The 55,763-nt window shown below is 65.5% G+C and carries 57 protein-coding genes (2 of these 57 running past the window's edge); 33 read left to right on the top strand and 24 right to left on the bottom strand.

Translation table 11 applies throughout. The features are described 5' to 3' along the window. Both trhO and AC13CR_RS06760 read left to right on the top strand, forming a co-directional pair. Positions 1-267, top strand: the end of a protein-coding gene (trhO, locus tag AC13CR_RS06765) for an oxygen-dependent tRNA uridine(34) hydroxylase TrhO (protein ID WP_446232604.1). Its footprint begins 624 nt before the window's first position; only the last 267 of its 891 coding nucleotides appear in the window; its start codon lies beyond the left edge, outside the window; its stop codon occupies positions 265-267. Positions 268-369: 102 nt separating this feature from the next. Next, positions 370-750 carry a DoxX family membrane protein gene (locus AC13CR_RS06760; protein ID WP_292959137.1) on the top strand — a complete coding sequence of 127 codons (381 nt, stop codon included), beginning with the start codon at positions 370-372 and terminating at the stop codon, positions 748-750. A gap of 6 nt (positions 751-756) precedes the next feature. On the opposite strand, the gene AC13CR_RS06755 is transcribed toward AC13CR_RS06760, so the two are convergent. Beyond that, positions 757-3,033 carry an NADP-dependent malic enzyme gene (locus AC13CR_RS06755; protein ID WP_292959136.1) on the bottom strand — a complete coding sequence of 759 codons (2,277 nt, stop codon included), beginning with the start codon at positions 3,031-3,033 and terminating at the stop codon, positions 757-759. A 320-nt stretch (positions 3,034-3,353) separates the two neighbouring features. On the opposite strand from AC13CR_RS06755, the gene AC13CR_RS06750 reads away from it, so the two are divergent. After that, complete coding sequence (locus AC13CR_RS06750; RefSeq protein ID WP_446232602.1) at positions 3,354-4,163, top strand: hypothetical protein; 810 nt, start codon at positions 3,354-3,356, stop codon at positions 4,161-4,163. A gap of 39 nt (positions 4,164-4,202) precedes the next feature. Here the strand turns inward: AC13CR_RS06750 and AC13CR_RS06745 are convergent, their stop codons facing one another. Further along, entirely contained in the window at positions 4,203-4,928 is a 726-nt protein-coding gene (locus AC13CR_RS06745) for a proteasome-type protease (protein ID WP_292959134.1), read from the bottom strand. A 182-nt stretch (positions 4,929-5,110) separates the two neighbouring features. On the opposite strand from AC13CR_RS06745, the gene AC13CR_RS06740 reads away from it, so the two are divergent. Continuing rightward, positions 5,111-7,081, top strand: a complete 1,971-nt coding sequence (locus AC13CR_RS06740; protein WP_482900591.1) for a bifunctional 2',3'-cyclic-nucleotide 2'-phosphodiesterase/3'-nucleotidase — start codon at positions 5,111-5,113, stop codon at positions 7,079-7,081. A 221-nt stretch (positions 7,082-7,302) separates the two neighbouring features. Here AC13CR_RS06740 and AC13CR_RS06735 read toward each other — a convergent pair whose 3' ends face one another. The 4 genes from AC13CR_RS06735 to AC13CR_RS06720 all read right to left on the bottom strand — a co-directional run bounded on the left by AC13CR_RS06735 (position 7,303) and on the right by AC13CR_RS06720 (position 11,873). Further along, a complete protein-coding gene (locus AC13CR_RS06735; RefSeq protein ID WP_292978415.1) occupies positions 7,303-8,145 on the bottom strand; it encodes a transglutaminase family protein in 843 nt (280 codons plus the stop codon). A gap of 4 nt (positions 8,146-8,149) precedes the next feature. Further along, the gene (locus AC13CR_RS06730) at positions 8,150-9,106 is read right to left on the bottom strand and encodes an alpha-E domain-containing protein (RefSeq protein ID WP_292959131.1); all 957 of its coding nucleotides are present in this window, start codon (positions 9,104-9,106) and stop codon (positions 8,150-8,152) included. 15 nt (positions 9,107-9,121) lie between these two features. Then, positions 9,122-10,534: a circularly permuted type 2 ATP-grasp protein gene (locus AC13CR_RS06725; RefSeq protein WP_292959130.1), complete on the bottom strand. Its 1,413-nt coding sequence runs from the start codon at positions 10,532-10,534 to the stop codon at positions 9,122-9,124. 178 nt (positions 10,535-10,712) lie between these two features. Next, positions 10,713-11,873, bottom strand: coding sequence for a thiolase family protein (locus AC13CR_RS06720; protein ID WP_292959129.1), 1,161 nt, complete (start codon positions 11,871-11,873; stop codon positions 10,713-10,715). A 95-nt stretch (positions 11,874-11,968) separates the two neighbouring features. Between AC13CR_RS06720 and AC13CR_RS06715 the strand changes: the two genes are divergently transcribed. Next, a complete protein-coding gene (locus AC13CR_RS06715) occupies positions 11,969-12,298 on the top strand; it encodes an STAS domain-containing protein (RefSeq protein WP_292959128.1) in 330 nt (109 codons plus the stop codon). After that, positions 12,295-12,789: an ATP-binding protein gene (locus tag AC13CR_RS06710; protein WP_293014422.1), complete on the top strand. Its 495-nt coding sequence runs from the start codon at positions 12,295-12,297 to the stop codon at positions 12,787-12,789. The genes AC13CR_RS06715 and AC13CR_RS06710 overlap by 4 nt, the downstream gene beginning before the upstream one ends. Positions 12,790-12,857: 68 nt before the next feature. On the opposite strand, the gene hspQ is transcribed toward AC13CR_RS06710, so the two are convergent. The 5 genes from hspQ to AC13CR_RS06685 form a co-directional block, all read right to left on the bottom strand. Beyond that, positions 12,858-13,190, bottom strand: a complete 333-nt coding sequence (gene hspQ / locus AC13CR_RS06705; RefSeq protein ID WP_292959126.1) for a heat shock protein HspQ — start codon at positions 13,188-13,190, stop codon at positions 12,858-12,860. A 136-nt stretch (positions 13,191-13,326) separates the two neighbouring features. Continuing rightward, complete coding sequence (locus AC13CR_RS06700; protein ID WP_292959125.1) at positions 13,327-13,797, bottom strand: CreA family protein; 471 nt, start codon at positions 13,795-13,797, stop codon at positions 13,327-13,329. After that, entirely contained in the window at positions 13,794-14,525 is a 732-nt protein-coding gene (locus AC13CR_RS06695) for a metallophosphoesterase (protein ID WP_292959124.1), read from the bottom strand. The genes AC13CR_RS06700 and AC13CR_RS06695 overlap by 4 nt, the downstream gene beginning before the upstream one ends. Positions 14,526-14,597: 72 nt before the next feature. Continuing rightward, positions 14,598-16,187 carry a phosphoglycerate dehydrogenase gene (serA, locus tag AC13CR_RS06690; RefSeq protein WP_446233462.1) on the bottom strand — a complete coding sequence of 530 codons (1,590 nt, stop codon included), beginning with the start codon at positions 16,185-16,187 and terminating at the stop codon, positions 14,598-14,600. 121 nt (positions 16,188-16,308) lie between these two features. After that, positions 16,309-17,454 (bottom strand): phosphoserine transaminase, encoded by a 1,146-nt coding sequence (locus AC13CR_RS06685; RefSeq protein ID WP_292959122.1) that lies wholly within the window; start codon positions 17,452-17,454, stop codon positions 16,309-16,311. A gap of 358 nt (positions 17,455-17,812) precedes the next feature. Here AC13CR_RS06685 and AC13CR_RS06680 point away from each other — a divergent pair, with 358 nt between their 5' ends. From AC13CR_RS06680 to AC13CR_RS06650, 7 genes are all read left to right on the top strand, one after another. Further along, positions 17,813-18,010 carry a hypothetical protein gene (locus AC13CR_RS06680; RefSeq protein WP_293014418.1) on the top strand — a complete coding sequence of 66 codons (198 nt, stop codon included), beginning with the start codon at positions 17,813-17,815 and terminating at the stop codon, positions 18,008-18,010. A gap of 108 nt (positions 18,011-18,118) precedes the next feature. Beyond that, positions 18,119-18,343 (top strand): hypothetical protein, encoded by a 225-nt coding sequence (locus AC13CR_RS06675; protein ID WP_292959120.1) that lies wholly within the window; start codon positions 18,119-18,121, stop codon positions 18,341-18,343. 408 nt (positions 18,344-18,751) lie between these two features. Continuing rightward, the gene (locus AC13CR_RS06670; RefSeq protein WP_292959119.1) at positions 18,752-19,735 is read left to right on the top strand and encodes a hypothetical protein; all 984 of its coding nucleotides are present in this window, start codon (positions 18,752-18,754) and stop codon (positions 19,733-19,735) included. 29 nt (positions 19,736-19,764) lie between these two features. Continuing rightward, positions 19,765-20,061, top strand: a complete 297-nt coding sequence (locus AC13CR_RS06665; protein WP_292978411.1) for an HNH endonuclease — start codon at positions 19,765-19,767, stop codon at positions 20,059-20,061. Positions 20,062-20,070: 9 nt separating this feature from the next. Next, on the top strand, positions 20,071-21,216 hold the full coding sequence (locus tag AC13CR_RS06660; RefSeq protein WP_446233219.1) for a phage major capsid protein: 1,146 nt from the start codon (positions 20,071-20,073) through the stop codon (positions 21,214-21,216). Between the two features lie 6 nt (positions 21,217-21,222). Beyond that, entirely contained in the window at positions 21,223-21,777 is a 555-nt protein-coding gene (locus tag AC13CR_RS06655; protein WP_292959116.1) for an HK97 family phage prohead protease, read from the top strand. Beyond that, positions 21,777-22,940, top strand: coding sequence for a phage portal family protein (locus tag AC13CR_RS06650; protein WP_298855806.1), 1,164 nt, complete (start codon positions 21,777-21,779; stop codon positions 22,938-22,940). The genes AC13CR_RS06655 and AC13CR_RS06650 overlap by 1 nt, the downstream gene beginning before the upstream one ends. 431 nt (positions 22,941-23,371) lie before the next feature. Here the strand turns inward: AC13CR_RS06650 and AC13CR_RS06645 are convergent. Then, positions 23,372-24,507, bottom strand: a protein-coding gene (locus AC13CR_RS06645; protein ID WP_482900590.1) for an IS3 family transposase whose coding sequence is annotated in 2 segments (ribosomal slippage) — positions 23,372-24,240 and positions 24,240-24,507 — 1,137 coding nt in all. Because the reading frame shifts where the segments join, the coding sequence is not laid out codon by codon here. Positions 24,508-24,605: 98 nt separating this feature from the next. Here AC13CR_RS06645 and AC13CR_RS06640 point away from each other — a divergent pair. The 3 genes from AC13CR_RS06640 (at position 24,606) to serB (ending at position 26,450) form a co-directional block, all read left to right on the top strand. Next, a complete protein-coding gene (locus AC13CR_RS06640; RefSeq protein WP_292978118.1) occupies positions 24,606-24,851 on the top strand; it encodes a hypothetical protein in 246 nt (81 codons plus the stop codon). Positions 24,852-24,869: 18 nt separating this feature from the next. Then, positions 24,870-25,310 carry a tyrosine-type recombinase/integrase gene (locus AC13CR_RS06635; protein WP_446236262.1) on the top strand — a complete coding sequence of 147 codons (441 nt, stop codon included), beginning with the start codon at positions 24,870-24,872 and terminating at the stop codon, positions 25,308-25,310. A 261-nt stretch (positions 25,311-25,571) separates the two neighbouring features. Further along, the gene (gene serB / locus AC13CR_RS06630) at positions 25,572-26,450 is read left to right on the top strand and encodes a phosphoserine phosphatase SerB (RefSeq protein ID WP_292958956.1); all 879 of its coding nucleotides are present in this window, start codon (positions 25,572-25,574) and stop codon (positions 26,448-26,450) included. 231 nt (positions 26,451-26,681) lie between these two features. Here the strand turns inward: serB and AC13CR_RS06625 are convergent, their stop codons facing one another. Beyond that, complete coding sequence (locus AC13CR_RS06625; protein ID WP_482900589.1) at positions 26,682-27,668, bottom strand: asparaginase; 987 nt, start codon at positions 27,666-27,668, stop codon at positions 26,682-26,684. Positions 27,669-27,820: 152 nt separating this feature from the next. Here AC13CR_RS06625 and AC13CR_RS06620 point away from each other — a divergent pair, with 152 nt between their 5' ends. Together AC13CR_RS06620 and rlmN are read left to right on the top strand one after the other, a co-directional pair. Continuing rightward, positions 27,821-28,342, top strand: coding sequence for an invasion associated locus B family protein (locus AC13CR_RS06620; RefSeq protein ID WP_292958960.1), 522 nt, complete (start codon positions 27,821-27,823; stop codon positions 28,340-28,342). Between the two features lie 131 nt (positions 28,343-28,473). Beyond that, the gene (gene rlmN, locus AC13CR_RS06615) at positions 28,474-29,646 is read left to right on the top strand and encodes a dual-specificity RNA methyltransferase RlmN (protein WP_292958962.1); all 1,173 of its coding nucleotides are present in this window, start codon (positions 28,474-28,476) and stop codon (positions 29,644-29,646) included. A gap of 97 nt (positions 29,647-29,743) precedes the next feature. On the opposite strand, the gene AC13CR_RS06610 is transcribed toward rlmN, so the two are convergent. The 3 genes from AC13CR_RS06610 to AC13CR_RS06600 form a co-directional block, all read right to left on the bottom strand. Beyond that, positions 29,744-30,076 carry a DUF2794 domain-containing protein gene (locus AC13CR_RS06610; RefSeq protein ID WP_414692195.1) on the bottom strand — a complete coding sequence of 111 codons (333 nt, stop codon included), beginning with the start codon at positions 30,074-30,076 and terminating at the stop codon, positions 29,744-29,746. A 163-nt stretch (positions 30,077-30,239) separates the two neighbouring features. Next, positions 30,240-30,524, bottom strand: coding sequence for an I78 family peptidase inhibitor (locus AC13CR_RS06605; RefSeq protein ID WP_292958966.1), 285 nt, complete (start codon positions 30,522-30,524; stop codon positions 30,240-30,242). 268 nt (positions 30,525-30,792) lie between these two features. Further along, positions 30,793-31,443, bottom strand: coding sequence for a TetR/AcrR family transcriptional regulator (locus tag AC13CR_RS06600; protein WP_482900588.1), 651 nt, complete (start codon positions 31,441-31,443; stop codon positions 30,793-30,795). A 220-nt stretch (positions 31,444-31,663) separates the two neighbouring features. On the opposite strand from AC13CR_RS06600, the gene AC13CR_RS06595 reads away from it, so the two are divergent. After that, positions 31,664-33,091 (top strand): Glu/Leu/Phe/Val family dehydrogenase, encoded by a 1,428-nt coding sequence (locus tag AC13CR_RS06595; RefSeq protein ID WP_292958970.1) that lies wholly within the window; start codon positions 31,664-31,666, stop codon positions 33,089-33,091. Between the two features lie 132 nt (positions 33,092-33,223). On the opposite strand, the gene AC13CR_RS06590 is transcribed toward AC13CR_RS06595, so the two are convergent. Continuing rightward, complete coding sequence (locus tag AC13CR_RS06590; protein WP_482900587.1) at positions 33,224-34,174, bottom strand: L-threonylcarbamoyladenylate synthase; 951 nt, start codon at positions 34,172-34,174, stop codon at positions 33,224-33,226. Between the two features lie 128 nt (positions 34,175-34,302). On the opposite strand from AC13CR_RS06590, the gene AC13CR_RS06585 reads away from it, so the two are divergent. From AC13CR_RS06585 to AC13CR_RS06570, 4 genes are all read left to right on the top strand, one after another. Beyond that, positions 34,303-36,000, top strand: a complete 1,698-nt coding sequence (locus tag AC13CR_RS06585; protein ID WP_293767474.1) for an acyl-CoA dehydrogenase family protein — start codon at positions 34,303-34,305, stop codon at positions 35,998-36,000. 35 nt (positions 36,001-36,035) lie between these two features. Then, on the top strand, positions 36,036-37,019 hold the full coding sequence (locus AC13CR_RS06580) for an MBL fold metallo-hydrolase (protein ID WP_292959096.1): 984 nt from the start codon (positions 36,036-36,038) through the stop codon (positions 37,017-37,019). A 62-nt stretch (positions 37,020-37,081) separates the two neighbouring features. Continuing rightward, a complete protein-coding gene (locus AC13CR_RS06575; protein ID WP_292958978.1) occupies positions 37,082-37,234 on the top strand; it encodes an aa3-type cytochrome c oxidase subunit IV in 153 nt (50 codons plus the stop codon). Between the two features lie 20 nt (positions 37,235-37,254). Beyond that, entirely contained in the window at positions 37,255-37,881 is a 627-nt protein-coding gene (locus AC13CR_RS06570; RefSeq protein ID WP_292958980.1) for a hypothetical protein, read from the top strand. On the opposite strand, the gene AC13CR_RS06565 is transcribed toward AC13CR_RS06570, so the two are convergent. Then, positions 37,866-38,201 (bottom strand): AzlD domain-containing protein, encoded by a 336-nt coding sequence (locus AC13CR_RS06565; protein ID WP_292958982.1) that lies wholly within the window; start codon positions 38,199-38,201, stop codon positions 37,866-37,868. The two genes, AC13CR_RS06570 and AC13CR_RS06565, sit on opposite strands and share 16 nt — an antisense overlap. Beyond that, complete coding sequence (locus AC13CR_RS06560; RefSeq protein ID WP_292958984.1) at positions 38,198-38,878, bottom strand: AzlC family ABC transporter permease; 681 nt, start codon at positions 38,876-38,878, stop codon at positions 38,198-38,200. The genes AC13CR_RS06565 and AC13CR_RS06560 overlap by 4 nt, the downstream gene beginning before the upstream one ends. 190 nt (positions 38,879-39,068) lie before the next feature. On the opposite strand from AC13CR_RS06560, the gene AC13CR_RS06555 reads away from it, so the two are divergent. The 3 genes from AC13CR_RS06555 to AC13CR_RS06545 all read left to right on the top strand — a co-directional run bounded on the left by AC13CR_RS06555 (position 39,069) and on the right by AC13CR_RS06545 (position 42,913). Further along, entirely contained in the window at positions 39,069-39,554 is a 486-nt protein-coding gene (locus AC13CR_RS06555; RefSeq protein ID WP_293767471.1) for a GNAT family N-acetyltransferase, read from the top strand. A 69-nt stretch (positions 39,555-39,623) separates the two neighbouring features. Beyond that, positions 39,624-42,428, top strand: coding sequence for a DNA polymerase I (gene polA / locus AC13CR_RS06550; RefSeq protein WP_292958988.1), 2,805 nt, complete (start codon positions 39,624-39,626; stop codon positions 42,426-42,428). Between the two features lie 278 nt (positions 42,429-42,706). After that, a complete protein-coding gene (locus AC13CR_RS06545; protein WP_292959097.1) occupies positions 42,707-42,913 on the top strand; it encodes a cold-shock protein in 207 nt (68 codons plus the stop codon). Positions 42,914-43,058: 145 nt separating this feature from the next. On the opposite strand, the gene AC13CR_RS06540 is transcribed toward AC13CR_RS06545, so the two are convergent. Together AC13CR_RS06540 and miaB are read right to left on the bottom strand one after the other, a co-directional pair. Further along, positions 43,059-43,898, bottom strand: coding sequence for a universal stress protein (locus AC13CR_RS06540; RefSeq protein ID WP_292958990.1), 840 nt, complete (start codon positions 43,896-43,898; stop codon positions 43,059-43,061). A gap of 103 nt (positions 43,899-44,001) precedes the next feature. Continuing rightward, positions 44,002-45,336, bottom strand: a complete 1,335-nt coding sequence (miaB, locus tag AC13CR_RS06535) for a tRNA (N6-isopentenyl adenosine(37)-C2)-methylthiotransferase MiaB (RefSeq protein ID WP_292958992.1) — start codon at positions 45,334-45,336, stop codon at positions 44,002-44,004. Positions 45,337-45,398: 62 nt separating this feature from the next. Between miaB and AC13CR_RS06530 the strand changes: the two genes are divergently transcribed. From AC13CR_RS06530 to AC13CR_RS06515, 4 genes are all read left to right on the top strand, one after another. Next, complete coding sequence (locus AC13CR_RS06530; RefSeq protein ID WP_292958993.1) at positions 45,399-45,725, top strand: TfoX/Sxy family protein; 327 nt, start codon at positions 45,399-45,401, stop codon at positions 45,723-45,725. Between the two features lie 66 nt (positions 45,726-45,791). Then, positions 45,792-46,427, top strand: coding sequence for a TetR/AcrR family transcriptional regulator (locus AC13CR_RS06525; RefSeq protein WP_292958994.1), 636 nt, complete (start codon positions 45,792-45,794; stop codon positions 46,425-46,427). After that, a complete protein-coding gene (locus AC13CR_RS06520) occupies positions 46,424-46,888 on the top strand; it encodes an SRPBCC family protein (RefSeq protein WP_292958996.1) in 465 nt (154 codons plus the stop codon). Before AC13CR_RS06525 ends, AC13CR_RS06520 begins: the two co-directional genes overlap by 4 nt. A gap of 74 nt (positions 46,889-46,962) precedes the next feature. Beyond that, positions 46,963-47,433, top strand: coding sequence for a VOC family protein (locus AC13CR_RS06515; protein ID WP_292958998.1), 471 nt, complete (start codon positions 46,963-46,965; stop codon positions 47,431-47,433). Here AC13CR_RS06515 and AC13CR_RS06510 read toward each other — a convergent pair. Continuing rightward, the gene (locus AC13CR_RS06510) at positions 47,430-47,885 is read right to left on the bottom strand and encodes a DUF2380 domain-containing protein (RefSeq protein WP_482900586.1); all 456 of its coding nucleotides are present in this window, start codon (positions 47,883-47,885) and stop codon (positions 47,430-47,432) included. The genes AC13CR_RS06515 and AC13CR_RS06510 overlap by 4 nt on opposite strands. 73 nt (positions 47,886-47,958) lie before the next feature. Next, entirely contained in the window at positions 47,959-50,166 is a 2,208-nt protein-coding gene (locus tag AC13CR_RS06505) for a ComEC/Rec2 family competence protein (RefSeq protein WP_292959002.1), read from the bottom strand. A 117-nt stretch (positions 50,167-50,283) separates the two neighbouring features. On the opposite strand from AC13CR_RS06505, the gene gltX reads away from it, so the two are divergent. The 3 genes from gltX (at position 50,284) to AC13CR_RS06490 (ending at position 53,490) form a co-directional block, all read left to right on the top strand. Next, positions 50,284-51,681 carry a glutamate--tRNA ligase gene (gene gltX, locus AC13CR_RS06500; protein WP_292959004.1) on the top strand — a complete coding sequence of 466 codons (1,398 nt, stop codon included), beginning with the start codon at positions 50,284-50,286 and terminating at the stop codon, positions 51,679-51,681. 77 nt (positions 51,682-51,758) lie between these two features. Beyond that, positions 51,759-53,051: a citrate synthase gene (gltA, locus tag AC13CR_RS06495; RefSeq protein WP_292959006.1), complete on the top strand. Its 1,293-nt coding sequence runs from the start codon at positions 51,759-51,761 to the stop codon at positions 53,049-53,051. Continuing rightward, a complete protein-coding gene (locus AC13CR_RS06490) occupies positions 53,038-53,490 on the top strand; it encodes a DUF1284 domain-containing protein (protein ID WP_482900585.1) in 453 nt (150 codons plus the stop codon). Before gltA ends, AC13CR_RS06490 begins: the two co-directional genes overlap by 14 nt. A gap of 192 nt (positions 53,491-53,682) precedes the next feature. Here the strand turns inward: AC13CR_RS06490 and AC13CR_RS06485 are convergent, their stop codons facing one another. Then, positions 53,683-55,763 carry the 3' portion of a transglycosylase domain-containing protein gene (locus AC13CR_RS06485; RefSeq protein WP_292959010.1) on the bottom strand. The gene runs 217 nt beyond the window's last position, so the window shows 2,081 of its 2,298 coding nt (coding positions 218-2,298); its start codon lies beyond the right edge, outside the window — the gene reads right to left on this strand; it ends in the stop codon at positions 53,683-53,685.

The raw sequence follows: 55,763 nt of genomic DNA, 5'->3' as shown, positions 1-55,763 counted from the left end.
GACGTGCCTGAGCCTGACAGCCTGTGGCGCGGCGAATGTTTCGTCTTCGACCGGCGCGTCAGCCTGGGCCACGGCCTGAAGCAGGGGCAATACGGATTGTGCCACGCCTGCCGCCGCCCGCTGGCGCCCGGCGACCGCGCAAGGCCGGACTACGAGGAAGGCGTCTCGTGCCATCGCTGCGCGGATGAATATGACGACGCCGACCGCGCGCGATTCCGCGAACGCCAGCGGCAATTCGATCTGGCACGCCACAGGAACGCGGGATGAGCCGCTGTTCCCTTTTCCGGCAATCGCTGGCAGCCATTGGCATACCGGGAATTGCGGACGACCGGATCGTTGACCCGGACCCGCTGCGGGCAGGGCGCTGAGATGTCGGAACGCGCGATCGGTGATCTTCTGGATCTTCTGGGCCGGTTGCTGATCGCGGTCCTTTTCGCGGGCGGGGCGATCCAGAAACTGACCGATCCGGCGGCCGTCCAGCAATTGCTGGATCTCGCGGGATTGCCGGGCGTTCTGGTCTGGCCGCTGGCGGCGATGAATCTGGCCGCGGCCCTTGGTCTGTTGCTGGGGCCGAAGGTGACCTGGTGGGCGCTGCTGCTTGCCGCCTATTGCATCGCGACAAGCTGGTTCCACTGGCAGTTGCGGGCCGATCCCTGGCAGGTGACGATCGTGGTCAAGAACTGGTCCATCGCGGGCGGGCTGCTGATCCTGGCGGCCAACGGTCCACGCCGCTTCGTGATCTGGCGATAGCGCGGCTCAGCGCGTCTGGCCCAGCCCGCCGGCGGCGATGGCAGCCATGTTCAGGATGTCGTTCACGGTCGAGTTGGTGGAACAGATCTGGATCGGCTTCGGCACGCCTGTCAGGATCGGCCCGATCACCGTCGCGCCCGCCATTTCCTGCATCAGCTTGACGCTGATCGAGGCCGAATGCCGCGCCGGCACGACCAGCACATTCGCGGGTCCGGTCAGGCGGCTGAACGGATAGCGCGCGGCGGCATCCATGTTCAGCGCCACGTCCACGGTCATCTCGCCCTCGTATTCGAAATCGACGCCGCGTGCGTCCAGCACCTCGGGCGCCTCGGCCATCTTGATCGCGCGTTCGCTGATCGGATAGCCGAAATTCGAGAAGGACAGGAAGGCCACGCGCGGATCGAGGCCCAGCCCCCGCGCGACATGCGCGCCGCGGGTGGCGATATCGGCCAGGTCCTCGGCCTCGGGCCATTCATGGACCAGCGTGTCGCCGATCAGCACCACCCGACCCTTGTGCAGAACGCCGGTAATGCCCACCGCGCCATCCTGCGGACGCAGGTCGAAGACCTGCCCGATCTGGGCCAGGACATGCGCGTTCTTGCGCGTGGCGCCGGTCACCAGCCCGTCGCCGTGGCCATGCGCCAGCATCAGCGCGGCAAAGACGTGGCGGTCGCGATTGGCCAGTTTCAGCACGTCCTCGCGGTCCACGCCCTTGCGTTGCAGGCGCGCATAGAGGAAGTCGTGATAGGCATCCAGGTGGCGCGTGTTGCCGGCATTGACGACCGCGATCTCGCGCACCGCATCGACGAGGCCGGCGGCTTCCAGCTTTTCGCGCACGTCGGCCTCGCGGCCCACGACCAGCGCCTGACCCATCCCGCCACGCTGCCAGGCCACGGCGGCGCGCAGCACGCGGGGATCATCGCCCTCGGCAAAGATCATCCGCGCCTGTTTCCTTCTGGCACGGGCATGAATGCCCTGCAGGATCGCCGCAGTCGGGTCCATCCGGGCCTGCAGCGCCTGGATATAGCCCTCCATGTCGATGATCGGGCGCCGCGCGACGCCGGTATCCATGCCGGCCTTGGCGACGGCAGGCGGCACCACATGGATCAGGCGCGGATCGAAGGGCGTCGGGATGATGTAGTCGCGGCCGAATTGCAGCTTGAGGCCATAGGCCACGGCCACCTCGTCGGGCACGTCCTCGCGCGCCAGCCGCGCCAGCGCCTCGGCGCAGGCGATCTTCATCTCGTCGTTGATCGCGCGGGCGTGAATGTCCAGCGCGCCGCGGAACAGATAGGGGAAACCCAGCACGTTGTTGACCTGGTTGGGATAATCGCTGCGACCGGTGGCGATGATGGCGTCGGGGCGAACGGCGCGGGCATCCTCGGGGGTGATTTCGGGGTCGGGATTGGCCATCGCGAAGATGACCGGATTGTCGGCCATGCCGGCGACCATGTCCTGCGTCACCGCGCCCCTGGCGCTGACGCCCAGAAACACGTCCGCGCCCTTCATCGCATCCTCCAGGCTCCGCGCCTCGGTCTGGACCGCATGGGCCGATTTCCACTGGTTCATGCCCTCGGTCCGGCCCTGCCAGATTACCCCCTTGGTGTCGCACATCAGGCAGTTCTCGTGCCGCGCGCCCATGGATTTCAGCAATTCCAGGCAGGCGATCCCGGCGGCGCCAGCGCCGTTCAGCACGATCCGCACATCCTCGATCCGCTTGCCCGACAATTCCAGTGCGTTGATCAGGCCCGCCGCGCAGATCACCGCCGTTCCGTGCTGGTCGTCATGGAAGACCGGGATGTCCATGATCTCTTTCAGCCGGCTTTCGATGATGAAACATTCCGGGGCCTTGATGTCTTCCAGGTTGATGCCGCCGAAGGTCGGTCCCATCAGCCGCACGGCATTGATGAATTCGTCCGGATCCTCGGTATCCAGTTCGATGTCGATGGCATTCACGTCGGCAAAGCGCTTGAACAGCACCGCCTTGCCCTCCATCACCGGCTTGCTGGCCAGCGCACCCAGGTTTCCCATCCCCAAAATCGCCGTCCCGTTCGAGATGACGGCGACCATGTTGCCCTTGGTGGTGTAGTCATAGGCCGTCTCGGGGTGGTCGGCGATGGCCTGCACCGGCACGGCGACGCCGGGCGAATAGGCCAGCGACAGATCGCGTTGCGTCGTCATCGGGGTCGAGGCGACGATGTCGTATTTGCCCGGATAAGGCTCCATGTGATAGGCCAGCGCCTCTTCCGGCGTGATCCGGCTGCGGCGTGTCTTGTCGCTCATGGTGTTCCCCTTCCGTCGCGGCGTCGAACCTGATTACAGCGGCCGGGCTCTCGTCTCAATCTGTTCGGACGGCCCGCCATCGTGTTGACACGCTGTCAAGACCCGCCATTGTCGGGCGGTGTATCTGACGGGGACAAGTCTTGGCTAGGAAAATCATCGTTCATATTGGGCAGCCGAAAACCGGCACGACCAGTTTGCAGGCTGCTCTTCTCAAAGGATAAAAGCATCTCCTCGATCAGGGGATTCTGTATCCGACGCCACTTTTTTCCATCAACCACGGCGCTCTGGTTCTGCCTTTCAGGCAGGAGGTTCAGCGTTCCATGATGAGATTTGTTGGAACAGATATCCGGGAGGCGAGAAGAAGAGGTCGCATCTACTGGAGGAGTGTCGTCGAAGAGGCCGCCATGCACGACGTTGGCACCGTCATAATTTCCAGCGAATTCATTTGGGGGTTGAGACATCTGCCAAAATTCTATGAAAATTTGCAAACGGCCTTTGGAAGCGAAGCAGCGATCGAACTGGTGGCCTATCTTCGCACCCCGTCCCAACATTATATCTCGGCGGCGCAACAGAAGCTGAAGATGGATCACCGATTGCCGATCTTCAGATATAGCCGCCTGAAACGGCTCAAGGAGGTTTCGGATATTGCTCCGCTGAAACTTGGCAAGTTTTCACGCGATGCGCTGCATGAAGGCGATATTTTGTCTGACTTCTGCTTGAGATATAATATAAAAACGGCCAATCTGCGCCACCGTAAAAAAGAGGCAAACACGACGATTTCGGCCGAAGGGATGATCCTTCTGCAAACATATCGGCGTAGAAATCATTCCGAAAGGGGCGATATGCCGACCGATGACACTAATCGGCTGTTGAATGCGATCGCTCGGGAAGAGGCGGCGAACCCCGGAATCTATACGCGCCCGAAACTCCGACCGGAATTCGCGCAATATCTCGACCGGGATTGTCAGACATTCGCGTGGCTTCGGAAGGCACACGGCATCGACTTGCATCAAGATCATGGCGTCGCGGAGGGCATGATGCGCGACGTGGCCGAGGCCGAAGACGTATCGGAACTGGTCGGTTTCGATCCCGATGCGTTGCACCGCCTGCGGCAGGCGGTGCTGTCGTGACGGCGGGATCGGGCGTCCCAAGTCTCCGAATCTCGAAAATTACAGCGAGACCTTCACGAAACTGTCGCGCAGGGCGGCGGACCAGGCGGCGCTCATTTCCATGAAGTCCTGATCGCCCTCCAGGATCCGGCGTCTGGCCGAGATCGTGCAGGCATCCTTTTCGATGATCGCCAGATCCAGCGGCATCCCGACCGACAGGTTCGAGCGCAGCGTCGAATCCATCGACAGCAGCACCGCCTTTTGCGCATCGCCCAGGCTGGTCGCCGGCGTCACCACGCGGTCCAGGATCGGCTTGCCGTATTTGTGTTCGCCGATTTGCAGGAAGGGCGTGTCTTCGGTCGCCTCGATGAAATTGCCCTCGGGATAGATCAGGAACATCCGCATGTCGCCGCCCTTGCGCTGGCCCGCGACGATCATGCTGGCGCTGGCCTGCTGGCGCAGGTCGCGGCATTGTTCGGCGATCTCGCGCCGCGTGCGCGCCAGCGTGTCGCCGATGATCGTGGCGACCTGCAACATCGTCGGCGCCTTCAGGATCGAGGTCGTCTCATCGGCCATCTCGTCCTCGATCGCCTCGTCCAGACGTGCCAACGCCGTCTGGGTCACCGACAGCGATCCGGCGGTCATGATCGCCACGACACGCTCGCCCGGCTCCTCGAAGAAGAACATCTTGCGATAGCAGGCGATGTTGTCCAGCCCGGCATTGGTGCGCGTGTCCGACAGCAGGACCAGCCCGGCATTGAGTTTGAGACCGACACAATAGGTCATGGGAAGCAGCTACCCCGGAATTTCTGGCCGCATCCTAGGCGGGACCGGCAGGGGCCGCAATCGCCCGTCGCGCCGCGTCCGGGCACTGATGCATGACAGCCGCACGACATGTCGCGGCGATGGCTCGCATCCAGCGCCAAAAACGCGCATGATCGCCTGGTGCAACCCGATCGGAGCCCGTCATGTCCCTGTTCGCCCTGACCCGCCGTCACTTCCTGCAAGCCTCGACCGCCGGGATCGGCGCGGCGATGCTGCATCCTTTCGCGGCCCGCGCTTCGGCCGGGCAGGCCCATCTGCAGATCATGGAGACCACCGATCTGCATGTCCATGTCTGGCCCTATGACTACTATGCCGACAAGCCGGTCGATACCGTCGGCGCGGCGCGAACGGCGGCGTTGATCCGGGCAGTGCGGGACGAGGCGGGCAATTCGGTGCTGCTGGACAACGGCGATATCCTGCAAGGCAACCCGATGGGCGATTATGTCGCCTATGAACGCGGGATGAAGCCCGACGAGATGCATCCCATCATCACCGCCATGAACGAAGTCGGCGTCGAGGCGGGAACGCTGGGCAACCACGAATTCAATTACGGGCTCGATTTCCTGAAGAACGCGCTGGCAGGGGCGGGCTTTCCCGTCGTCTGCGCCAATGTCGCGACCCGGGCGGACGAGGATCCCGCCGCCGATGACACCCTGGTCCCGCCCTATGTGGTTCTGGACCGCGAACTGACGGATGGCGCCGGGCAGCCGCATCCGATCCGGCTGGGCATCATCGGCTTCGTCCCGCCCCAGATCATGCAATGGGATCGCAAGCATCTGGAGGGCAGGGTGACCGCCCGCGACATCGTCGAGGCAGCGCGGGCCTGGGTGCCGAAGATGCGCGGCGAGGGTGTCGATCTGGTCGTCGCGCTGTGCCATTCCGGCATCGGCGCGGCCACGCACGAGCCGGGGATGGAAAACGCCGCCATTCCGCTGGCCGGCGTCGAGGGCATCGACGTGATCCTGACCGGCCATCAGCACCTGGTCTTTCCCGGCCCCGATTTCGAAGACACCGAAGGCGTGGACATCGCCGCCGGCACCATCGCCGGCAAACCCGGGGTGATGGCGGGGTTCTGGGGGTCGCATATGGGTCTGGTCGATCTGCTGCTGGAACGGCAGGGCGACGGCTGGGCGGTGATCGAACACAGTGTCGAGGCGCGGCCCATCTATCAACGCGACACGGATCGCAAAGTCGTGGCGCTGGTCGAAAGCGTGGCGGCGATCGAGGACAGCGTCGCGGCCGAACATCAGGCAACGCTGGACTACGTCCGCCGTGCGGTGGGCAAGACCTCGGCCCCGCTTTACAGCTATTTCGCGCTGGTGGCGGACGATCCCTCGGTCCAGATCGTCGCGAATGCGCAAGAATGGTATATCCGGCAGATGATGGCGGGAACCGAATATGAGGGTCTGCCGATCCTGTCCGCCGCCGCACCCTTCAAGGCCGGCGGCCGTGGCGGCCCGGATTACTACACCGACGTGCCCAGCGGCGATATCGCGATCAGGAATGTCGCCGATCTCTATCTCTATCCAAACACGATCCGGGCGGTGCAGGTGACCGGCGCCCAGGTCAGGGATTGGCTGGAACGCAGCGCGGGCATGTTCAACCGGATCAGGCCCGGCCAGCCTGACCAGATGTTGCTGAACCCCGAGTTTCCCAGCTACAATTTCGACGTGATCGACGGCGTGACCTATCGCATCGACCTGTCGCAGCCCTCGAAATATGACAGTGACGGAAAGATCGCCGACGAGGGCGCGGCGCGCATAGTCGATCTGGCCTTCGCGGGGCAGCCGATCGACCCGCAGGCCGAATTCATCGTCGCCACGAACAATTACCGTGCCGGCGGCGGCGGAAATTTTCCCGGCAATGACGGCTCGACCATCGTATTCGAGGGCCCGGACACGAACCGCGACATCATCGTGCGCTACATCGTCGAGCAGGGCACCATCGACCCCGAGGCCGACGGCAACTGGTCTTTCGCCCCGCTGGAGGGCGCGACGGTGCTGTTCGATACCGGCCCCGAAGCCGCGCGCTACCTCGACGAGATCAAAGGCGTTGCCATAGAAGCGGTGGGCGATGGCGAGAACGGCTTCGCGCGCTATCGCATCACGCTGTAGGGTCAGGTGTCCGATCCGGCGGCGGGGGGCGCGGCCCCCCGGTCGCTGACGCGACTCCCCCCGAGGTATTTTTAAAGAGCGCGAGGGGTGGACGCAGGCTTCTCGCGCTCTTTGCAATTACCTGCGGGGGTGAATTGGCCGCAGGCCAGGAGGGGGCCGGCGAGGCCCCTTCGTCGCGAGGCGCCATGACGTTGCGGTTTTCCGAAGTGCCAAGGCGTGTTTCAGCTTTGCGTCTGGCTCTGGCTCTGGCCTTGCAGTGTCTCGATGTCCTCGACGCGGACCGCGACGTCCAGCTTTTCGACTCCCCGGCCGATGGCGATGCCCCGGATCGGCGCCGCATCGGCCGCGTCAAGGCCCGAGGCCAGCCGGACATAGCGTTCGTCCGGGCAGCAGGCATTGGCCGCATCGAAGCCGACCCATCCCAAACGCTCGACATGGATTTCGGCCCAGGCATGGGCCGCTTCCTGGGATTGGCCGTCCTCGGTCACGTGCAGGTAGCCCGAGACATATCGCCCCGGCAACCCGCGGATCCGCGCCAGCGCGATCAGGGCATGGGTATGGTCCTGGCAGACGCCCTGCCCCAGCTTCAGCGCCTCGGCGGCCGTTGTCTGGGTCCGGGTCACGCCGGGACGATAGGCGATGGCCTCGCCGACCGCCGCCGACAATCTGTGCGCCAGATCCAGGTTGTCCGCGGCCTCGGTCACGCTGTCGGCCAGTTGCCGCAGGCCGTCATCGGCCCGTGTCGTTCCGGTGTCGCGCAGATAGGCCATCGGGTGGATCATCTCGCGATGGCCGCGCAACACGCCGGCGGTATCGCGGGTCTCGACCCGGCCCGCGATCTTCACGATCACCTCCTGCGCGGGGCCGCGCACGGCCCAGCCCTCGATCCAGTCTCCGGCACCGTCGCGAAAGCTGGGCCCCTTGACGCCGCCGCTTACCTCGATGCGCCAGTCATGGGCCTTCTGCCCCTCGAAGACCGAGGGAGTCAGTCGCAGGCTCTGGACGAAGTTGCGGATCGGGTGGTCATAGCGATAGACGGTTTCATGCAGGATTCCGAGTTTCATCCGCCTACGAGCCTCCCAGCAGGTAATCTTCGTGCACACGCATCGAGATGACTCCGATCTCGGCGATGAACCATGACAGGAATTCGTGCAGCCCCTCATCGAAGATCGCGTCGATATCGCGCGCCTGCAACGCTTCCAGCACTTCACGCGACTTGTCGCGCGCGGTGGTCGGTGCCTTGTCGCCATAGCGTTTGGCCAGTCCCTCCAGGTGCCAGACGCCTTCGTAAAGCGAGGTGATCAGCGATCGCGGGCTTTCCCCGTTCAGGATCAGGAAATCGGCGACGCGACCGGCGGTGATGTCGCCGCCATAGGCCCAATGATAGGCCCGATGCGCCGACAGCGCCCTCAGGATCACCTGCCACTGATAGGTGTCAAGGCCGGAGCCCACGAATTCGATCCGGGGAAGAAGGACGAAATATTTCACATCCAGCAGCCGCGCCGTCGCATCCGCGCGTTCCAGGCCATAGCCCAGATTCATGAAATGCCAGCCATCGTTGCGAAGCTGGGTCGCATTGATCGCGCCGCGCACGGTCGAGGTATGGCCGGTGGTGAAATCCGTCAGGTTCGCCGTGTCGATGCGGGATCGCGGCGTCTTCTCGATCTTGCGCAATTCCTGATAGCTGACGTTCAGCGCGTCCCAGACCTGGCTGGTCAGCGCGGTGCGCACGATGCGTCCGGCTTCGCGGGCCTTTTCGATGCAGGACACGACCGAAGACGGGTTGTCGCGGTCGAAGAAGATGAATTCCTCGATCTTTTCCTGCGTGATCTCGCCGTATTTGTCGGCGAACAGGGCCGAGGTGCCCGAAGCCTGCAGAAGCGAGTTCCATTCGTTCTGGTAGCCCGCCTCGGTATTGGGCAGCAGGGTGATCCGCTGGCCCACATCCAGCAGGCGGGCGGCGGTTTCCGCGCGTTCCAGATGGCGGCCCATCCAGAACAGGTTCGAGGCGGTGCGGCACAGCATGGTCGTTCCCCTCTGTTATTCCGACAGGACCCAGGTGTCCTTGACGCCGCCGCCCTGCGATGAGTTCACCACAAGGCTGCCTTCGCGCAAGGCCACGCGGGTCAGCCCGCCCGGCACCAGTTCGATCCGGTCGCCGCACAGGCAATAGGGCCGCAGATCGACATGGCGCGGCGCGATGCCTTCCTCGACGAAGGTGGGGCAGGTGGACAATGACAGCGTTGGCTGGGCGATGTAGTTCGACGGATCGGCGGCGATCTTGGCGCGGAACGCCTCGATTTCGTCGCTGGTGGATTTCGGACCCACCAGCATTCCGTATCCGCCCGATCCGTGGACCTCCTTCACGACCAGATCCGGCAGGTTCTCCATCACATAGCGGTAGTCGTCATCCTTCCACAGGGTCCAGGTCTGGACGTTGTTCAGGATCGGCTCCTCGCCCAGGTAGAAGCGGACCATCTCGGGCACGAAGGTATAGATCGCCTTGTCATCGGCAACCCCCGCGCCAGGGGCCGAGCAGATCGAGACCCCGCCCGAGCGATAGACATCCATCAACCCCGGAACGCCCAGCAGGGAATCGGGCCGGAAACACAGCGGATCGAGAAACGGATCGTCGATCCGGCGATAGATGACATCGATACGCTTCGGCCCCTGTGTCGTGCGGGCATAGACGAATTCCCCATCGACGAAGAGATCCGCACCCTCGACCAGTTCGACGCCCATCAGGTTGGCCAGAAAGCTGTGTTCGTAATAGGCGCTGTTGAAATGTCCCGGCGTCAGGATCACGCAGGTCGGCCGCCCCTCGCATTTCTGGGGCGCCACCGATTCCAGGGTGCGACGCAGCAGGTCGGGATATTGGTCCACCGGCTCGATCCGGTTACCCCGAAACAATTGCGGAAACATCCGCATCATGATCTCGCGGTTTTCCAGCATGTAGCTGACGCCTGACGGCGTGCGGCAATTGTCTTCCAGCACGAAGAATTCGTCCTTGGCGGTGCGGACAAGGTCAATGCCGATGATGTGGGAATAGACGCCGCGCGGAGGGATGACGCCGACCACGGCCTTTTCATAGGCGTCGTTCTGATAGACCAGTTTGGCAGGGATGCGGCCGGCGCGAATGATCTCGCCCCGGCCATAGACATCGCGCAGAAAGGCGTTCAGGGCCCGGGCGCGCTGCTTGATGCCGCGTTCCAGCTTGCGCCATTCGTTCTGTTCGAAGACGCGCGGCATCATGTCGAAGGGGATCAGCCGGTCGGGATCGCCGCCCTCGCCATAGACCGCGAAGGTGATGCCGATGCGACGGAACAGCGCCTCGGCCTCTGCCTGTTTCATCTGGCGGAAATCGTCCGGCATCGTGTCCACCCAGTCGCTGAGGCGCGCATAGGGGTCTCGGACTCGTTTTCCTTCATACATTTCATTGTAGTATGTCATCATCCCCCCCGGGTTGGACCATCAGCCCTTCACAGGCCTTTCAGGCTGCCGATGATCAGAGACCGGTCCTGTGGAGTCCACAGGGGAAAGCCGGGAAATGCACGAAAGTTCCGCGAATGCCGGCCTCCTCCGCGGTCCGGGATGCCCCCGGCGCGGCAGGCTGCCAAAGTTTTGGGCAGGGCTAAACCAGTTCAACGGCGATTGCCGTGCCTTCTCCGCCGCCGATGCAGATGGCCGCCACACCGCGCCGACCGCCGCGAGACCTGAGTGCATGGATCAGGGTGACGATGATCCGCGCGCCCGAGGCACCGATTGGGTGGCCAAGCGCGCAGGCCCCGCCATTGACGTTGACGATGCCATGATCCAGTCCCATCCGCGCCATGAACGCCATCGGCACGACCGCGAAAGCCTCGTTCACCTCCCACAGATCGACATCGGCGGCGGACCAGCCGATCCGCTCCAACAGCTTCTGGGCGGCGGGAACGGGCGCGGTCGGAAATTGTCCCGGCTGTTGCGCGTGGCTGGCATGACCCAGGATCCGGGCCAATGCGCCATCCCCGTCCGCGCCGATCGCCAGCGCCGCCGCCCCGTCCGAAATCGAGCTTGAATTGGCCGCCGTCACGGTGCCGTCCTTGCGGAAGGCCGGCTTCAGATGCGGGATTTTTTCGGGCCGGGCGTTACCGGGCTGTTCGTCGGTATCGACGACAATCTCGCCCCGGCGGCCGGTCAACGTGACCGGCGCGATCTCGGCCGCGAAGGCGCCCGAGGCGATCGCGTCCGCCGCGCGCGACAGGCTGGCCAGCGCGTAGCGGTCCTGCGCCTCGCGGCCAAAGCCGAATTCGGCGGCGCAATCCTCGGCAAAAGTGCCCATCAGACGGCCCTTGTCATAGGCGTCCTCCAGCCCGTCCAGAAACATGTGATCCAGCGCCTGCGCATGGCCCAGCCGCGCGCCGCTGCGCATCCGCGGCAGCAGATAGGGGGCGTTGGACATGCTTTCCATGCCGCCCGCGACGACCAGATCGGCGCTGCCGGCGCGAATCGCGTCCATCGCCATCATCACCGCCTGCATTCCCGATCCACACATCTTGTTCAGCGTCGTCGCAGGCAGCGATTCGGGCAGCCCCGCCAGGAAGCCGGCCTGACGCGCCGGCGCCTGTCCCTGACCGGCGGGCAGCACGCAGCCCATGAACAGCGCATCGGGATCGCCGGCCGCGCGGTCCGCCCGGTTCAGCGCCGCGCGAATGGCGACGCCGCCCAGTTCGGGGGCGCTGGACTCGGCCAGCGCGCCTTGCAGACCTCCCATGGGCGTGCGCGCGCATCCCAGAACGAAAATGTCTCGCATTGTCACGATCTCTCCCGGCTCGACCTGTTCCCGCTTACCGGATCGTAACCATTTGCGTCTAGTCGTGAGAGGGAAAACAAGAGGGAATCGGGATCATGCTGGACGCTGTCGACCATGGTGGGGAAATGAGGGTCAGGGTCACCGGCAGTCGCATCGACGCCGCGATCGCCACCAGGTTCAAGGACAAGCTGCGCGAGATCGCGCTGCGCAACCGCAAGCCGGTTGTAATGGATATGAGTGCCGTTGATTTCATGGACAGTTCGGGCCTTGGTGCCGTAATCGCGGTGCGCAAGGCGATGCCCGAAAACCTGCCGCTGATCCTCCAGGGGCTGACGCCCAATGTCGAACGGGTGTTCCGTCTGACACGGATGGATTCGGTTTTCGAGATCCGGCCGGCCGCCACGGAGGGACCGGAGACCACATGACCCCGACCCAGCGGCAGAACGCCGAAGTGAAAGGAGGGGGCCGGGTGCGGACACAACCGATGTTTCATCAGGTGCTGTCCGCCCGCCCCGACAGCGTGCGCGGCGCGTTGATGGATGTGCGCCGCCGCTTCGCCGGCGAGGTCAGCGATGATACGCTGGGCCGGCTGGAACTGGTTCTGGCCGAGGTGATGAACAATGTCGCCGAACATGCTGCGACAGACGCCGGGGGAACGGTTCGCAGAACCTTGCCGCAGATCCATCTCTGCATCGTCCGGCACGAATCCGGGCTGGCCTGCGCGATCACCGATAACGGCATCTCCGTTCCCGCCGATTGCCTGCTGCCGCGCGACCTGCCGCGAAACGATGTCGCCGATCTGCCCGAGGGCGGCTTCGGCTGGTATCTGATCCAGGATCTGACACAGGCTCTTTGCTATTACCGCGAACAGCAGCGAAATTTCCTGGCCTTCAGCGTGCCCTTTGCCGAGGTTTGAGCCATTGCCGGACCGGCCGCGGAATGCGCGATCGTGATCGCCAGCGCTGCAGAAGGCGCCCTGCGGCCTCAGTTCAGTTGCGCGGCAAGGCGATAGCTGCCATCAGCGAAATCGCTGAACATCTCCATCACATCGGGATGGTCCAGCGGCTCGCCAGAGGCATCGGCCTCTAGGTTCTGCTCGGACACATAGGCAACGTAATAGGTTGCCTCGGTTTCGGCATAAAGGTGATAGAAGGGCTGGTTCTTGGCCGGCCGCGCATCTTCGGGAATGGAATCATACCATTCCTGCGTATTGGCGAATTCGGGATCGACGTCGAAGATGACGCCGCGAAACGGACGATGACGATGGCGGACAACCTGGCCCAAACCGAATTTCGCGACGCGGTGATATGACTGCATGGCTGTCGCCTTCCATGTTCCTGCCGGCAGAGAGCGGATGTCGCGCCTTCTAATCCCGTCGGGCGATTCTGTCCACCGGATCGGCAGCATTTGCATGATCCGAAGGCAAGACCGGGCATAAACGCCGGCGCCCTGCCTATTCCGGCGGCAACGGATCCCGATCCTCGTCCAGCAGCGGCACGGTCGAGATCGCCATTTTTGCCGAACCATCGGTCAGTTCATTGGCGTGGGCCAGGTAGATCAGCACGCGGTTCTCCTCGTCATAGATCCGCTTGACGCGCAAGGACTTGAAAACCAGCGAGCGGCCCTCGCGGAACACATCCTCGCCGCCCTTTCCGCGCCGGATCCCGCTCAGGTCGATGGGTCCTGTCCGCGCGCATTCGATGGCGCTGTTCGAGGGATCCTCGAACCAGTTGCCCTGGCTCAGCCGGTCCAGCATCGAACGGTCGAAATAGGCCAGATGGCAGGTGACGCCGCCAACCTCGGGATCGCGGATCGCCTCGATCACGATATCGTTGCCGATCCAGTCCACGCCGATCTTGCCGATCTCCTCCGCGGCCGTGGCCGCGGGGATCAGCAGTGACAGGGCAAGCAGGCGCGCGATCATGACGCGGCCTGCGGCAGCAGCGGCACCCGGCCGTCGTCGGTCAGAAGATGCACCTGCCCGGCCTCGATCGCGACCGCGCAAAGCGGCCGACCATAGGCCGCGCCGCCGTCGATATTCAGGCGATTTCCGTAATGGGTTGCCGTGTCGATGGCGGTATGGCCATGCACGATCAACGGCCCGTGATCAGCGTCGCTGTCCAAAAAATCCTTGCGGATCCAGACCAGATCCTGTTCGGCCTGATCCTGAAGATCGATGCCCGGTCGGATGCCGGCATGGACGACCAGTGCCTCGGGATGCAGGAACCACAAGGGCAGCGAGGACAGGAATCGGGCGTGCGCATCGGGCACCGCGCGGCGTGCCTCGGTCAGCAACCGGTCGCCGGAAAGCGTCGGATCGACGCCATAGGATGCCAGCGTCGCGGCCGCGCCCAGCCCGCTATGCGCGATCCAGGTCCGGCCCGAGGCCAGCCCCGGATCGACCCAGGCGGGATCGGACAGGAAGATCGGCAGGAAGCGGTCGTGATTGCCGCGCGTGACCACCCAGTTGCGTCCCGCGTCGCGCCCCCGCATCAGATATTCCACCGCGCCGCGCGAATCCGGGCCCCGATCGACCAGGTCGCCGACATGGGCGATCAGCGCGTGCTTGCCGCCATCGCTGAAAATCCGTTCATGCGCGGCGCGCAGCAGCTCCGGGTGGCCGTGAATGTCTCCGACGACGTAAAGGGTCATGGCGGCGGGCGTTCCTTGTTCCTGCATCCGGTCAGATCGCCGCGCGCCCGTCAAGGGCGCGCGGCGCAAGGTTCAGACCTCGAAATGCAAACGGCGGGCCTGCAGGAACTTGCCGGTCTTATGCAGGGCCGCCAGGGCCTGGTCGCTGATCGGTTCGTCCAGATACAGGATCGCGATCGCATCCTCGCCCCCGATCGAACGTCCCAGCGTGAAATTGGCGATGTTGACCCCCAGATCGCCCAGCGTCATGCCAAGCGCGCCGATGACGCCCGGCACGTCCTTGTTGCGGGTATATAGCATGTGTTCGCCGATCTCGGCATCGATGTTGATGCCGCGGATCTGGATGAAGCGCGGCTTTCCGTCGCTGAAGACGGTGCCTGCGATCGATCGCTCGCGCTGCTCGGTGACGACGGTCAGCTTGACATAGCCCTCGAAAATGCCGCCCTTGTCCTGCCGCGTGGTCGAGACCCGGATGCCGCGCTCCTTCGCGATCACCGGGGCCGAGACCGGATTCACGTCCGGATTGGTGGCCTTCATCACCCCGGCGATAGCCGAGGCGTTCAGCGCGTTCAGGTTCATCGAGGCCACCGCCCCGTCATAAAGCACGTTGATCGCCTTGATCGGCTCATCCGTCATCTGGCCCACGAAGGCGCCCAGATGGGCGGCCAGCCTGATCCACGGGCCCATCACGGTGGCCTCCTCGGCGGTGACCGAAGGCATGTTCAGCGCGTTCTGCACCGCCCCGGTCAACAGGTAGTCCGACATCTGTTCGGCCACCTGCAGCGCCACGTTTTCCTGCGCCTCGGTGGTCGATGCACCCAGATGCGGGGTCACGACGACATTGGGCAGGTTGAACAGCGGGCTTTCGGTGGCGGGCTCGACCGCGAAGACGTCGAAGGCCGCACCGGCCACGCGGCCGTCCTTCAACGCTTCGGCCAGCGCCTCTTCATCGACCAGCCCGCCGCGCGCGCAATTGATGATCCGGACGCCCTTCTTCAGCTTGCCGATGGCGTCTCGCGACAGGATGTTCCTGGTCTTGTCGGTCAGTGGCACGTGAAAGGTGATGAAATCCGACCTGCCCAGAAGATCGTCCAGATCGACCTTGGTCACGCCGATCTCGGTCGCGCGTTCCTCGGACAGAAAGGGGTCATAGGCCAGCACCTTCATGTGCAGCCCAAGCGCGCGATCGATGACGATGGACCCGATATTGCCCGCGCCGATCACGCCCAGGGTCTTGTTGAACAGCTCCACCCCCATGAAGCGGCTCTTTTCCCATTTGCCGGCATGGGTGCTGACGCTGGCTTCGGGCAATTGCCTTGCGACGGCGAACATCATCGCGATCGCATGTTCGGCCGTGGTGATCGAGTTCCCGAACGGCGTGTTCATCACGATCACGCCCTTCTTGCTGGCCGCAGGAATATCGACATTGTCGACCCCGATTCCGGCGCGCCCGACGACCTTCAGTCTGGTCGCTTTCTCCAGCAGCTTGCCGGTCACCTTGGTCGCGGACCGGATCGCCAGCCCGTCATAATCGCCAATCACCTCGGCCAGCTTTTCCTTGTCCTTGCCCAGATCGGGCAGGTAATCCACCGCGACGCCGCGGTCGCGGAAAATCTGGACGGCGGTTTCCGACAGCTTGTCGGACACAAGAACCTTCGGCATGTCATTCATCCTCATGTGTCGCACCGGGGCCGCGCCCCGCAGGTGCGATCATCTTCGTTGTGGAAATATCCTGCAGGGGGTCTGGGGGACGCAAAGTCCCCCAGCCGTCGCGGGACGCATGTCACTGTGCGGCCAGTTCGGCTCGATAGGCGTGTTCGATCCAGGGCATCAGCGCGGCCACATCGGATGCCTCGACGGTCGAGCCGCACCATATTCGCAGCCCCGGCGGCGCGTCGCGATACGACCCCGCATCCAACGCCACGCCCTCTTTCTCCAACCGCCTGGCGACGGCCTTGGCGAAGGCGGCGCCGTCCCTGATCGCCGGATCGGTGAATTTCAGGCAGACGCTGGTGGTCGAGGCCGTCGCCGGATCCTCGGCCAGATCGGCGATCCAGTCCTTGCCGGCGATGAAATCGCGCACCGCCGCGGCATTCGCCTCGGCCCGCGCGATCAACCCCTTCAGCCCGCCGATGGACCCGGCCCATTTCAGAGACACGAGATAATCCTCGACCGCCAGCATCGAGGGCGTGTTGATCGTCTCGCCCTTGAAGATGCCCTCGTTCAGCTTGCCGCCCTTGGTCAGCCGGAAGATTTTGGGCAAGGGCCTGTCGGGGGTAAAGCTTTCCAGCCGCGCGACCGCGCGTGGCGACAGGATCAGCATCCCATGCGCGGCTTCACCGCCCAGAACCTTCTGCCAGCTGAAGGTGACCACATCCAGCTTGTCCCAGGGCAGGTCCATGGCAAAGGCTGCCGAGGTCGCGTCGCAAATGGTCAGCCCTTCGCGATCTGCGGGGATCGCATCGCCATTCGGCACGCGCACGCCGCTGGTCGTGCCGTTCCAGGTGAAGACGACATCCCTGTCGAAATCGACCTGTCCGAAATCGACGATCTGGCCGTAATCGGCCTTGCGAACGGTCGCGTCCAGTTTCAGCTGTTTGACCGCATCCGTCACCCAGCCCTCGCCGAAGCTTTCCCAGGCCAGCATCTCGACCGGGCGCTGGCCCAGCATGGTCCACATGGCCATCTCGACCGCGCCGGTATCAGAGGCCGGAACGATGCCGATGCGGTAATCTTCGGGCACGCCCAGAATCGTGCGGGTCAGGTCGATCGCCTCGGCCAGCCTGGCCTTGCCGATTGCCGCGCGATGCGACCGCCCCAGCGGCGCGTCCGACAGCATGTCCAGATTGTAGTGGGGGATCTTGGCGCAAGGGCCAGAGGAGAAGCGCGGATTCGCCGGCCGCGCGGCCGGAGTCGTCAGGTCTGTCATGTGACTCAGCCTTCCAGCTAAAAGCCCCTCGTTGGGGAGGGGTGTCCCACGGACGCCTCTACGAGAACCCCCAAAAAAACGCAATAGCCAAAGAGTCTTGCAAAACCGATCATGCAGCTTCGCGCGCGTCGATGCAGAACGGGACGGGAACGTGCGATTGCGATTGGCACGTCATTGACACGCGGTGTTCTGGCGACGTTCCACCGGAAAACGAAAGCCCCGGCGCGCTGGCAGGCGCAACCGGGGCGGATAACGAAGTCTGGCTAGACTGGATCGACGTAACCTGAAACGCGAATCTGCGGCAAGGGGCTTGCTCCAAGCCGTGTTTGCCTGTGACGCTCGCGACCGCGTTCCCCTGATGGAACGGTTCATCGACGTGATGCGCGCCGGGCAGCCGACCACCGGTTTCGGGCCGATCATGGCCGAGGCTCGGGAATGGGCGGTTTGGGCCACCCGCGCCGAGCTAAAAGCCTATGCCCTCGCCGCCTGTGAGGCGATGAACGGTCGAGACCAAGCCGCCTTCCTCGGGCATCTCGACCGGAGGGCGGCGGCATGAACACCATTCGCGCATCCCGCCTCGGCACCCTCTACGGCATCCGGGGCGCTACAGCCGCCACGCTGGCCCTGATCATCTGGGGGGCTGGCGATGAATAGGCAGCTTTCCGTGGACGAATTGCTCTGGTCATGGCCGACCGTCTGCAAGGCGGCATCGAACGACTGGGCCAAGGGCTTCGCTCTGTCGATCATGCGGCAGTCCAAGCGCCGCAACTGGCAACCCAGCCCAAAGCAACACGCCCTGATGAACCGCATGGTGAATGAGGTTTACCAGCATCGCGGCGACTTCGACGGCTGCGACGACTTCGATCTGATCGATCGGGGTGACGCATGATTTGCAAGGACGCATCGAAGTTGACCCGCGAGGCGCTCGAGGACGATTGGGTCGGGTTGCATGAGTTGGTGGCCGAACTGCCCGCTGGCGCGCGGACGGATCGCCACGAAATCGAGAACCTGAAAGCCCAGATGCCCGAGGCGGCGAGACCGAGCGGACCGTGGGCCTGTCTCTGGCTGCGGCCCGTATCGTGGCCCGGTATCGCGGCGTCCGTGCCTGCCAGCCCGAGGCGACCCCATGACGGCGACGGCGGTCAAGGCAAAAGCGCGGGCTGGATCTGGTCCCAATGCCCGGAAATCGGTCGGGGCGGGGGACCGGCGCCTAAGTGTTGCGCTCTCTCTTCCGGCCCCAAACATGGCCGATCAGGCGATTGCATTTCTGGAAACCCTGAAAATTCCGGAGGGGAAAATGGCCGGTCAACCGCTCAAGCTGGCCGGATTTAAGCGCCAATTCGTTTGCGGCTCTCTGGGCGACGGCGTGATGGTGGCCTGCCTGTCAATCGGACGCGGAAACGCCAAGACCGCTCTGTCTGCCGGGCTGGCGCTCGGCGCGCTCAAGGGCGTCTGGGACGATCAGCCGAAACGCGAGATCCTGTTCGCTGCGCGGAACCGCGATCAGGCCAAGACCGCGTTTCAGTTTCTGGTCGGTTTCATCGAAGGGCTGCCCGAGGATGAACAAGAGCAATTCCTGATCCGGCGCGGCTCCAAGCTGGAAGTCGAATATTCCGGCAATGGCGGCGGGCTGGCGCGCTGTATCGCGGCTGACGGCAAGTCGACTTGTATCCTCGGCGTGGATCCTGGCGGCAGCCGGTCCATGTCGGCGGCGGCGCTCTACTGGCCCGAAACCGGGTGTCTGGAAGCCTTGGGCACCTTCCCCAGCAATCCCGGCCTTGCGGATCGCGGCGCGGCTGACAGCGTGTCGGGGCGCTATGTCGAGATGGCCGAGCGTGGCGAACTGATCACGATGGGCGATGCGACCGTTCCGCCCGGCCCTTGGCTGGCCGAGATCGTGCGGCAACTGGACGGGGCCGAGGTGGCCTGTGTCGTGGGCGACCGGTTCCGCCATGCCGAATTTGTCGAGGCGATGGAGAAAGCCGGGTTGTCCCGCGTCCCGTTCATCTGGCGCGGCTTCGGATGGAAGGACGGCAGCGAGGACGTGGAACGCTTTCGGCGGGCGCTGTTCGACGGCGAGGTGAAGGTTTCCCCGTCGCTGCTGCTGCGCTCGGCTTTCTCCGATGCCATCGTCCTGCATGACCCGGCCAACAACGCCAAGCTGGCGAAGGCGCGATCCCTCGGCCGCATCGACGCTGCTGCGGCAACGCTGCTGGCCGTCGCGCAGGGGCAGCGCATGAAGGCGGCTCCGACGCGGAAAGCGAGGGTCGCATGGGCATGATGCGTCAGTATCACCGGCATTCAAAGCGCGTGACCTCAACCCGGCGCTGGCAGGTTCTGCGGCATGTCGTTCTGGAACGCGACGGCTGGGCCTGCGTCGATTGCGGGCAGACGCGCGGCAGGCTGGAAATCGACCATATCCAGCCGGTGCGGACGCGCCCCGATCTGGGCTTCGACCCGGCCAATTGTGCGACCCGCTGCCCGTCCTGCCACACGAAAAAGACCCGGATCGAGTGCGGGCATTCCGCGCCGATCATCACCCCCGAGCGTCAAGCCTGGGGCAAAGCTGTTGCCGAACTGGCGACAAATCCCAACCCGGCAACATGAGGTAATGACATGCTGGATTCTGTGAAAATCGCCCGTCGCCAGTCGGAAATCCGGCAGGCGCTGGCGGAACTGGTGGGCAAGGACAAGCCGACCGAGGACGAAACGCGGTCCATGAGCGACATGGATCAGGAATATCGGACCAACGAAACCCGTTATCGTGCGGCCCTGACTGCCGAGGATCAGGAACGGCGCGAGGCCGGGGCCGATCTGGAAACCCGTTCGGACCGGGAATGGTCCGATCTGGTCGGGCGCTTCGAGCTGCGTCAGGTGGCTTTCGCCCTCGATGAAGGCCGGGCGCTGAACGGGGCGACGAAAGAGATCGTCGAGGAACTGCGCAACGCGGGCGGCTATCAGGGCATCCCTGTTCCTTTCGCCGCGCTTGAAACTCGCGCGGGCGAGACTGTCGCGGCTGATGTGCCGAACCCCAAGACGATCCGCCCGATCATCGACCGGATCTTTCCCGGCAGCGTTGCCGAGCGGTTGGGCGTCCAGCGCATCAACATCACCTCGGGCGAACTGGCCTTTCCCGTCGCCACGGCGGGCGCGATCTTCGGCTGGCAGACCAATGAACTCGCCAATGTCGGCGCGGCTTCGGAATATCAGACCGCCGAGCGCATCCTGAACCCCGATCATACCGGCGGCGCGCAGATGGTGATCAGCCGCAAGGCTCTGAAGCAGGCAGGCGAAGGTCTGGAGGCTGCAATCCGGCGCGATCTGAACGCGGTGCTCGGCACCGAATTTGATCGGGTTGTGATCAACGGCAGCGGCGCGGCGGGCGAGCCTCTGGGCTTCATCCCCGGCGCGGCGACCTACGGCATCACCGAGACTGCCGTTGGCGCGACGGCAACCTGGGCGGCATTCCGCGCCGAAGTCGTGGCCTTCATGCAGGCCAACGCGATCACCTCGGCCAGCCAAGTGAACCTGGGCTTTGACCCGGCGATCTGGGCGGCTCTGGATGATGCGTTGATCAGCGGCACGGCTGTGAGCGAATGGGACCGCCTGACCAAGCATGTCGGAACCCCGGCGATCAGCAACGTGATCCCCGGTGAAACGGCGATCATGACGGCCAACGTGCAGGGTCCTGACCGGGCTTGTCACCGCGGACTTCACTGTCCCGCGCGGTTTGCAAACCCGCATCCTGACCGGCATCGGTGAACCCTGATGCTGTGGGGCGGCAATCTCGGGGCGCTGGAACTGCGCAGCGAGGGCGGGGCAACCCGCCTTCGGGCGACGTTCCCCTATGGAGCCGAAACCGAACTGGCACCGGGGCGGCGCGAGGTTATCGCCTCTCGGGCATTCTCGGATCGGATCGAGGCGGGCGAGGATATCCACCTGCTGTCCGGTCACGATTACAACAAACCCCTTGCCTCGCGGGCGGCGGGCAACCTCACCCTGGCCGATGGCGACGACGCGCTGGTGATCGAGGCGACGATTGCGGATGGCACGACCTGGGCGCGTGACTTTCTGGCGGCTCACGCGGGCGGGCTGATCCGGGGCCTGTCGCCGGGCTTCCGTGTCGATCTGGGCGGCGAACGCATCGAGCGGCGCGGCAACAGCGTCCTGCGGACCATCAGCCCGGCGGCGTTGTTTGAACTCTCGGCAGTCACCCGCCCCGCCTATTCCTCGGCCCAGATCGAGGCGCGGGCTTGGGAAACCCATCAGGACCGGCAGCCCTATCGTGGCGCTGTTCATCATCTGAATCGGTGGAGGCTCTGATGGGCGTCCTGGATCTGTTCCGGCGTGGATCAAGGGGCGGGCAACCACCCGTTGAAACCCGTTCATCCGGCACCGGCTACACCGCTTCGATCATGGCGGCGCGGGAAGCGTGGATCAGCGGCGCGTCCGGCATGGCCGAACTCACGGCGGCGGTGCAAACCTCTGTGAGCCTCTGGGAAAGTGGCCTTTCTCTGGCCGATGTGACCGGCACCGATCTGCTGGACCGGCGCACGATGGCGATCATCGCCCGCGCTCTGGCCTTGCGTGGCGAATGTGTCTTCCTGGTCCGCGACCGGCTTATTCCGGCGACCGATTGGGACGTATCGACCCGCAACGGCATTCCCCGCGCCTATCGACTCGGCATCCCCGAGATCGGCGGTGGGCGGCGGGAAACCGTGCTGGCCCCTGAGGTTCTGCATTTCCGCATCGGCTGTGACGCATCGACCCCGTGGGCAGGCTCGGCACCCCTGCGGCGGGCGCAACTCTCGGCACAGCTTCTGCATGAACTGGAAACGGCCCTGCGCGACGTGTTCAAGAATGCGCCCCTCGGCAGCCAGATCGTCCCCGTCCCCGAGGGCAGCGCCGACGATATGGAGCAACTTCGGGCAGGCTTTCGCGGGCGGCGCGGCGCGGCTCTGGTGATCGAGGGCGTGGCGCAGGCGACGGCGGCTGGCATGAACCCCCAGATCGGCCAGCACCCCGATCAGCTTTCCCCGCATCTGGACAAGACCCTGGCCGACAAGCTGTTGGCCGATGCCAAGGGCGCGATCTACGGCACCTTCGGCATTCTGCCCGGCCTGATGAACCCGGCGACGACCGGGCCGATGGTGCGCGAGGCCCAGCGGCACCTGGCGCAGCTTGTCCTGCAACCGATCGCCAACCTGCTGGCCGAGGAAGCCAGCGAAAAAATCGGGCTGGCCGTAAAAATCGACTGCGTGAGGCCGATGCAGCTTTCGACGCTGGCAGCAAGGCGCGGGCTTTCGCGACGATGCTGGGCGCGCTGGCCGAGGCCAAGGCGGCAGGCCTGGACGTGGCGACGATCAAGGATGCCGAGTCGTTCATCGACTGGCAGGACTGACGGCATAGGGCCGGGATGCGCCCTGCGGATTTCTGTTCCCGCGAAGCATCTGGGATTAGACGGTGAGTGCCCGGCTTTTGGGTAGCCATAACCCCGTCACGGCGCGGTCCCCTTCCGATACTTCCGGGGGGCGCGGCGCAGGTTGTCACGGATTACAGCGGGGGCAGCCACCGGACCCCGTGTCAGGGGACCAAGTGGCCGGAGGCAGTGGGATGCTGCACCGGCCCCGTTCTGTCAGCGGTCGACCAATCCGGCCTCCCTCCGTGAGCTAGGTCTCTATGGATTAATTCCGATATTGGATTCCAGCACGCAGCTATAGGTTCCGCCCTCGGTTTCGAGCCGCTGGCGAAGGATATTGCAGACCTCGTAGTCATCATTGAATCCGTGGATCAAGGCTACCTGCCCGCTGAACTGTTTGGTCAGTACGTAAGCGCCATCCAGTTGCTCATCGGAGAGAGGCGGTCCTGCGTTTTCGACCAGTATTCCGCCGGGGTAAGCTATGGCATGGGTTTCATTTCAGGCGGCGGCTTTCAGGGTCTTGGGCGGCGTATCATAGGCCTCGCCTGGCGTCATCAGCCCATGCGATGAGTGCGGGCGTCTTTCGTTGTAGCAGCTGATCCAGGTGCCGATCCCGTTACGGGCTTCAGAGCCGGTCCCGCAGGCGTTCAGGTAGACGCATTCGTATTTCAACGACCGCCAGAGCCGCTCTATCATCCGGTTGTCGATCCAGCGGCCGCGTCCGTCCATCGAGATCTTCACCTTGGCGTCGTGCAGCACGTCGGTGAAATCGGTGCTGGTGAACTGCGCGCCCTGATCCGAATTGAAAATCTCCGGCTCCCCATATCTGGCCAGAGCCTCCGTCAGCGCCTCGACGCAGAACCCGGCCTCCATGGAGTTTGACAGCCGCCAGCTGAGCACCTTTCGGCTGAACCAGTCCATGATCGCCACGAGGTACAGGAACCCACGGCGCATCGGGATGGCGCTGATGTCGACACACCAGACCTGATCTGGCCGGGTGATGGGCAGGTCCCGGAGCAAGTCCGGACAAATCTCGTGCGCCGGATGCTTCCTGCTGGTTTTCGGCTCCTGGCAGATCGGCACCAGACGCATGAGCCTCATCAGCCGCCGCACCCGGTGGCGCCCGCATCTGTGCCCCTCACGCTGCATGTGGCGGGCCATCTGCCGCGAGCCGTACCAGGGCGTTTCCAGGAACTGCCGGTCGATGATTTTCATGAACGCCAGGTTCTCGGCGCTTTCCCCGCGCGGGTGACAATAGAGGCTGGAGCGCGCCAGAGACAACAGACCGCACTGCCGCCGGATGCTGAGATCGGGATGGTCCTGCTTCACCGCTTTCCGCCTCCAGTGCCGAGGATGAGACTGGAGGCATCGGCCAAAAAATCCCGTTCCACGACCAGCTGGCCGATCTTGGCATGCAGCTTCTCGACATCCTTCCCGGAAATCGCCGGCTCGGCCGAGGCGGCACCGCCAAACACCGATGCCATGTTCTCGATCACCGTTCTCTTCCATCCGCTGATCATTGTGGGATGGACGCCGTACTTCCTGGCCAGCTCGGCCGTCGTCAACTCTTCACGGATGGCTTCAAGCGCAACCCTGGCCTTGAACTCCGCCGAATAGCGTTTCCGCTTCGTCATCCGGGGTATTCCTTCGTCAGTCGCTACAGCTTAGCAACTGGTCCGAAATCTCGCGACCACCTCTCAGTCGTTTCAATGGACCAGGGGCGGGGCTGACGATGGCGCAGGTGTTCAACGCCTACATCGATGCCGATAAATCCGAACGCTTTCTGTTGAAGCTGGTGGACTATTGGAAAGACACGCTGGTCGAGAACGTCCATGCCGAGACGATCCGCAGGGCTGCGAAAGTGATTTATCCAAAGGCGAACGAGCCGACCTGGAACAGACAGGTTCTTAAGCCGACGCAAGCCGCGATCAACCATGCCGCCGGGCTGGGTTGGTGCAGCCGGATTTCAGTGAAGTGATACACCGAAAGCCCCGAGGTGAAGATCCCGGCGACGATTGAATGGGTCCGAGCTTTCGACGCGCAGGCCATTGAGGACGACTTGCCGCATCTGGGTGCGCTCTGCGTTTTCATGTTCGGGACGGCCCGGATCGGCGAAGCCTGCCGCATGATCTGGGGCGATGTGGACCTGCATCAGCGCACCGCCAAGTTGTATCTGTTCAAGCCCGCGCCGTGGAGCCGCGAGGCGCATCTGCCGCCTGAACTGGTCGCGGTATTGGCGAACCTGCCGAGCAACCGAAAGGCCGATGAACTGGTCTTCGACTATTCGGGGCGCGGCAGTCTTCGGGGCGCGTGGAACAACGTCTGCAAGCGGGCGGGCATCCAGCGGCTGACACTGCATTGCAGCCGCCACGGCTTTGCAACCTCGATGCTGCATATGGGAATGGACGTGAAGACCGTGGCCGAGATGGGAGGTTGAAGGACGCGGCGACGGTGCTGCAAACCTATGCCCACGCGGTCAAGGACAAGACCATCACCGACGCTCTATTTGACACGCCAGCGACACGCGGCGCGATCAATGGTTCCGCAACTGTCAGAACCGAAAGGAAAAAACGGAATGACTGCTCACCCTCGTTGGGCGGGGTGACCCGCCGCGGGGCATACAACTGCCGCCGGCACTGGCGCAAGGGAAATCTTTGGCCTAGATCCCGGCCTCGCCGATCCCCGGAAGGAGCAGCCCATGTTCACCGTCTCGCTGATCACAGCGCCTGCCAACGCCAATCTGGAAAGCGCGTTGCTGGACGGGCTGTCCAGAAGCTGGGACGGCGGCACGCCGCGCTGGCTGAACCCGGGCATTGCCGGCGAATTCGATATCGGAACCATGCCGACGGATGTCGATCAGGTCTGGTCCGATCTTCAGACCATCGGCATCGACATGGCGATCCAGCCCGGAACCGGGCGACGCAAGTCGATCCTTCTGGCCGATATGGATTCGACCATGATCGGGCAGGAATGCGTGGACGAACTGGCCGACATGGCCGGCGTCGGGCCGCGGGTCGCGGCCATCACCGCGCGGGCGATGAACGGCGAGCTGAACTTCCACGAGGCGCTGGTCGAACGGGTCGGCCTTCTGGCCGGTCTGCGCGAATCGGTCGTGGCCGAGGTCCTGGACCGGCGCATCACGCTGACGCCGGGTGGGCGGGAACTGGTCGCCACGATGCGGGCCAATGGCGGCCATGCGGCGCTGGTTTCGGGCGGGTTCACGGCCTTTACCGGGCCGGTTGCCGAAAGGCTGGGTTTTGACACGCACCGCGCCAATACCCTGCTGTCCGAAGCCGGCGTGCTGACCGGCCATGTGGCGCTGCCCGTGCTGGGCCGCGAAGCCAAGGTCGAGGCGCTGCGCGAGATCGCCGCCGGGCTGGGCCGGACGCCCGAGGATGCGATTGCCGTTGGCGATGGCGCAAACGATCTGGGGATGCTGCAACTGGCGGGGACGGGCGTGGCCCTGCACGCCAAGCCGGTCGTCGCGGCGCAGGCGAAGATCCGCATCAACCACGGCGATCTCAGCGCATTGCTGTATCTGCAGGGCTATCGCGCGGCGGAATTCGTCGGCGGCTGACGCACAGGGTGACACCCCGCCGCGGCGTAAAACCCGCGGATCGCCGACTGCCGCGCCCGGGCCCGGTTTTGCGCGACCCGGCGGACGACCCCGTTGGGTCCGGTCCAGGCCAGGGCCGGCGCCCGCTCTGCCAAGGGGCGCCGGCTGGTCGTCGTCCGGGATGAGGGCCAGAAAGGGGGCGCTGCCCTCATGCGCGATTAAAGCGGAACCATGTATCGGATTCGTGACGGTTCAGGCCGGAAACGCCGTCGCGCGGCGCATCTGGCCCGTCACCATGCCGCGCCAGTTGCGGATCGGAGCCGTCAGATAGCGTTCCACGACCGGATCGGCCTCTGGCAGCGCCCCCAGATGAACCAGCAGCGCGGTGATCGCGGCCTCGGCGGCGCGGGTGGCGCCGTCGGTGATCTTCAGCGCAATACCCAGGCCGTGATCGGGCAGGATCGCGACGAAGACGCCCTCGGCGCCGGTCTTGACGGCGACGCGGCCATCCATGGCGCGCATCAATGCTGTGCAGGCGCGGCCCTCGCCGGCCACCAGCTCGGGATGGTCGCGCATCGCAAGCGTCAACCTTCGCATGGCCTGACCGCGCCGGTCGCCGCCGGGACGGGCAAAGGCCACCATGGCGTTGGCCAGCCCCACGAGCGAGCAGGCGTGGTTCGGGGCCGAGCAGCCGTCGATGCCAAAACCGGGGCTGACCTCGCCGGTCATCTCTTCGAAGGCGGCCTTCACAGCCTGCTGGACCGGGTGGTCCGGATCGATATACTCCGCCCCGCCGCCCAGATGCCGGTTCAGGGTCAGGAACCCGGCATGTTTGCCCGAACAATTGTTGTAGATCTGGCAGGGACTTTCGCCGGAACAGGTCAGGCGGCGATGTTCGGCCGGGTCGCGGGGCATGTGGCTGCCGCAGCGCAGGTCCGCTTCGTCCAGGCCCAGCGTCCGCAGCCAGTCCGACACGCCCGCGACATGGATCGCGGCACCGCTGTGGCTGGCGCAGGCCAGGGCAAGCTGGCGGTCCGTCAGGCCCGCGGCATCGGCGGCACCGCTTTCGATCAGTGGAAGCGCCTGGATCATCTTGCACGAGGAACGCGGAAACACGATCTGCGCCGGACTGCCCCAGGCCTCGACCACGCCGCTGGCATCGCAGATCACCGCATGGCCCCGGTGCAGGCTTTCGCGGCGTCCCCCCCGGCACAGCTCGATCAGTTCGGCATCGTGCATCGGAATCTCCCTGACAATTGCGCGATTTTCTGCTGTGCGCCCCTTTTTCGCGCCCGGATTTCAGGTATCCTTAGCCCAGATGGTTGAAAAGACCACGGCAATCGGGAACAACGCCGCCCAAAGCGGCGAAACCTATGGCAGGAGGCCAGAGCATGAAAAAGACGACGCTGCGCGGCATGGCGGCGATCGCGGTCCTGGTGACGGGACTGGGGACGGCAAGCGCACAGGAATCCACCAATGTCGTGGCGACCGAGGGGGACTGGACCGTTTTCGCGGCGCAGAATCCCAAGGAGTGCTGGGCGGTCTCGCCGCCGAAATCGACCCTGAACACCCAGGACGGCAAGGAGGTCGAGGTGACGCGCGGCGACATCCGCCTTTATGTCGCCTATCGTCCGGGCCAGAATGGCGAAGTCTCGTTCACCGGCGGCTACCCGTTCTCGCCGGATTCGACGGTCGAGGTCGATGTCGGCGGGCAGAAGTTCAACCTGTTCACCGAGGGCGAGAGCGCCTGGACCGGCAGCCCCTCGGACGATCAGAAGCTGATCGGCGCGCTGCGCGCCGGGGCCACCGCGATCATCACCGGCCGGTCCTCGCGCGGGACCACCACCAAGGATACGTTCAGCCTGTCGGGCGTCACCGCGGCGACCAACACCGCGAAGGAACGCTGCCAGTAACCGGCAGCGCAGGACCCGCGCGCCCCGGGCGGATTGCCTTGACGGATCGTGATGCGCCAGCGACGAGGCCGGTTGAAAGACCGGCCTTTCTGGCCTATCTGCCTGTCTTTGTTCCTATCGCCGGTGACATCATGACCGCCCCGATCACGCAGGATGTGCTGACCATTCCCCGCAAGCTGCCCGAAACCGGGCGCCTGAACCTTGTCGGGCTGACGCGCGATCAGCTGCGCGAGGCGCTGATCGCCGCCGGCACGCCCGAGCCGCAGGCAAGGATGCGGGTCGGGCAGGTCTGGCAGTGGATCTATCACTGGGGCGTGCGCGATTTCGCGGCGATGACCAATCTGGCCAAGGATTACCGTGCCCTGCTGGCGGACAGTTTCCAGATTTCGCTGCCCGAGATGGTGACCCGGCAGGTTTCTGCGGACGGAACGCGGAAATACCTGCTGCGGATCGCCGGCGGACACGAGGTCGAAGCGGTCTATATCCCCGAAGAGGGGCGCGGGACGCTGTGCGTCAGTTCCCAGGTCGGGTGCACGCTGACCTGTTCCTTCTGCCATACCGGCACGCAGAAACTGGTACGCAACCTGAGCCCGGCCGAGATCGTCGGCCAGCTGATGGTCGCGCGCGATGATCTGGGCGAATGGCCGACCCGGGGTGCGCCCCGCGACGAGACACGGCTGATCAGCAACATGGTGCTGATGGGCATGGGCGAACCGCTGTATAATTTCGAATCGGTTCGCGACGCGATGAAGGTCGTGATGGATGGCGAGGGGCTAAGCCTCAGCCGCCGCCGGATCACGCTGTCCACAAGCGGCGTCGTCCCCGAAATCGCCCGCACGGCCGAAGAGATCGGCTGTCTTCTGGCGGTATCCTTCCACGCGACCACGGACGAGGTGCGCGACAAGTTGGTTCCGATCAACCGGCGCTGGAACATCGCCACGTTGCTTGACGCGCTTCGCGATTATCCGCGGCTGTCGAATTCCGAACGGATCACGTTCGAATACGTGATGCTGGACGGCGTCAACGACAGCGACGAGGATGCGCGACGGCTGGTGCGGCTGATCCGGGGAATTCCGGCCAAGATCAACCTGATTCCGTTCAACGAATGGCCGGGCGCTCCCTATCGCCGGTCCGGTCAGGACCGGATCCGGGCTTTCGCCGATATCGTCCACAAGGCAGGCTATGCCAGCCCCATCCGCACGCCGCGCGGCGAAGACATCATGGCCGCCTGCGGGCAGTTGAAATCGGCCACCGAACGCGGGCGCAGGTCGAAGGCGCAGATCGCGGCCGAGGCCGGGGTCTGAGCGACGGCCCCGCGGCAAGCGCCGCTGCCCTGCGGCTGCCGACCGGTCTTTCGGCGATCGGATGCCCGATGGCCGCGGGGGCTTTGTCCGCTCGCGCTCAGTCGATGGCGCGGATCAGTTTCTTGTCGAAGACGCGCAGCACCGGTCGCAATTCATGGCCGCGTTTCAGGATCTGGCCATCCATGCCCAGCACCAGATAGGCGCCCTGGGCGTTGCGCAGGCGGGGGCGTTTCTCGATGCGATACAGCGGATGTTCGGTGGCGCGCCGGAACACGCTGAAGATGGCCGCGTCGCGCAGGAACGACATGGCATAATCGCGCCATTCGCCCGCCGCGACGAATCGGCCATACACGGACAGGATCAGCCCAAGCTCGGATCGGTCGAAAACCACGCGGTCGGGATCGGCGTGAAACGGCGGGGCGGCGTTCATCATGACCGGATGGTGACATTGCGCCCGCCGCAAATCAATCCGGCAAATGCGGGCCGGGCCAGCGCGTCGGCAGGACAGAGGCCGCCGCCATTCCCGGCAGGCGGGGCTGCCGCGTCGCACCCAGGTCGCCAGAAAGCTGCGCCGACGGCGCGGGCCGGTCGGATCAGAAGCAACTGACCTTCTCGATCCGGTCGCTGCGGCCGTATTCGATGTTCAGCCGGTCGGGGCGGAAATCGGCGGTCACGGCATCGTCGGGGCCGATGACGCGGGTCCCGACCGGAAAGGTCATCTGGTCGGTGATCCCGCGTGGCTGGCCGACAAGGCCCTGATAGCCCGAGGCACGGCATTGGTCCGCGGACGCATCCGGTGTCGGGGCCGAAGGCAGAGGCTGACAGGCCGCCAGCAGGATGGCGGCAGGCAAGGCCAGCGGGAACGGAAAAATGCTCATGGAATCACCCTCGCTCGAGGTTGTCGATGACGCTGCCCGCATCAAGTGGAAAAATGGTCCCCCGCCGCGTGTGGCCTGCGGCGCGGCGATGAGGTTCTGGCCTGAATTGGTCATGGTCGCGTGCGGCCTCTGGGGATCCCGGCCTTGGCGCGGGCTGCTGATACCGCCTTATAGTCAGGGCGGCGGGATTTGAGAAGCCGCGCCGGCGTCACGATCTGTTCCCTTCGCGGCCGTGTGGCTGCCGGCGCGATCCGGACGGCCCGCCTCATCAGCGCGCCGCGCCCAGCGACTGCTCGTTGCGCCCGGACACGCCGTGGGCTTTCAGGAACAGCTGCGCGGCGCTGTCGGCGATGCGCGCGATCTGGTCATGATCCGGCGCGTGGCCTCCGTCCAGTGTCGCCATGTCATGTATCTCGGCTCCGGCGAGGCGGACCAGTTGTTCGGCCGCCAGCGTCGTGTCCTCGATGCGCAATTCGCCCCGCGCGACCCAATGGTCCAGCCGCTCGCGCAGCCGATCACGCAGCACCTTGTGCAGCGCCGCATGATAGTTCCGGGCGACATCGGGAAAGCGCGCCGCCTCGGCGACATGAACACGATACAGCCGCACGCTGTCGGGGGCGACCAGCCATTCGGCGATCTGCCGTGTCAGGGCGGGGATCGCCTGGGCCGGGGCGGCGTCGGCGGGGATATCGAAGAGAATCGCGTCTTCCAGCCGCTGCCGCTCGTTCTGCATCGCCTCTTCGAACATCAGCCGCTTGTCGGCGAAATAGCTGTAGAGCGTGGCCTTGGAAACCCTGGCGGCGGCGGCGATGTCATCGACGCTGGTGCCCGAAAATCCGTCCCGCAGGAATATCTCTTTCGCGCCCTCGCTGACTTGCGCGAATTTGCGTCCGATCCTAACTCTCTGACGATCAATCATATTTTTATCCCTGTCGCATATGCGGACGAAATTCACACCAGCGAGTCAATGCAGAAACCAGAGCGGATGTTTCCTTGGTGGGGAATTTTCGCCGATCTGAGCGGTTCCGGGCCGCGGAGTTTCGCCGAACGCGATCGTGGCAAAGATCGTTGGAACCCGCCGCCGCTTTGCCCTAGCCTCGGCGTGAAATCGGAATTCAGCAGAAGCTGGGAGGAAGCAGATGGCGATCAGACAGACCTCGTTTCGCGATTCGGTCGAACGGATGTTCACCCATGCCGCCGGTCTGATGGACCTGCCGCCGGGACTGGAGGAAAAGATCCGCGTCTGCAATTCGACCTATACGGTCCGGTTCGGCGTGCGGCTGCGGGGGCAGATCCACACCTTCACCGGCTATCGCTCGGTCCATTCCGAACATATGGAGCCGGTCAAGGGCGGCATCCGCTATTCGCTGGATGTCAGCCAGGACGAGGTCGAGGCGCTGGCCGCGCTGATGACCTATAAATGCGCGCTGGTCGAGGTGCCGTTCGGGGGATCCAAGGGCGGTTTGTGCATCGACCCGCGGGCCTGGGACGCCGACGAGCTGGAACGGATCACCCGGCGCTTCACCTATGAATTGTCGCGCCGCAACCTGATCTCGCCCAGCCAGAACGTGCCGGCCCCCGACATGGGCACGGGCGAACGCGAGATGGCCTGGATGGCCGATGCCTACAAGCGGCTGCATCCCGACGACATCAACGCCAAGGCCTGCGTGACCGGCAAGCCGCGCACCGCGGGCGGCATCGACGGCCGGGTCGAGGCGACGGGGCGGGGCGTGCAATACGCGCTGCGCGAATTCTTCCGCCATCCCGACGTTGTGAAGCAGGCCGGGCTGGAAGGCACGCTGGCGGGCAAGCGCGTCATCGTGCAGGGGCTGGGCAATGTCGGCTATCACGCCGCGCAGTTCCTGTCGGCCGAGGACCAGGCCCTGATCATTTGCGTGATCGAACGCGACGGCGCCATCCGCAATCCGCAGGGCATCAACATCGACGCGCTGCGCGGCCATATCCAGGCGACGGGGGGCGTGCGCGGCTTCGCGGGCGGCGATTATGCCGAGGAAGGGCTGGCCGCGCTGGAGGATGAATGCGACATCCTGATCCCGGCGGCGGTCGAAAGCGTGATCCATCGCGACAATGCCGAGCGGATCAGGTGCAAGCTGATCATCGAGGCTGCGAACGGTCCCGTCACCGCCAATGCCGACGAGATCCTCAAACGCAAGGGCATCGTCATCATTCCCGACATGTATGCCAATGCCGGCGGGGTGACGGTGTCCTATTTCGAATGGGTCAAGAACCTGTCGCAGATCTCTCTGGGCCGGTTGGAGCGCCGTCACGAAGAGGCCCGTGCAAGGCTGATGATCGACGAGCTTGAACGGATCTCGGCCGATACCGGCACGAATTTCGCACTGGCCCGAGGCTTCAAGGAGGCTTTCCTGCACGGCGCGGATGAACTGGATCTGGTGCGCTCGGGGCTGGACGACACGATGCGCGAGGCCTTCGGCAAGATGAAGGATGTCTGGCAGTCGAACGGCAAGGTCAACGATTTCCGCACGGCGGCCTATGTGGTGGCGATCCGGCGGGTGTCGAATGTCTATGCCTCGCTGGGATTGTAGTGGTCTGCTCGCGTCCCGCGTCGGCCGGGGGGATGACCGCGCCGGCGACATCCGCAGAAAGCGCGCGTGGGAGGGACGAGCCCCCGCGCGCGACAGGCATGCCCCTCGACGGGGCCGGCTTTCGCATTCTCCTTATGCGCGGGGGGCAGCGGCGCGGCGCAGGCGGTCGTTGATGGCGCGGCCCAGGCCATGATCGGGGATCGGGGCCACGGCGATGGGGCGGCCTTCGCGGTCGGCGCGGCGCAGCATGTCGAAAAGGTTGGCGGCGGCCTCGGCCAGATCGCCATGGGCTGACAGGCTGAACGGGCCGGGCGCGGCAAAGGTGATCAGGGTTTCACCCTCGCCGGCCTCTTTCGCCTCAAGGCGCAGGGCGGCGTTCGGGGCATAATGGCTGCTCAGCTGCCCCGGGGCGTCCGGCGCTGACGGGTCGCCCGCATGTCGTCCCAGCGGCCGGCCAAGCGCGGCCTCGATCGCCTCGGCGGGCAGGCCGCCGGGCCGCAGCAGGACCGGCAGGCCGTCCTGCCAGCCGATGATGGTGGATTCCAGGCCCACCGGACAGGGTCCCGCATCCAGCACTGCCGCAATGCGGCCGTCCAGACCTCCATCGGGGTCCAGCACATGCGCGGCGCTGGTCGGGCTGATCCGGCCCGAAACATTGGCCGAGGGCGCGGCGACCGGGCGGCCCACCCGGCGCAGCAGATCCTGCGCGACGGGATGGGCGGGAACGCGGATCGCCAGCGTGGGCAGGCCCGCCGTGACCAGCGAGGCGACCCGCGCGCCGTCCCGCAGCGGCAGGACCAGCGTCAGCGCGCCGGGCCAGAAGGCCTGCGCCAGCGCACGCGCCTCGGGGGGCAGGTGGACCAGAGGCGCGGCCGCGTCGAGGTCCGGAACATGCGCGATCAGCGGATTGAAGGATGGCCGCCCCTTGGCGTGATAGATCCCCGCCACGGCCCGACCGTCGGTTGCGTCCCCGCCCAGACCGTAGACGGTTTCGGTCGGAAAGGCCACGATGCCGCCGTCCCTCAACAGGTCGGCGGCACGGGCCAAGCCTTCGGGCGTGGCGCCCAGTCGTTCGGTCTGCATCGCTTGGCCTTTCCGTGACGCGGGGTTTCGGTTGAGCCTGCCCGGCAGGCCGATATGCTGCCCGCCAGGTTCAGTCTGATAATCGCGCGCGGCGGCGATGCCAAGCGCGCGCAATGGGGGAGAGGCAGATGACTTACCGGGCACCCGTCGAGCAGATTTCGTTCATCCTGCGCCATGTCGTCCCCTATGCCGAACTGGCCGCGACCGAAAGGTTTTCCGAGGCTGGCGAGGAAACCGCGACCGCCATCCTGACCGAGGCCGGCAAGCTGGCCCAGACCGTGCTGGCGCCGCTGAACCGCGCCGGAGACGAGCATCCCGCGCGGCTGGAAAACGGCAGGGTGCGATCCTCGCCCGGCTTTGCCGAAGGCTTCGCGGCCATTGCCGAGGGCGGCTGGATCGGGCTGGCCGCCGACCCGGATCATGGCGGCATGGGTCTGCCGCAGGCGCTGAACATGGCCGTGGCCGAGATGATGTCCGGCGCCTGCCTGTCGCTGCAATTGAACCCGCTGCTGACGCAGGGCCAGATCGAGGCGCTGGAACATCACGCCAGCGACGAGATGAAGGCGCTGTATCTGCCCAGGCTGATTTCCGGCGAATGGTCGGGCACGATGAACCTGACCGAGCCCGGCGCGGGCAGCGATGTGGGCGCGCTGGTCACCAGGGCCGAACCCAACGGCGACGGCAGCTATGCGATCAGCGGGCAGAAGATCTATATCACCTGGGGCGACAGCGATGTGACGGAGAATGTCTGCCACGCGGTGCTGGCGCGGCTGCCGGACGCGGCGCCCGGCACGCGCGGGATCAGCCTGTTCATGGTGCCGAAATTCATTCCCGACGCGGATGGCAAGCCCGGCGTCGCCAACGATCTGAAGGTGGTCAGCCTCGAGGAAAAGCTGGGCATCCATGGCAGCCCGACCTGCGTGATGTCCTATGAGCGCGCGACCGGCTGGCTGATCGGCGCCGAACACAAGGGCATGGCCGCCATGTTCACGATGATGAACTGCGCCCGGCTGGGCGTGGGGATGCAGGGCGTCGGCGTCGCCGAGGCGGCCTTGCAGCAGGCCGTGGCCTATGCGGCCGAGCGCAAGCAGATGGGGCCGATCATCGCCCATCCCGATGTGCGCCGGATGCTGGCCACCGCGCGGGCAGAAATCTTTGCCGCCCGCGCCATCGGCCTTGCCTGCGCCACCGCCATCGACATGGAGCGCGCCACCGGCGAGCGCGATCATGCCGCCCGCGCCGCCTTTCTGACGCCGATCGCCAAGGCCTACGGGACCGATGTCGGCTGCCGCGTCGCCGATCAGGCGGTGCAGGTTCATGGCGGCATGGGCTACATCGAGGAAACCGGGGCGGCGCAATATCTGCGCGACGTGCGGATCACGCCGATCTACGAGGGCACCAACGGCATTCAGGCGATGGACCTGGTCGGGCGCAAGCTGTCGGACGAGGGCGAGGCGGCGATGCGCCTGCTGGACGAGGTGCTGGATTGCGCCAAATCGGCGCAGGCCGATCATCCGCGACTGGCCAATGACCTGTGGCAGGCGGCCGAAACCCTGCGCGAGGCGACGCAGACGCTGCTGGACCGCGATCTGCCGGACCGGTTCGCAGGGGCCGTGCCCTATCTGACGGCCTTCGCGCGGGTTCTGGGCGGGTGCTATCACCTGCGGGCGGCGCAGGCGGGTGGTGGGGCGCATCTGGCACTGGCGCGGATCTTCATGGCCCGCGTGCTGCCGCGCAACTCGGGCGATCTGGCCGAGGCGCTGGCCGGGCTGGACGACCTCTCGGCGATCAGCGATGCGGCGCTTGCCGGCGATTTCGGCGCGTGATCCACTATCCCTGGCAGGAGCCCCCGGCGGAGGGCATGGCGGTCGAGGTCGCGCCGGGCATCCTGTGGATGCGGCTGCCGCTGCCGATGGCGCTGGATCACGTCAATGTCTATGCGCTGGACGACGGCGATGGCTGGACGATTGTCGATACCGGCTTCGACACCGGTCGCGGCCGCGCGATCTGGGACGTGCTGCGGGCTGGTCCGCTGGCGGGGCGGCGGATCAACCGGGTGGTCGGGACGCATCACCATCCGGATCATATCGGGCTGGCAGGCTGGTTCATGGATCGCGACGGCGCCGAACTGGCCATCAGCCGCACTGCCTGGCTGATGGCGCGGATGCTGCAACTGGACGTGCAGGAACGGCCCAGCCCGCAGGCGCTGGATTTTTGGCGCCGCGCCGGAATGCCGCCCGCGATGCTGGCCGAACGCGCGGCGCAGCGGCCCTATAACTCGGCCGATGTCGTCCATCCGCTGCCCCTCGGGTTCACGCGCATCGCCGAGGGAGACGAGATCGCGGTGGGCGGGCGGCGCTGGCGGGTTGCGATGGGCCATGGCCATGCGCCCTGCCATGCGACCCTCTGGTCGCTGGATGACGATCTGGTGATCGGGGGCGACCAGCTTCTGCCCTCGATCTCGCCCAATCTCGGCGTCTATCCGACCCAGCCCGAGGCCGATCCCGTCGGCGAATGGCTGGAAAGCTGCACCCGGCTGGCCGGTCTGGCGCGGCCCGGTCACCTGGTCCTGCCCGGCCACAAGCTGCCCTTCACCGGGCTGCCCGACCGGCTGCGGCAATTGATCGACAACCATCACGGCGCGTTGCGGCGGATGCGCGAGGCGCTGGCAGAAAGGCCGCGCAGCGCGGTCGAGTGTTTCGACATCCTGTTCAAGCGCCGCATCGGTCCGGCGGAATACGGGCTGGCGCTGGTCGAGGCGGTGGCGCATGTGAACCATCTGCGGCGATCGGGCGCGATCCGGGCCGTCGGCACAAGGCAGGGTGCGACCCTTTGGGGGGCGTGACAGGACGGCGGGCATCCGCTATGGCAGGACAGGACCAGGAAAGATCGCGGAGAGCAGGGAACATGGCGAGCGAACACGACAATCAGGATCACAAGCACGGCTCGATGGATATCAGCCAGCAGCAGGCGACCTTCCACGGGTTCATCCGTTTCGCGACCTGGGTGGTGATCCTGTCGCTGCTCGCCCTGATCTTCATGGCGCTGACCAACGCCTGAACCATTCGGAACCAATCCCCATGAAAAGACGTGTCTTCCTGGCGGCCTCGCTGCCGGCCCTTCTGACAGCCTGCGGCGCCGACAACATCTGGGCCAGCGACGAGCGGGTGCGCGCTGCCCGCTACGTCTCGCCCGAGCCGCCTTCGATCGCGCTGTTCACCGTGATCGGGATTCCGCGCGGCCAGGGCGGGCATTCGGCACTGATGATCAATGGCAGCCAGCGGGTGATCTATGATCCGGCCGGCAGCTGGAGCCATCCGCAGATCCCCGAACGGTATGACGTGCTTTATGGAATTACCGACAATTTCAAGCGGTTCTATATCGATTATCACGCCCGCAGCACGTTCTGGGTCGCTCAGGACACGGTTCCGGTCAGCCGCGAGGTCGCCGACCTGGCGATTCGCCGGGCCGAGGAGAACGGCGCCGCGAACAAGGCGTTCTGCGCGATCGAAACCAGCGCCGTGCTGCGCGGCGTCCCGGGATTCGAAGGCGCGCCCTTCGGTTTCTCGCCGATCAGGCTGCGCAACTGGTTCCTGACCCTGCCGGGCGTGCAGTCGCAGAAATTCCAGGACGGCGACCCGGCCAACAACCATGACGTCCTGATCCGCCAGAAGAACGGCGTGCTTACCGGCTATCCCAGAACGTAAAGCATCGCGAACAGCACCGTCGCGCCTGCCACGATCGAAAGGATCACGTTCTTCGTCAGCACGCCGACGGCGATCGTGACCGCGGCGGCGGACAGGCGGGCGGGTTCGGGCTGGCCCCCGGTCGCGGCGGGCCACATCACCAGCGGCGCGACCAGCGCGGGCAGAACCGCGACGGCGGTATAGCGCAGCATCCGGATGACGATGGGCGGCAGATCGCGGTCGCCCAGCGTCGCGAGAAAGGACCAGCGGATCAGGAATGTCCCGATCCCGAGCGCCAGGATCACGATCCAGATGGACAGGTCCGAGGTGACCGGGCTCATCCCTGGGTCGCCTTTCCGCGTTCCATGACCGTCTCGACCAGCGCGCCGGTCGCCATGCCTGCGAGGGCCGCGATCATCAGCCCCAGCCCCGAGGGCAGGCCCGCGAAGACCAGCGCCAGCACGATCGCCACCCCGCAGGCCGCCAGATGCGCGGGCGTGCGCAGCATCGGCGCGATCATGGCCAGAAAGGTGATCGGCATGGCAAAATCCAGCGCGATGTCATCCGGGATGGCGCGGCCCAGCGTGGCGCCGGCCCATGTCGCAAGGCTCCAGGGCAGGCACAGCAGGGTCGCGCTGCCGAAGAAATAGGCCAGACGCTGCGGCAGCGTCAGCCGGGGATGGCGTTCGTAGTGCTGCAAGGACAGGGCAAAGCTTTGATCGATCAGCAGATAGGCGATCAGCACCTTCTTGCCGGCCGAAGCCCCGCGCAGCCATGGCACCAGCGAGGCCGAATACATCGCCATGCGCAGATTGACCGCCAGTCCCGACAGGATCACCAGCAGCGCGGGCGCCTGGTCGCTGATCAACTGGACCGCGGTGAATTGCGAGGCGCCCGCGAAGACCAGGATCGAAAAGCCCATGGTCTGCGCCAGATCCATCCCCGCCTCTTGCGACATGACCCCGAAAAGCAGCGCGAAGGGCACGACCACGATGAGAAACGGCGTCGTGGCGATCATGCCATGCAAGAAGGATGCGCGCGGGCTGCGGGCCAGCGCGCGAATCTCGGCCGGCGCCCGGGGCGGCGCTTTGCCGGCCCCGCCACCGCGGGCCGGCCCTGGGGCGGGAAAAGGTGCCATGGCACTTTCATTCACGGACGGTTCGCGCCACCTTGCTTGCATGACGCGCAACCGGACGCAAGACCGACCCGTGACCCTCGAAAGCCCGATTTCCGCGGCGCATCTGCCGGCGGCAGCCGCCCTGTGGGGGCGCCACTTCGCATGTCCGCGCGCGGCGCTGACGGCGCGCAGCGTCTGTGCGAGACATGGAATCGTTGCGTTGAACGCCACCGGCCGTGTCGTCGGCGTGGCCGGCTTTCGCGATGCGGGGGGCGGTTTCCTGCGCCGGGCGCCGTGGTGGGGCGGCCTGTTCTACCGTGACGCGCCCGCCACCGCCGCGCTGGTGATCGACGGTATCGTGGCGCTGCCGCGTGGCGAGGGGGTGGGCCGCGCGCTGATCCGCGCCGCTCTGGCCGAGGCGGGCAGGCAGGCCCGCCCCGGCCTGCGGGCCGAGGTGCGCGGCCGGAACGCGGATGCATTGCGGTTCTATCGCCGTCTGGGCTTTGTCGAGGAGGGGCGCGGGCGCTATGGCTGGGCCTGGTCGGGGCAGGCCCTGCTGATGCGGCTGCCGGCCTGATCGCCCCTTTGCGCCCGGCCCGGCTTTCTGCCAGAACGGTGCCGCGACTGTCGCGAAAGGAATGCCGCCATGACCTCGGACGCGCCCGCTTTCGGCAAGGGCTGCAATCTTCATCTGATCGACGGATCGGCCTTCATCTTCCGCGCCTATCACGCGCTGCCGCCGCTGACGCGCAAGTCGGACGGGCTGCCGGTGGGCGCGGTCGCGGGGTTCTGCAACATGCTGTGGAAATACGTCACCGACGAACATGGCAGCGATGCGCCAACCCATGCGGCGGTGATCTTCGACCATTCCGCCAAGACCTTCCGCAACGAGATTTACAACGCCTACAAGGCCAACCGCCCCGATCCGCCCGAGGATCTGCGCCCGCAATTCCCGCTGACCCGTGACGCCACCCGCGCCTTCAACATCGCCTGCATCGAGACCGAAGGCTACGAGGCCGACGACATCATCGCCGCGCTGGCCTGCAAGGCGCGGGATGCCGGCGGTTCGGTCACCATCATCAGCAGCGACAAGGATCTGATGCAACTGGTGGGCGATGGCGTGCAGATGCTGGACCCGATCAAGGGCAAGCCGATCGGCCCGGACGAGGTGAGGGAAAAGTTCGGCGTCGGCCCCGACCGGGTCGTCGATGTGCAGGCGCTGGCGGGCGACGCGGTGGACAACGTGCCCGGCGCGCCGGGCATCGGCATCAAGACCGCCGCGCTGCTGATCCAGGAATATGGCGATCTGGAAACCCTGCTGGACCGCGCCGACGAGATCAAGCAGCCCAAGCGCCGCCAGACGCTGATCGAGAATGCCGAACAGATCCGCATCTCGAAACGGCTGGTGACGCTGGATTGCGATACGCCGTTGGATTTCACGCTGGAAAGCCTGGAGGTGCGGGATCCTCATGCCGAGACGCTGCTGGGATTCCTGTCCGAGATGGAGTTCCGCACCCTGACCGCGCGCGTCGCCGAACGGTTGGGGGCCGAGGCGCCGCCGGTCGTGTCCGCGCCGCCTTCGGACGTGGCCGCCGCGCCCGAGATGCCGGCGATCGATCCCGCCAGCTACGAGACGGTGACCGACATGGCGGCGCTGGACCGCTGGATCGTGGCGATCCGCGAAGTCGGGCAGGTCGCCATCGACACCGAAACCACCGGCCTTGACGAGATGCGCGCCGATCTGGCCGGGATCTGTCTGGCCGTCGCGCCCGGACAGGCCTGCTATATCCCGGTGGGCCATGTCGCGGGGGGCGACGATCTGTTCGGGCAATCGGCGCTGGTCGATGGACAATTGGCCCTGGATCAGGTGCTGGCGGTGCTGAAACCGGTGCTGGAGGATGCTGCGATCCTGAAGATCGGGCAGAACCTGAAATACGACTGGAAGATTCTGGCCCGCCACGGCATCCGCATGGACCCCATCGCCGACACGATGCTGATGTCCTATGCGCTGAACGCGGGCACCCACAATCATGGCATGGACGAGCTGGCCGAGCGCTATCTTGGCCATAAATGCATCCCGATCAAGGGCTTGATCGGTTCTGGCAAGGCGCAGATCAATTTCTCGCAGGTTCCGATCGACAAGGCCGCGCCCTATGCGGCCGAGGATGCCGATGTGACCCTGCGTCTGTTCCGGCATTTCGCGCCGATGCTGCCGGCCCAGCGGGTCACGACCGTCTACGAAAGGCTGGAGCGCCCCATGGTCGCCGTTCTGGGCGAAATGGAGATGGCCGGCATCCGCGTCGATGGAGACCATCTGAAGCGGATGTCGAATGCCTTTGCTCAGAAGATGGCGCAGCTTGAGGAAGAGATCCACGATCTCGCGGGCCAGAGCTTCAATGTCGGCAGTCCCAAGCAATTGGGCGAGATCCTGTTCGACAAGATGGGCCTGGCTGGCGGCAAGCAGGGCAAGACCGGGGCCTATTCCACCAGCGCCGACGTGCTGGAGGATCTTGCGGTTGAGCATGACCTGCCCGCCCGGATCCTGGACTGGCGCCAGATAGCCAAGCTGAAATCGACCTATACCGACGCGCTGCAGGGCCATGTGAACCCGGAAACCGGGCGGGTCCATACCAGCTATTCCATCGCCGGGGCGCAGACCGGGCGGCTGGCCTCGACCGACCCCAATCTGCAGAACATTCCCGTGCGCACCGAGGAGGGCCGCCGCATCCGCGAGGCCTTCATCGCCGCGCCGGGGCATCGGCTGGTCAGCCTGGACTACAGCCAGATCGAGTTGCGAATCCTGGCCCATGTCGCCGACATCCCGGCGCTGAAACAGGCTTTCCGGGACGGCATCGACATTCACGCCATGACCGCCAGCCAGATGTTCGGCGTGCCCGTCGAAGGCATGGACCCGATGATCCGCCGGCAGGCAAAAGCGATCAATTTCGGCGTGATCTACGGCATTTCGGGCTTCGGCCTGTCGCGCAACCTGCGCATTCCGCGGGCGGATGCGCAAAGCTTCATCGACACCTATTTCGAGCGATTCCCGGAAATCCGCGCCTATATGGATCGCACCGTGACCGACGCGAAATCAGATGGCAGCGTGCGGACGCTGTTCGGGCGGCGCATCAACACGCCCGGAATCAACCAGACCGGGCCGGCCGCGGGCGGCGCGCGGCGCGCGGCGATCAACGCGCCCATTCAGGGGGCTGCCGCCGACATCATCCGCCGTGCCATGATCCGGATGCCGGATGGCATCGGCCATCTGCCGGCGCGGATGCTGTTGCAGGTCCATGACGAACTGGTCTTCGAGGTCGAGGAGGGCGCGATCGACGACCTGATCGCCGCCGCCCGCACCGTCATGGAGGGCGCGGCCGAGCCCGTGATCAGGCTGTCGGTGCCGCTGGTCGTCGATGCCGGGCACGGCGCGACCTGGGCCGAGGCGCATTGATCCGGACCTGCGGTTGCCCATGTCAGGACAGGCGGATGATCCGGCGGCCGCAGATCGCGCGGTCGCTGACCATCCCAGCCCGAGGCCCGTTTCAGTGACCATCCCCGATCGGTCTGGAATCGAGGGTGCTTGCGCGATGCTTCGCGATCCACTATATGAAATCCGCTATGTTATCTCTGCTTCGATCTGTCTCCCGTCTTGCGGCTTCAGTCTTCGAGTTGATCTGACCGGCCGGGCCGTCGCAATCTCGCGGGCGGCAAATGACAGGAGACATCACGATGGCCAATGGCACCGTGAAATGGTTCAATTCCACCAAAGGCTTCGGCTTTATCCAGCCGGAAAGCGGCAAGCGGGACGTGTTCCTGCACATCTCGGCGGTCGAACGCGCCGGTCTGCCCCATCCGCAGGACGGCCAGGCCGTGACCTTCGACATCGAAGCCGGCCGTGACGGCCGCGAATCGGCGACGAACCTGAAATTCGCCTGAGGCGTTTTTCTCGTCCCGCGATGACCGGGGGCCAGCCCCCGGACCCCCGGGGTATTTGAACACCGAAGAAGGCGGTCGAGAGGCCGCCTTTCTTGTTATGGCTCGGGGCGATGGTGCGCGACATCGCCCGCCGGCTGCATCGGCCCTATCGGGCCATGAAAACCGGGATTGTCGCCTTTTCCAGCATGTTGCGCGTGGCGCCACCCAGGATCGCCTCGCGAAAGCGGGAATGGCCATAGGCCCCCATCACGATCATTTCGGCGCCGATTTCGGCCGCGCGGCGATCCAGTTCCTCGCTGATCGCCGAGCCGGTCCGGGCGAGGACGGCGATTTCGGCGTGGACACCATGCCGCGTCAGCATCCGCGTCAGCGCGCTGCCGGGATCGGTGCCTTCGGGGCCGCCGCCGCGCGGATTGACGATGGTGATCTCGACGTTGTCGGCCGCCTGCAGCATCGGCAGGGCGCGCCGCACGGCCGCAAGCGCCTCGGTCGACTGGTTCCAGGCGACCAGGATGCGGCGCGGAGGCTGGGCCGGAACGCCGGGCTTGGGCAGGACAAGAACCGGGCAGCCGCCCTCGAAAAGCGCGGCCTCGATCACGGTCTCGGCCTCTCCGGGCGCGTCTTCGGCATAGGGGCGCGACAGAACCGTCAGGTCCGAAAACCGCGCCTTCACGCCGACCAGGCTGGTGACGCCCCCCATCTGCACCACCGCCGTATCGACCGACCAGCGCAGATCGCTGGCCGATGCAAGATGGTCGCGGACCTTTTGTTCCAGTGCCTCGGCATCTTCCATCGCGGCGTCAAGCGCTTCCTGAAAAGCATAGGGCGTGCCGCCGGGAAAGTAATATCCCGCCTGGCTGAGATCGACGCCGAGGCAAAGGATGTCGAGATGCGCGTCCTCGCGCGTGGCGAGTGTTTCGGCATCGTCCAGCAGGCTGATCTGCGTCGGTCTGGACAGCACGGTGAGGATCGTCTTGTAGCCCATCATCATCTCCTTCCGGGTTGGATTCGGATGGTATCAGGACAGCCTGCGCCTTGCCTTGATCGGCGTCAAATCCCGCCGTGGAAAGACGGGCAATGCTGGCGAGCTATGCGGCCAGAACGCCGCGCAGGGAATTCGGTGCGGATTCGACGATATCGACCTGAACCAGATCACCGATGGCGGCATTGGGCGCGTCCACGAAAACCGAATGCAGATAATCCGACTTGCCAACCATCTGGCCCGGCAGGCGGCCCGGTTTTTCGAACAGGACGCCAAGCCTGCGACCGACCATGGCCTGCTGCGCCACCTTCTGTTGACGGGCCAGCAGTGCCTGCAATTCCTGCAAGCGGGCATCGGCGACCGCCGCGTCGATTTCGGGCCGTTCACAGGCCGGGGTGCCGGGACGCGGTGAATATTTGAAGCTGAAAGCGGTGCCGAAGCCAACCTGCTCGATCAGGCGCAGCGTGTCGGCGTGGTCTTGTTCGGTCTCGCCGGGAAAGCCCACGATGAAATCGCTGGTCAGGATGATGTCGGGCCGCGCCGCGCGGATGCGGTCGATCAGGCGAAGATAATGATCGGCCGTATGCCTGCGGTTCATCGCCTTCAGGATCCGGTCGCTGCCCGACTGCACCGGCAGATGCAGATAGGGCATCAGTTGCGGCACCTCGCCATGCGCGGCGATCAGGTCGTCGGCCATGTCGTTGGGGTGGCTGGTCGTATAGCGGATGCGGTCGAGGCCGTCGGTCTGGGCCAGAGCCCGGATCAGCCGCCCGAAGCCCCATTCGCGCCCGTCCTGGCCTGTGCCGTGCCAGCCATTGACGTTCTGACCCAGCAGCGTGATCTCGCGGACGCCGCGCGCGACCAGGTCGCGGGCCTCGCGCAGGATCCGGTCGGCGGGGCGGCTGACTTCGGCGCCGCGGGTATAGGGGACGACGCAGAAGGCGCAGAACTTGTCGCAGCCTTCCTGCACGGTCAAAAAGGCCGCAGGTGCGCGGCGGGTGGCGCGGGGGGCGGGCAGGTGGTCGAACTTGTCCTCGGCAGGAAAGTCGGTGAGGATTCGCGGCGCCTGGCCCCGTACCATCGCGGGCAGGCGGTGATAGGTCTGCGGCCCGACGACCAGATCGACCAGCGGCATCCGGCGCACGATCTCCTCGCCCTCGGCCTGGGCCACGCACCCCGCCACGCCGATCGTCAGGTCCGGCTTTTCGGCCTTCAACGGCTTCAGGCGGCCCAGATCGGAATACAGCTTTTCGGCCGCCTTCTCGCGGATGTGGCAGGTATTCAGCAGCACCATGTCGGCGTCGGCCTGGTCTTCGGTCAGGACATAGCCTTCGGCACCCATCGCCTCGGCCATGCGCTGGCTGTCATAGACGTTCATCTGGCAGCCATAGGTCTTGATGAAAAGTTTTTTCACCGGCGCGGTGCTGGCCTTGTCGCTCATGTCATGCTGTCCTTGGAATCCGGGTGCTGATACAGCAAAGGGCGGGTCTTGGAAAGGCGGCCATGGACAGCGATCTCGTCACTATCGGCAATATCGGCCCCGCGACCGCGAGGGCGCTGACCGCCGCAGGGGTGGCCGACGCAGCCAGCCTGCGCCGGATCGGCGCGCACGAGGCCTATCGCGCGCTGCTGGTCGCGGGCGGGCGGCCGCATTTCATCGGCTATTACGTGCTGCACATGGCCTTGCAGGGTCGGCCGTGGAACGATTGCCGGGGCGAGGAAAAGGTCGCGCTGCGTCGCCGGTTCGATTCGCTCGTGGCCGAAATGAAAGGCGTTTCACGGTCGGAGATCGACGCTGCCCTGGACCAGATCGGCCTGCGACGAGGCTGATTGACCCTGAAACCAGAGCGAAATTTTTTCTTGTCGTAGATACCAACCGGTTGGTATATTCAGGACATGGGACGCAAGACACGGCATGATCCGGATCGGGGCGATGCGCGGACAAGGCTGCTGGAGGCGGCGCGCGACATCGTCCGGGCACAGGGCTTTGCCGCGACCAGTGTCGATCAGTTGTGCAGGGCGGCGGGTGTGACGAAGGGGGCGTTCTTTCACCATTTCGCCAGCAAGGAGGCCCTGGGCGTGGCGGCGGCGGAATACTGGACCGAGATGACCGGGTCGCTGTTCGAAGCCGCGCCCTATCACGACCATGACGACCCGCTGGACCGGGTGCTGGCCTATGTCGATTTTCGCCGCGACATCATCGCCGGCGATCCCGCGGCCTTCACCTGCCTCGCAGGCACCATGACACAAGAGGCGTTTCACCTGCATCCGGCGATTCGCGACGCCTGCGCCGCTTCGATCTTCGGCCACGCCGCCACGCTGGAGCCGGACATCGCCGCCGCGATGGCGGCCCGCGGCCTGACCGGTATCAGCCCCGCCAGCCTTGCCGCCCATATGCAGGCGGTATTGCAGGGGGCGTTCATCCTTGCCAAGGCTGCCGATGATCCCTCGGTCGCCAGAGACAGCGTCGATCATCTGCAACGCTATCTGAGGTTGCTGTTTTCAACACCACCCGAAGGGAGAACCACATGAAGGACGCCGAATTCGAACTGGTTCTGGACCGCGTGATGGGCGCCCCGCGTGAGGCTGTCTGGCGCTGCTGGACCGATCCGCACCTGCTGGAACAATGGTTCTGCCCCAGGCCGTGGCATGTCACCGATGCGGTTCTGGAATTGCGTCCGGGTGGGCAATTCTCGACCGTGATGCACGGTCCTGACGGCGAGGAGTTTCCCACGATGGGCGTGTTCCTGGAAGTGGTCGAGGGGCGCAAGCTGGTTTCGACCGACGCCTTCACGCCCGGCTGGCGTCCGGCGGGCAAACCCTTCATGGCCTCCGAGGCTGTGCTGGACGATGCCGGCGAGGGGCGCACCCGCTATATCGCCCGCGCCATGCACTGGAACGCCGAGACGCTGAAGGAACACGAGGCCATGGGCTTTCACGAAGGCTGGGGCAGAGCCGCCGACCAGTTGGAGGCGCTGGCGAAATCCCTGTGACGCGCGCAGCGAAACATTGGTGATCGGGAATCCCCTGGAACCGATGGCGGACACCTGGCGACGGGAGAGCAGCGATGAACCGCAAGGTTGCGACATGTTTCTGGTTCGATCATCAGGCGATGGAAGCGGCGGAATTCTATGTCTCGCTGCTGCCCGACAGCCGCATCGTCGACGTCAGCCATTATATCGAGGAACAGGACATGGCGCCGGCGGGACGCGTTCTGGCGGTCGATTTCACGCTGGCCGGCACGCCCTACATGGCATTGAACGGGGGGCCGCATTTCACCCTGTCCGAGGCCGCCTCGATCCGCGTGATGACCGAGGACCAGGCCGAGACCGACCGGCTCTGGGCGGCATTGATCGCGGATGGCGGGGCGGAATCGCGATGCGGTTGGCTGAAGGACCGTTTCGGCATGTCCTGGCAGATCGTCCCGCGCCGGGCGATGGCGCTGATCACCGGATCGGAGGCAGGCAGGGTCTGGCCGGCGCTGATGGCGATGGGCAAGATCGACATCGCCGCGCTGGAATCCGCCGCCCGCGGCTAGTTCGAGGCATCGCGCAACTGCCGCGCCAGAAAGCGGGCCGCGCGGCGCCAGCTTTCATCATTGTCGCCCCTGAAATTCAGGTTGCGGCTGACGATCAGGTCGCCCGTCCCGACATCGACGAGATTGGCGAAAATCTGCAAGATCAGCGTGCTGGTCTTCTGCACCACCACGAACAGCGCCCGGTCGGCCCCGGTCGCGCGGGCCTTGTCCAGCAGGCAGGCGGTGGTCTGCGGCTGGCAATCGGCTATCGCCGCCGCGTCCAGCAGAATCGCTCCCTTCGTCTCGGCCTTCAGAACATCGGCGAGCAACAAGAGCCGCGCCTCGTGCGCCACGCCCTGATCGCCGGGCTCTCTCGACGTGTCCAGCAGCTTGACCGGCAGAATCGCCAGCGGCTCGGCGGCGATGGATAGCGGATGCAGCGTCAAGAGGGCAGCAAGCACAAGGTGGCGCATCGCTTTCTCCTTCCCGAGATCAGGCTAGCGCGCGGCCACGGATCGGACAATCATCCCTTGGTCTGTGCCGGGCTCAGTTCGGCGCAGGGCGGCGCCCTGACGCGGCCGTGATCCTTGGCCCCTCGGTCTTCATGTCGATGGAAACGGCTCCGCTTTGCCGCAGCCTTCGGGGATCGAAGGCCAGGCAGGGCGGCACCTCGGGCAGACCTTCGATCGGTTCGCTGGCCACGACGATGCGGTTCGGGCGGCAGGCCGCAAGCGCGCGCCGGCCCGATCCCTTGCCGGTGAAATGCAGAACCTGCCAATCTGCCGTCACAACCGCCTGGCGGTCGCGTCTGTCGCCCTGCCAAGCCGGACGCGCGGCCGATTCCTCTTGTGTGGCGGTGTCGCCATCCTCCAGCAGCCAGGTTCTGACAATGAAGGATCCGCCCGAAGGTTTCGACACCGCCCGGCCCGATGGCGTCATCAGCCCGACAGCCTCGCCCTCGGCTGCGATCAGGATCTGCGGGCGCGCGGCTGTCAGCCACAACGCGGCCGATCCCGCCAGCATCAGCAGACCCGCGACCAGACCCGCGGCCAACGGGCCGGGCCGGGACGCGGCCAGATCCCGCCGCCAGCACAGGACCGCCGCGACCGCGCCGAACCCCATCAGCGGCAGCACCGGGGCGGGCGGTGCCGCGACAGCGGTGACGGCCCCGTCCAGTCCGGCGACGAATTCGGCCACGCGAAGCATCCAGTCGGTGCCCAGGCCCATGATCCACAGGGCCGGTCCCGCCAACCCGATCGGGGCCAGCAACGCCGCGATGACCCCGGCCGGCATGACCAGGGTGCCCATGACCGGCACCGCCAGCAGATTCGCCAGCAGGCCGTATTGCGCCATGCGGTTGAAATGGGCCGCCGCAAGGGGCGAGGTCGCCATGGCCGCGACGAAGGACGAGACCAGCAACATCAACAAGGGCCGCAGCCAGAAGGGCAGGCGCGGTGCCAGACGTGACCACGGGCCATAGGTCAGGATCAGTGCGATGGTGGCCGCGAAACTCATCTGGAAGCCCGGCGAAATCAATGATTCGGGGCTGAGGATCAGGATGATCGTCGCCGCCAGCGCCACCGTCCGCAACGAGATCGCGCGCCGGTCTGCCAGAATCGCGCCCAGCATGACGGCAACCATCACGAAGGCGCGTTCGGTGGCGACGCCGCCGCCCGAAAGCCACAGATAGGCCGAGGCCGCCGCGATCGCCGCACCGGCCGCGATCTTGTGCACGGGCCAGCCACAGATCATCCCGATGCCCTGTGCCGCCACCAGCGCCATCCGCAGCGCGCCATAGACGAAACCCGCCAGCATTCCCATATGCAGACCCGAGATCGAGATGATGTGGTAGAGATTCGAGGCGCGCATCACCGCATTCGTGGCCTCTTCGATGCCCGAGCGGTCGCCGGTCATCAGGGCGGCGGCCACCGCTCCCTTCTGTCCGCCGATCCGGTCCTGCATCGCCCGGCTTATCGCGATCCGGGCGCGGTGCATCCACCACAGGCCGCCTTCGGGGGCGGCCACGGCCATGACCGGCGTGCGGCTGTAGCCGACGGCGCCCAACCCCTCGAACCACGCATATTGGCGGAAATCGAAACTGCCGGGCGCGGCCGGGCCAGAGGGCGGGCCCAGATTTCCGGTCAGCATGACGCGCTGACCCAGCGGCGGCAGATCCCCGGCCGCCATGTCCATCAGCGACAGCCGCACCTTGCCGGGTGTCCGCGCGGGCGACACGTCGCGCAGCACGACGCGATCCAGCGTCAGCCTGATACGGTCGCGGGCGGATCGGTCGATCTCGACCAGCCGTCCCTCGACCGGTCCGTAATAGCGCCATTCCAGAACCGGCGCCGCGACATGGGCCGAGCGAATTCCGGCAAGTCCGGCCCCCGCCACGACCAGCACGATCGCCATGCCGCCGATCCGCAAACCGTCGCTGAACGCCCAGCCGATTCGTCCGCGTTCGGCCAGCGGCTGAGACAGCCGGGCCGCGACGAATCCGGCAAGCCCCAGACCTCCGGCGATGATCCAGAACCCGGTTCCGGGCAAGGCGGGCCAGGCGAACCACAGCGCGATCCCCAGCGACAGGCAGACCGGCACCCAGGGAAACAATCCCGCGCGACTGGCCGCCGCCGGACGGGGGCGGCGGATGTCGGCAGGCGCGGCGGCGTTGGAGCGGGCCCGGGTCAGTCCCGGCAGCGCGGCCGCGGGCGCGGAGAGGATCGGAACAGGGCCGGGCCCCGCTGCGGCGCGCATTCTTGTCCTTTCGCGATGGCTTCTCTATCTCTGCCTCACGACCCTGGCACGGCGGCACTTACCAAAGTGTTAACGCAGCCCTGTCCGCCCCGAGATTGACCAGCGAAAAGTTTTCCCATGTCCGAACAAGCCCCGATCGTCACCCGATTTGCCCCGTCACCGACCGGCTATCTGCATATCGGAGGCGCGCGGACGGCGCTGTTCAACTGGCTTTTCGCGCGCGGCAGGGGTGGCAGGTTCCTGTTGCGGATCGAGGATACCGACCGCGCGCGATCCACCCCCGAGGCGACGGACGCGATTCTGAAGGGGCTGGAATGGCTGGGCCTGGACTGGGATGGCGAACCGCTCAGCCAGTTTGCCCGCAAGGACCGCCATGCCGAGGTTGCGCGTGACATGCTGGCGCGTGGCGCGGCCTACAGGTGCTATTCCACCCCCGACGAGATCGCCGCCTGGCGCGAGGCGCATCCGCGCGAGCCTTTCAAGAGCCCGTGGCGCGACGCGACCGACCTGCCGGATGCTGCCTATGCGATCCGCCTCAAGGCTCCGCAGACCGGCGAGACGGTGATCGAGGACGCCGTGCAGGGCCCGGTCCGCGTGGCCAATGATCAGCTGGACGACATGGTGCTGTTGCGCAGCGACGGAACCCCGACCTACATGCTGGCGGTCGTGGTGGATGATCACGACATGGGCGTGACCCATGTGATCCGGGGCGACGATCACCTGACCAACGCCGCCCGCCAGATCCAGATCTTCGACGCGATGGGCTGGAAGCGGCCGGTTTTCGCCCACATCCCGCTGATCCATGGCGAGGATGGCAAGAAACTGTCGAAACGCCACGGCGCGGTTGGCCTGCACGAATTCGCGACGCTCGGCTATCCGGCCGGGGCGATGCGCAATTACCTGGCGCGTCTGGGCTGGAGCCATGGCGATGACGAGTTGTTCGATGACGCGCAGGCACGGCACTGGTTCGATCTGTCCGGGATCGGGCGCGCGCCCGCCCGGCTGGATTTCAGAAAGCTGGAACATGTCAGCGGCCATCATATCGGCGCGATGGAGGATGACGTCCTGATGCAGGCGCTTGGGGATTATCTGGCCGATACCGGCGCCGCCCCGCTGAGCGCGCGCCACCAGGAGCGGCTGCGACCGGTCCTGCCGGCTCTGAAGCAAAAGGCCCGGACCCTGCCGCAATTGCTGGAACAGGGGCACTTTGCGCTGATCGACCGCCCGGTCCGGATGGATGACAAGGCGACCGGGATGCTGGACCCGGTATCCCGTGGTATGCTGAAATCATTGACTGCCGCGCTGCAGCATGCTAGCTGGCAGCGAGACGAGCTGGAGAAGGCGGCCAAGGCTGTCGCCGAGGAAAACGGCGTCGGGTTGGGCAAGCTGGCGGCGCCCCTGCGCGCTTCTCTGGCCGGCCGGACTGCGACCCCCAGCGTGTTCGACATGATGATGGCGCTAGGCCGCGACGAAACGCTGGCCCGGCTTCAGGACCAGACCGAATTGGCAGGCTGATCCCTGCTTTCACATTCCGGGTTGTCTTCCGAATATTCGCGCGCGGACGACCCGGCCAAGCCGGAAAGGACTTTTGGATGGCCGAGACAAAGACCGCCAAATTGCTGATCGACAATTCCGATTACGAGCTGCCCATCCTGTCCCCGACCGAGGGGCCGGACGTTCTGGACATCCGCAAGCTGTATGGCGAGGCGGGCGTTTTCACCTATGATCCGGGCTTCACCTCGACCGCAAGCTGCGATTCCACGATCACCTTCATCGACGGCGACAAGGGCGAATTGTGGTATCGGGGCTACCCGATCGAGCAACTGGCCGAGAAATCGCATTATCTGGAAGTCTGCTACCTGCTTCTCTATGGCGAATTGCCGACCGTCGAACAGCTCAGCGATTTCGAACATCGTGTCACGCATCATACGATGGTGCATGAACAGATGCACAATTTCTTCCGCGGCTTCCGCCGCGACAGCCATCCCATGGCGACGATGGTCGGCGTGGTCGGCGCAATGTCGGCCTTCTACCACGATTCGACCGACATCTCTGATCCCTGGCAGCGCGAGGTCGCGGCGATCCGCCTGATCGCCAAGCTGCCGACGATCGCGGCCATGGCCTATAAGTATTCCATCGGCCAGCCCTTCGTCTATCCGCAGAATGATCTGGATTACGCCAGCAATTTCCTGAACATGTGCTTTTCGGTCCCGGCCGGGAAATACGATGTCGATCCGGCGCTGGCCAAGGCGATGGACCGGATTTTCACGCTGCATGCCGATCACGAACAGAACGCCTCGACCTCGACCGTGCGGTTGGCGGGATCCTCGGGCGCCAATCCCTTTGCCTGCATCGCGGCCGGCATTGCCTGCCTGTGGGGGCCCGCCCATGGCGGCGCGAACCAGGCCTGCCTGGAAATGCTGAAACAGATCGGCACCGTGGACAAGATCCCCGAATACATTGCCCGCGCCAAGGACAAGGACGATCCGTTCCGCCTGATGGGCTTTGGCCATCGGGTCTACAAGAACTTCGACCCCCGCGCGACGGTGATGAAGGAATCGGCGGACGAGGTTCTGGACCTTCTGGGCATCCAGAACAATCCGACCCTTCAGGTCGCCAAGGAACTGGAGAAGATCGCGCTGGAGGACGAATACTTCGTCTCGAAGAAGCTGTATCCGAACGTCGATTTCTATTCGGGCATCATCCTGTCCGCGATGGGCTTTCCCACCTCGATGTTCACGCCGATCTTCGCGCTGTCGCGGACCGTCGGCTGGATCGCCCAATGGAAAGAGATGATCAGCGATCCGCAGAACAAGATCGGTCGGCCGCGCCAGCTTTATGTCGGTGCGGACCGGCGGGACTACGTCGGTCTTGACGACCGCTGAACCCTGCCAGGACAACGAACGGCCCCGGAGCGGATCCGGGGCCGTTTCGCTGCGCCCGCATCATGTGCTGTGCGCGATCGGCTGGCAGGGCAAGGGCTATTCGCCGGATTTCACGCGGAACATGGACCGCATCGTGGTGCAGCGACTTCGTGCCGATCCCGCGACCGAGGTCGTCTTCACCCAGGGCGCGGATGCGATCTGCGGACCCTGTCCCTCGCGCCGCGGGACCGGTTGCCGGATGCAGACCAGGATCGACGGGCTGGACCGGCGCCACGCAGAAGCCCTGGGCATCGCGCCGGGTCAGCGTATACCCTGGTCCGAGGCGCAGCGCCGCGCATCGGAACTGCTGCCCGCTGATCTGGACCGGATCTGCGCCGGTTGCCGCTGGCTGGACCTTGGCCTGTGCAAGGCGGCGCTGGCGGCCTTGCGGCGCGGATGACAGCCAAAGCCGCCGCGCGGCCGCGACGTGGCTGGATCGGTGACCGGACGCTTGCGACTTCCAGGCGATTACCACCCATTCGCGGCCGGTGCACACATGGCCGCGTCGCAGCCCCTCGACCGAGCCGGAATAACGAAACCCCGCCTGAATGGCGGGGCTTGTCAGCAATCGCCCGCGGGCCGGGACGCGATGTCAATTGCCGCCGAGGATGCCGTTCAGGGCGCGGCTGAGAGCGTCGTCTGAATTGGCCGAGGTCGAGCTGCCCGGCGTTTGTGGCGCGCTGCCGCCCACCTCGGTCGGGGCCGCGCCAATGATTCGGCCGCGCTGCTGGCTACTGCCCTCGACGCTGTTCATCACGCCCGCCAGCGCCGCCGCCAGCGGATCATCGGCAGAACCCGAAGTGACCACTTTCGGCGTCGAATTGCCCTGGGACATGATCACCCCGCTGCCATCGGGCGAAACGGTGGACAGCGGCAGTTCGGGCAGACCTTCGTGAATATCGGTCATCACCGCCTGCCAGATCTCGGCCGGCAATCCGCCGCCTGTCACGCCCTTCAGCGGCGTGTTGTCGTCATAGCCCATCCAGACGCCGACGACATATTGTTCGGTAAAGCCAACGAACCAGGCGTCGCGGTAGCTGCTGGTCGTGCCGGTCTTTCCGGCGGCCGGGCGCGAGCCCAGCTTGGCCCGCTTGCCGGTGCCCGAATCGATCACCTGCTGCATCATGTAGATCAGCTGACCGGCCGCGCGCGGGCTGATCACCCGCTGGCCCAGGCCGCCCAGCTGCCCCATCAGCGGCTGGTCGTCGCCCTTGATGGACAATTCGACCAGGCCATAGGGCGCGACCGAGGTGCCGCCATTGCGGATCCCGGCATAGGCACCGGTCAGTTCCAGCAGCGTGGCCTCGGAGGCGCCAAGGGCCAGCGAGGGGCTTGTGGTCAGGTTGCTGACGATGCCGAAATCACTGGCCACCCGGCGCACCGCATCGCGTCCCACGATCTCTTGCAGGCGGACCGTCGCGGTGTTCAGCGAGTTCTTCAGCGCCGTCTCCAGCGTCACGTTACCATAGAAGCGGCGGGTATAGTTCTTTGGCGACCAGTTTTTTCCGCCGGGGATGCGGATCGTGATCGGCCCGTCCTCAATGATGTCCGAGGGCGAATATCCCGCCTCCAGCGCCGCGGCATAGACGAAGGGCTTGAAACTGGACCCGGTCTGCCGCTTGGCCTGGATGGCGCGGTTGAAGGCCCCGTTCACGGTGTTGTCGCGACCGCCGATCATCGCGCGCACCGCGCCATCGGCGGACATCACCACGACGGCGGCCTCGGCCTTGCTGTTGCCGCCCAGCTTCTCGTCGAAAATCCGTTTCAGTGCGCGTTCGGCCGCCCGCTGGATGTCCTGATCGAAGGTGGTCTTGATGGTAATGTCGTCGGTCGTCTCGCTGGTCAGGAAACCGGGGCCCGAATCCATGACCCAATCGGCGAAATAGCCGCCCGCGCGGGCCTGCGCCGCCTTGGACAGGACCGCCGGATTCGCCTTGGCTTCGGCATATTGCTTGTCGTTCAGATAGCCCTGCTGTTTCATCAGATCCAGGATCACATCGGCCCGACCCTGGCTGCGTTCCAGATCGGCGGTCGGCGCGAAATAGCTGGGAGCCTTGAGCAGCCCGGCCAGCATCGCGGCCTCGGCCGGGGTCACATCGGTTGCGGGCTTGTTGAAATACCGCTCGCTCGCCGCCTCGAAGCCGCGCGCGCCGGCCCCCAGATAGGACCGGTTCATGTAGATGTTGAGGATGTCTTGCTTGGAATACTTGGCCTCCAGCGCGAAGGCGAAGGGGACCTCCTTGACCTTGCGCCACAGGCTGCCGACGCGGCAGCTGGCCTCGAATTCGGCCTCGTTCTTCCAGCGGATCGGATCGAATGTCTCGCCGAGGCACAAAAGCTTGGCCACCTGCTGGGTAATGGTCGAACCGCCATTGCCTTCCAGCGGACCGCGGCCTTCGGCAAGGTTGATCCGGATCGCGCCCGCGATACCCCGCGGGCTGACGCCCAGATGGCTGTAGAATCGACGGTCCTCGGTCGCGACCACCGCATCGCGCAGGACCGGGGCGGTTTTCTCGCCGGTGACGGTGCCGAATGTCTCGCCCCGCCAGGCAAAGACGCGGCCCTCGCGATCCAGCATGGTGACCGATCCGCGCGCACGCGCGTCGAACAATTCCTTCGCGTCGGGCAGGCCCGCATAATAATAGGCCGAGGCCCCGCCGATGATCAGCAGAA

The organism is Paracoccus sp. L-17 (assembly GCF_056857655.1).
Note: the sequence above shows the minus strand (reverse complement) of the source record. Positions and strands in the feature narration are given on the sequence as shown.

Coding starts and splice junctions, on each gene's coding strand:
- AC13CR_RS06710 (WP_293014422.1), top strand. CDS start 12,295: ATGACCCCGACCCAGCGGCAGAACGCCGAAGTGAAAGGAGGGGGCCGG.
- AC13CR_RS06685 (WP_292959122.1), bottom strand. CDS start 17,454: ATGACAGACCTGACGACTCCGGCCGCGCGGCCGGCGAATCCGCGCTTC.
- AC13CR_RS06520 (WP_292958996.1), top strand. CDS start 46,424: ATGAAGGACGCCGAATTCGAACTGGTTCTGGACCGCGTGATGGGCGCC.
- AC13CR_RS06530 (WP_292958993.1), top strand. CDS start 45,399: ATGGACAGCGATCTCGTCACTATCGGCAATATCGGCCCCGCGACCGCG.
- AC13CR_RS06750 (WP_446232602.1), top strand. CDS start 3,354: ATGATGAGATTTGTTGGAACAGATATCCGGGAGGCGAGAAGAAGAGGT.
- AC13CR_RS06580 (WP_292959096.1), top strand. CDS start 36,036: ATGGCGGTCGAGGTCGCGCCGGGCATCCTGTGGATGCGGCTGCCGCTG.
- AC13CR_RS06680 (WP_293014418.1), top strand. CDS start 17,813: ATGGAACGGTTCATCGACGTGATGCGCGCCGGGCAGCCGACCACCGGT.
- hspQ (WP_292959126.1), bottom strand. CDS start 13,190: ATGCAGTCATATCACCGCGTCGCGAAATTCGGTTTGGGCCAGGTTGTC.
- AC13CR_RS06670 (WP_292959119.1), top strand. CDS start 18,752: ATGGCCGGTCAACCGCTCAAGCTGGCCGGATTTAAGCGCCAATTCGTT.
- AC13CR_RS06725 (WP_292959130.1), bottom strand. CDS start 10,534: ATGATGACATACTACAATGAAATGTATGAAGGAAAACGAGTCCGAGAC.
- AC13CR_RS06655 (WP_292959116.1), top strand. CDS start 21,223: ATGCTGTGGGGCGGCAATCTCGGGGCGCTGGAACTGCGCAGCGAGGGC.
- AC13CR_RS06540 (WP_292958990.1), bottom strand. CDS start 43,898: ATGGGCTACAAGACGATCCTCACCGTGCTGTCCAGACCGACGCAGATC.
- AC13CR_RS06730 (WP_292959131.1), bottom strand. CDS start 9,106: ATGCTGTGCCGCACCGCCTCGAACCTGTTCTGGATGGGCCGCCATCTG.
- AC13CR_RS06505 (WP_292959002.1), bottom strand. CDS start 50,166: ATGCGCGCCGCAGCGGGGCCCGGCCCTGTTCCGATCCTCTCCGCGCCC.
- AC13CR_RS06640 (WP_292978118.1), top strand. CDS start 24,606: ATGGCGCAGGTGTTCAACGCCTACATCGATGCCGATAAATCCGAACGC.
- AC13CR_RS06625 (WP_482900589.1), bottom strand. CDS start 27,668: ATGCACGATGCCGAACTGATCGAGCTGTGCCGGGGGGGACGCCGCGAA.
- AC13CR_RS06595 (WP_292958970.1), top strand. CDS start 31,664: ATGGCGATCAGACAGACCTCGTTTCGCGATTCGGTCGAACGGATGTTC.
- AC13CR_RS06715 (WP_292959128.1), top strand. CDS start 11,969: ATGCTGGACGCTGTCGACCATGGTGGGGAAATGAGGGTCAGGGTCACC.
- gltX (WP_292959004.1), top strand. CDS start 50,284: ATGTCCGAACAAGCCCCGATCGTCACCCGATTTGCCCCGTCACCGACC.
- AC13CR_RS06605 (WP_292958966.1), bottom strand. CDS start 30,524: ATGAGCATTTTTCCGTTCCCGCTGGCCTTGCCTGCCGCCATCCTGCTG.
- AC13CR_RS06720 (WP_292959129.1), bottom strand. CDS start 11,873: ATGCGAGACATTTTCGTTCTGGGATGCGCGCGCACGCCCATGGGAGGT.
- AC13CR_RS06560 (WP_292958984.1), bottom strand. CDS start 38,878: ATGATCGCCACGACGCCGTTTCTCATCGTGGTCGTGCCCTTCGCGCTG.
- AC13CR_RS06585 (WP_293767474.1), top strand. CDS start 34,303: ATGACTTACCGGGCACCCGTCGAGCAGATTTCGTTCATCCTGCGCCAT.
- AC13CR_RS06735 (WP_292978415.1), bottom strand. CDS start 8,145: ATGAAACTCGGAATCCTGCATGAAACCGTCTATCGCTATGACCACCCG.
- AC13CR_RS06510 (WP_482900586.1), bottom strand. CDS start 47,885: ATGCGCCACCTTGTGCTTGCTGCCCTCTTGACGCTGCATCCGCTATCC.
- AC13CR_RS06620 (WP_292958960.1), top strand. CDS start 27,821: ATGAAAAAGACGACGCTGCGCGGCATGGCGGCGATCGCGGTCCTGGTG.
- AC13CR_RS06660 (WP_446233219.1), top strand. CDS start 20,071: ATGCTGGATTCTGTGAAAATCGCCCGTCGCCAGTCGGAAATCCGGCAG.
- AC13CR_RS06525 (WP_292958994.1), top strand. CDS start 45,792: ATGGGACGCAAGACACGGCATGATCCGGATCGGGGCGATGCGCGGACA.
- AC13CR_RS06565 (WP_292958982.1), bottom strand. CDS start 38,201: ATGAGCCCGGTCACCTCGGACCTGTCCATCTGGATCGTGATCCTGGCG.
- AC13CR_RS06755 (WP_292959136.1), bottom strand. CDS start 3,033: ATGAGCGACAAGACACGCCGCAGCCGGATCACGCCGGAAGAGGCGCTG.
- serA (WP_446233462.1), bottom strand. CDS start 16,187: ATGCCGAAGGTTCTTGTGTCCGACAAGCTGTCGGAAACCGCCGTCCAG.
- serB (WP_292958956.1), top strand. CDS start 25,572: ATGTTCACCGTCTCGCTGATCACAGCGCCTGCCAACGCCAATCTGGAA.
- AC13CR_RS06740 (WP_482900591.1), top strand. CDS start 5,111: ATGTCCCTGTTCGCCCTGACCCGCCGTCACTTCCTGCAAGCCTCGACC.
- AC13CR_RS06695 (WP_292959124.1), bottom strand. CDS start 14,525: ATGACCCTTTACGTCGTCGGAGACATTCACGGCCACCCGGAGCTGCTG.
- miaB (WP_292958992.1), bottom strand. CDS start 45,336: ATGAGCGACAAGGCCAGCACCGCGCCGGTGAAAAAACTTTTCATCAAG.
- AC13CR_RS06570 (WP_292958980.1), top strand. CDS start 37,255: ATGAAAAGACGTGTCTTCCTGGCGGCCTCGCTGCCGGCCCTTCTGACA.
- AC13CR_RS06575 (WP_292958978.1), top strand. CDS start 37,082: ATGGCGAGCGAACACGACAATCAGGATCACAAGCACGGCTCGATGGAT.
- gltA (WP_292959006.1), top strand. CDS start 51,759: ATGGCCGAGACAAAGACCGCCAAATTGCTGATCGACAATTCCGATTAC.
- AC13CR_RS06760 (WP_292959137.1), top strand. CDS start 370: ATGTCGGAACGCGCGATCGGTGATCTTCTGGATCTTCTGGGCCGGTTG.
- AC13CR_RS06515 (WP_292958998.1), top strand. CDS start 46,963: ATGAACCGCAAGGTTGCGACATGTTTCTGGTTCGATCATCAGGCGATG.
- AC13CR_RS06700 (WP_292959125.1), bottom strand. CDS start 13,797: ATGATCGCGCGCCTGCTTGCCCTGTCACTGCTGATCCCCGCGGCCACG.
- AC13CR_RS06610 (WP_414692195.1), bottom strand. CDS start 30,076: ATGAACGCCGCCCCGCCGTTTCACGCCGATCCCGACCGCGTGGTTTTC.
- AC13CR_RS06590 (WP_482900587.1), bottom strand. CDS start 34,174: ATGCAGACCGAACGACTGGGCGCCACGCCCGAAGGCTTGGCCCGTGCC.
- AC13CR_RS06745 (WP_292959134.1), bottom strand. CDS start 4,928: ATGACCTATTGTGTCGGTCTCAAACTCAATGCCGGGCTGGTCCTGCTG.
- polA (WP_292958988.1), top strand. CDS start 39,624: ATGACCTCGGACGCGCCCGCTTTCGGCAAGGGCTGCAATCTTCATCTG.
- AC13CR_RS06545 (WP_292959097.1), top strand. CDS start 42,707: ATGGCCAATGGCACCGTGAAATGGTTCAATTCCACCAAAGGCTTCGGC.
- AC13CR_RS06650 (WP_298855806.1), top strand. CDS start 21,777: ATGGGCGTCCTGGATCTGTTCCGGCGTGGATCAAGGGGCGGGCAACCA.
- rlmN (WP_292958962.1), top strand. CDS start 28,474: ATGACCGCCCCGATCACGCAGGATGTGCTGACCATTCCCCGCAAGCTG.
- AC13CR_RS06600 (WP_482900588.1), bottom strand. CDS start 31,443: ATGATTGATCGTCAGAGAGTTAGGATCGGACGCAAATTCGCGCAAGTC.